The sequence below is a fragment of the Flammeovirgaceae bacterium genome, from assembly GCA_015180985.1.
GTDB lineage: Bacteria > Bacteroidota > Bacteroidia > Cytophagales > Cyclobacteriaceae > UBA2336.
In genome coordinates, this window is sequence record CP054185.1 from 576,716 (window position 1) to 634,386 (window position 57,671).

Annotated in this window: 55 protein-coding genes and 1 tRNA gene (2 of these 56 running past the window's edge); 26 read left to right on the plus strand and 30 right to left on the minus strand. The window is 41.9% G+C overall.

The window, feature by feature from the left end:
- The 3 genes in view from HRU69_02780 to recO are tightly spaced (at most 6 nt apart) and all read left to right on the plus strand, a layout consistent with a single transcriptional unit that may run on beyond the window.
- A protein-coding gene (locus tag HRU69_02780) for a thymidine kinase (GenBank protein ID QOI96473.1) crosses the window boundary here: on the plus strand, positions 1-521 show its 3' portion. Its footprint begins 97 nt before the window's first position; the window shows 521 of its 618 coding nt (coding positions 98-618); the start codon falls outside the window, past its left edge; it ends in the stop codon at positions 519-521.
- A complete protein-coding gene (locus HRU69_02785; protein ID QOI96474.1) occupies positions 496-2,706 on the plus strand; it encodes a T9SS type A sorting domain-containing protein in 2,211 nt (736 codons plus the stop codon). Before HRU69_02780 ends, HRU69_02785 begins: the two co-directional genes overlap by 26 nt.
- A 6-nt stretch (positions 2,707-2,712) precedes the next feature.
- On the plus strand, positions 2,713-3,381 hold the full coding sequence (recO, locus tag HRU69_02790) for a DNA repair protein RecO (GenBank protein QOI96475.1): 669 nt from the start codon (positions 2,713-2,715) through the stop codon (positions 3,379-3,381).
- Here the strand turns inward: recO and HRU69_02795 are convergent.
- The 4 genes from HRU69_02795 to HRU69_02810 form a co-directional block, all read right to left on the minus strand.
- Positions 3,378-3,791: a TerB family tellurite resistance protein gene (locus HRU69_02795; protein QOI96476.1), complete on the minus strand. Its 414-nt coding sequence runs from the start codon at positions 3,789-3,791 to the stop codon at positions 3,378-3,380. The genes recO and HRU69_02795 overlap by 4 nt on opposite strands.
- A gap of 60 nt (positions 3,792-3,851) precedes the next feature.
- Positions 3,852-5,048 carry a pyridoxal phosphate-dependent aminotransferase gene (locus HRU69_02800; protein ID QOI96477.1) on the minus strand — a complete coding sequence of 399 codons (1,197 nt, stop codon included), beginning with the start codon at positions 5,046-5,048 and terminating at the stop codon, positions 3,852-3,854.
- A gap of 68 nt (positions 5,049-5,116) precedes the next feature.
- Positions 5,117-5,725, minus strand: coding sequence for a recombination protein RecR (recR, locus tag HRU69_02805; protein QOI96478.1), 609 nt, complete (start codon positions 5,723-5,725; stop codon positions 5,117-5,119).
- A gap of 5 nt (positions 5,726-5,730) precedes the next feature.
- Entirely contained in the window at positions 5,731-6,021 is a 291-nt protein-coding gene (locus HRU69_02810; protein QOI96479.1) for an ATP-dependent Clp protease adaptor ClpS, read from the minus strand.
- 92 nt (positions 6,022-6,113) lie between these two features.
- On the opposite strand from HRU69_02810, the gene HRU69_02815 reads away from it, so the two are divergent.
- Positions 6,114-7,589 carry a sodium:solute symporter gene (locus tag HRU69_02815; GenBank protein ID QOI96480.1) on the plus strand — a complete coding sequence of 492 codons (1,476 nt, stop codon included), beginning with the start codon at positions 6,114-6,116 and terminating at the stop codon, positions 7,587-7,589.
- A 53-nt stretch (positions 7,590-7,642) separates the two neighbouring features.
- On the opposite strand, the gene HRU69_02820 is transcribed toward HRU69_02815, so the two are convergent.
- Together HRU69_02820 and HRU69_02825 are read right to left on the minus strand one after the other, a co-directional pair.
- A complete protein-coding gene (locus HRU69_02820; GenBank protein ID QOI96481.1) occupies positions 7,643-7,969 on the minus strand; it encodes a hypothetical protein in 327 nt (108 codons plus the stop codon).
- A gap of 138 nt (positions 7,970-8,107) precedes the next feature.
- Positions 8,108-8,452 carry an MGMT family protein gene (locus HRU69_02825; protein ID QOI96482.1) on the minus strand — a complete coding sequence of 115 codons (345 nt, stop codon included), beginning with the start codon at positions 8,450-8,452 and terminating at the stop codon, positions 8,108-8,110.
- 55 nt (positions 8,453-8,507) lie between these two features.
- On the opposite strand from HRU69_02825, the gene HRU69_02830 reads away from it, so the two are divergent.
- The 5 genes from HRU69_02830 (at position 8,508) to HRU69_02850 (ending at position 12,696) form a co-directional block, all read left to right on the plus strand.
- Positions 8,508-10,043: an Ig-like domain-containing protein gene (locus HRU69_02830; protein ID QOI96483.1), complete on the plus strand. Its 1,536-nt coding sequence runs from the start codon at positions 8,508-8,510 to the stop codon at positions 10,041-10,043.
- 215 nt (positions 10,044-10,258) lie between these two features.
- On the plus strand, positions 10,259-10,501 hold the full coding sequence (locus HRU69_02835) for a GIY-YIG nuclease family protein (protein QOI96484.1): 243 nt from the start codon (positions 10,259-10,261) through the stop codon (positions 10,499-10,501).
- Between the two features lie 3 nt (positions 10,502-10,504).
- Positions 10,505-10,591 (plus strand) — tRNA-Ser (locus HRU69_02840).
- A gap of 254 nt (positions 10,592-10,845) precedes the next feature.
- A complete protein-coding gene (locus tag HRU69_02845) occupies positions 10,846-12,108 on the plus strand; it encodes a site-specific integrase (protein QOI96485.1) in 1,263 nt (420 codons plus the stop codon).
- A gap of 12 nt (positions 12,109-12,120) precedes the next feature.
- Positions 12,121-12,696 (plus strand): hypothetical protein, encoded by a 576-nt coding sequence (locus HRU69_02850; GenBank protein ID QOI96486.1) that lies wholly within the window; start codon positions 12,121-12,123, stop codon positions 12,694-12,696.
- Between the two features lie 29 nt (positions 12,697-12,725).
- On the opposite strand, the gene HRU69_02855 is transcribed toward HRU69_02850, so the two are convergent.
- From HRU69_02855 to HRU69_02910, 12 genes are all read right to left on the minus strand, one after another.
- Positions 12,726-13,208, minus strand: coding sequence for a hypothetical protein (locus tag HRU69_02855; GenBank protein QOI96487.1), 483 nt, complete (start codon positions 13,206-13,208; stop codon positions 12,726-12,728).
- Between the two features lie 30 nt (positions 13,209-13,238).
- Positions 13,239-14,852: a hypothetical protein gene (locus HRU69_02860; protein ID QOI96488.1), complete on the minus strand. Its 1,614-nt coding sequence runs from the start codon at positions 14,850-14,852 to the stop codon at positions 13,239-13,241.
- Positions 14,852-16,384 (minus strand): hypothetical protein, encoded by a 1,533-nt coding sequence (locus HRU69_02865; protein QOI96489.1) that lies wholly within the window; start codon positions 16,382-16,384, stop codon positions 14,852-14,854. The genes HRU69_02860 and HRU69_02865 overlap by 1 nt, the downstream gene beginning before the upstream one ends.
- On the minus strand, positions 16,299-19,523 hold the full coding sequence (locus HRU69_02870) for a strawberry notch family protein (GenBank protein QOI96490.1): 3,225 nt from the start codon (positions 19,521-19,523) through the stop codon (positions 16,299-16,301). The genes HRU69_02865 and HRU69_02870 overlap by 86 nt, the downstream gene beginning before the upstream one ends.
- 309 nt (positions 19,524-19,832) lie before the next feature.
- Complete coding sequence (locus tag HRU69_02875) at positions 19,833-20,132, minus strand: hypothetical protein (GenBank protein QOI96491.1); 300 nt, start codon at positions 20,130-20,132, stop codon at positions 19,833-19,835.
- Between the two features lie 6 nt (positions 20,133-20,138).
- Complete coding sequence (locus tag HRU69_02880) at positions 20,139-20,534, minus strand: hypothetical protein (protein QOI96492.1); 396 nt, start codon at positions 20,532-20,534, stop codon at positions 20,139-20,141.
- 10 nt (positions 20,535-20,544) lie between these two features.
- On the minus strand, positions 20,545-20,982 hold the full coding sequence (locus HRU69_02885) for a DUF1801 domain-containing protein (protein ID QOI96493.1): 438 nt from the start codon (positions 20,980-20,982) through the stop codon (positions 20,545-20,547).
- Between the two features lie 95 nt (positions 20,983-21,077).
- The gene (locus HRU69_02890) at positions 21,078-22,718 is read right to left on the minus strand and encodes a serine hydrolase (GenBank protein ID QOI96494.1); all 1,641 of its coding nucleotides are present in this window, start codon (positions 22,716-22,718) and stop codon (positions 21,078-21,080) included.
- A gap of 187 nt (positions 22,719-22,905) precedes the next feature.
- Entirely contained in the window at positions 22,906-23,979 is a 1,074-nt protein-coding gene (locus HRU69_02895; GenBank protein ID QOI96495.1) for an esterase family protein, read from the minus strand.
- A 115-nt stretch (positions 23,980-24,094) separates the two neighbouring features.
- Positions 24,095-25,222 (minus strand): AraC family transcriptional regulator, encoded by a 1,128-nt coding sequence (locus HRU69_02900; protein ID QOI96496.1) that lies wholly within the window; start codon positions 25,220-25,222, stop codon positions 24,095-24,097.
- Between the two features lie 184 nt (positions 25,223-25,406).
- A complete protein-coding gene (locus tag HRU69_02905; protein ID QOI96497.1) occupies positions 25,407-26,594 on the minus strand; it encodes an AraC family transcriptional regulator in 1,188 nt (395 codons plus the stop codon).
- 209 nt (positions 26,595-26,803) lie between these two features.
- On the minus strand, positions 26,804-27,076 hold the full coding sequence (locus HRU69_02910; protein ID QOI96498.1) for a hypothetical protein: 273 nt from the start codon (positions 27,074-27,076) through the stop codon (positions 26,804-26,806).
- Between the two features lie 89 nt (positions 27,077-27,165).
- On the opposite strand from HRU69_02910, the gene HRU69_02915 reads away from it, so the two are divergent.
- Entirely contained in the window at positions 27,166-27,954 is a 789-nt protein-coding gene (locus HRU69_02915; protein ID QOI96499.1) for a LexA family transcriptional regulator, read from the plus strand.
- A gap of 5 nt (positions 27,955-27,959) precedes the next feature.
- Here the strand turns inward: HRU69_02915 and HRU69_02920 are convergent, their stop codons facing one another.
- Entirely contained in the window at positions 27,960-28,223 is a 264-nt protein-coding gene (locus tag HRU69_02920) for a helix-turn-helix domain-containing protein (GenBank protein QOI96500.1), read from the minus strand.
- Between the two features lie 328 nt (positions 28,224-28,551).
- On the opposite strand from HRU69_02920, the gene HRU69_02925 reads away from it, so the two are divergent.
- The 3 genes from HRU69_02925 to HRU69_02935 are packed head-to-tail and all read left to right on the plus strand — an operon-like array spanning position 28,552 to position 31,520.
- Complete coding sequence (locus tag HRU69_02925) at positions 28,552-29,301, plus strand: glycosyltransferase family 2 protein (protein ID QOI96501.1); 750 nt, start codon at positions 28,552-28,554, stop codon at positions 29,299-29,301.
- Positions 29,282-30,892, plus strand: a complete 1,611-nt coding sequence (locus HRU69_02930) for a glycosyltransferase family 39 protein (protein QOI96502.1) — start codon at positions 29,282-29,284, stop codon at positions 30,890-30,892. The genes HRU69_02925 and HRU69_02930 overlap by 20 nt, the downstream gene beginning before the upstream one ends.
- 1 nt (position 30,893) lies before the next feature.
- The gene (locus HRU69_02935) at positions 30,894-31,520 is read left to right on the plus strand and encodes a lipid-A-disaccharide synthase N-terminal domain-containing protein (protein QOI96503.1); all 627 of its coding nucleotides are present in this window, start codon (positions 30,894-30,896) and stop codon (positions 31,518-31,520) included.
- On the opposite strand, the gene HRU69_02940 is transcribed toward HRU69_02935, so the two are convergent.
- The 8 genes from HRU69_02940 to HRU69_02975 form a co-directional block, all read right to left on the minus strand.
- Positions 31,517-32,158 (minus strand): HD domain-containing protein, encoded by a 642-nt coding sequence (locus tag HRU69_02940; protein ID QOI96504.1) that lies wholly within the window; start codon positions 32,156-32,158, stop codon positions 31,517-31,519. The genes HRU69_02935 and HRU69_02940 overlap by 4 nt on opposite strands.
- A 2-nt stretch (positions 32,159-32,160) precedes the next feature.
- Complete coding sequence (locus HRU69_02945) at positions 32,161-32,934, minus strand: phosphatase PAP2 family protein (GenBank protein QOI96505.1); 774 nt, start codon at positions 32,932-32,934, stop codon at positions 32,161-32,163.
- Between the two features lie 139 nt (positions 32,935-33,073).
- Positions 33,074-33,526: a PepSY-like domain-containing protein gene (locus tag HRU69_02950; GenBank protein ID QOI96506.1), complete on the minus strand. Its 453-nt coding sequence runs from the start codon at positions 33,524-33,526 to the stop codon at positions 33,074-33,076.
- 77 nt (positions 33,527-33,603) lie between these two features.
- Positions 33,604-34,026 (minus strand): EamA family transporter, encoded by a 423-nt coding sequence (locus tag HRU69_02955; GenBank protein ID QOI96507.1) that lies wholly within the window; start codon positions 34,024-34,026, stop codon positions 33,604-33,606.
- A gap of 23 nt (positions 34,027-34,049) precedes the next feature.
- The gene (locus tag HRU69_02960) at positions 34,050-36,455 is read right to left on the minus strand and encodes a TonB-dependent receptor (GenBank protein QOI96508.1); all 2,406 of its coding nucleotides are present in this window, start codon (positions 36,453-36,455) and stop codon (positions 34,050-34,052) included.
- Positions 36,456-36,465: 10 nt separating this feature from the next.
- Positions 36,466-37,737: a HAMP domain-containing histidine kinase gene (locus HRU69_02965; protein ID QOI96509.1), complete on the minus strand. Its 1,272-nt coding sequence runs from the start codon at positions 37,735-37,737 to the stop codon at positions 36,466-36,468.
- Positions 37,734-38,408: a response regulator transcription factor gene (locus HRU69_02970; GenBank protein QOI96510.1), complete on the minus strand. Its 675-nt coding sequence runs from the start codon at positions 38,406-38,408 to the stop codon at positions 37,734-37,736. The genes HRU69_02965 and HRU69_02970 overlap by 4 nt, the downstream gene beginning before the upstream one ends.
- 109 nt (positions 38,409-38,517) lie before the next feature.
- Entirely contained in the window at positions 38,518-39,126 is a 609-nt protein-coding gene (locus tag HRU69_02975) for a master DNA invertase Mpi family serine-type recombinase (protein QOI96511.1), read from the minus strand.
- A gap of 103 nt (positions 39,127-39,229) precedes the next feature.
- Here HRU69_02975 and HRU69_02980 point away from each other — a divergent pair, with 103 nt between their 5' ends.
- Positions 39,230-40,222: a class I SAM-dependent DNA methyltransferase gene (locus tag HRU69_02980; GenBank protein QOI98805.1), complete on the plus strand. Its 993-nt coding sequence runs from the start codon at positions 39,230-39,232 to the stop codon at positions 40,220-40,222.
- On the opposite strand, the gene HRU69_02985 is transcribed toward HRU69_02980, so the two are convergent.
- Positions 40,175-41,605: a class I SAM-dependent DNA methyltransferase gene (locus HRU69_02985; protein ID QOI96512.1), complete on the minus strand. Its 1,431-nt coding sequence runs from the start codon at positions 41,603-41,605 to the stop codon at positions 40,175-40,177. The genes HRU69_02980 and HRU69_02985 overlap by 48 nt on opposite strands.
- A 34-nt stretch (positions 41,606-41,639) precedes the next feature.
- On the opposite strand from HRU69_02985, the gene HRU69_02990 reads away from it, so the two are divergent.
- The gene (locus tag HRU69_02990; protein ID QOI98806.1) at positions 41,640-42,827 is read left to right on the plus strand and encodes an IS256 family transposase; all 1,188 of its coding nucleotides are present in this window, start codon (positions 41,640-41,642) and stop codon (positions 42,825-42,827) included.
- Positions 42,828-42,870: 43 nt separating this feature from the next.
- On the opposite strand, the gene HRU69_02995 is transcribed toward HRU69_02990, so the two are convergent.
- On the minus strand, positions 42,871-44,970 hold the full coding sequence (locus HRU69_02995; GenBank protein ID QOI96513.1) for a hypothetical protein: 2,100 nt from the start codon (positions 44,968-44,970) through the stop codon (positions 42,871-42,873).
- 3 nt (positions 44,971-44,973) lie between these two features.
- On the minus strand, positions 44,974-48,330 hold the full coding sequence (locus tag HRU69_03000) for a restriction endonuclease subunit R (GenBank protein ID QOI96514.1): 3,357 nt from the start codon (positions 48,328-48,330) through the stop codon (positions 44,974-44,976).
- Between the two features lie 215 nt (positions 48,331-48,545).
- On the opposite strand from HRU69_03000, the gene HRU69_03005 reads away from it, so the two are divergent.
- From HRU69_03005 to HRU69_03055, 11 genes are all read left to right on the plus strand, one after another.
- Complete coding sequence (locus tag HRU69_03005) at positions 48,546-51,014, plus strand: DUF262 domain-containing protein (protein QOI96515.1); 2,469 nt, start codon at positions 48,546-48,548, stop codon at positions 51,012-51,014.
- Between the two features lie 179 nt (positions 51,015-51,193).
- On the plus strand, positions 51,194-51,478 hold the full coding sequence (locus HRU69_03010) for a hypothetical protein (protein QOI96516.1): 285 nt from the start codon (positions 51,194-51,196) through the stop codon (positions 51,476-51,478).
- Positions 51,465-51,950 carry a hypothetical protein gene (locus HRU69_03015; GenBank protein ID QOI96517.1) on the plus strand — a complete coding sequence of 162 codons (486 nt, stop codon included), beginning with the start codon at positions 51,465-51,467 and terminating at the stop codon, positions 51,948-51,950. Before HRU69_03010 ends, HRU69_03015 begins: the two co-directional genes overlap by 14 nt.
- A 499-nt stretch (positions 51,951-52,449) precedes the next feature.
- Positions 52,450-53,856, plus strand: coding sequence for a hypothetical protein (locus tag HRU69_03020; protein ID QOI96518.1), 1,407 nt, complete (start codon positions 52,450-52,452; stop codon positions 53,854-53,856).
- Position 53,857: 1 nt separating this feature from the next.
- On the plus strand, positions 53,858-54,439 hold the full coding sequence (locus HRU69_03025) for a hypothetical protein (GenBank protein QOI96519.1): 582 nt from the start codon (positions 53,858-53,860) through the stop codon (positions 54,437-54,439).
- 33 nt (positions 54,440-54,472) lie between these two features.
- Positions 54,473-55,201: a hypothetical protein gene (locus tag HRU69_03030; GenBank protein QOI96520.1), complete on the plus strand. Its 729-nt coding sequence runs from the start codon at positions 54,473-54,475 to the stop codon at positions 55,199-55,201.
- A gap of 6 nt (positions 55,202-55,207) precedes the next feature.
- Positions 55,208-55,588 (plus strand): hypothetical protein, encoded by a 381-nt coding sequence (locus HRU69_03035; GenBank protein QOI96521.1) that lies wholly within the window; start codon positions 55,208-55,210, stop codon positions 55,586-55,588.
- A gap of 136 nt (positions 55,589-55,724) precedes the next feature.
- Positions 55,725-56,093, plus strand: a complete 369-nt coding sequence (locus HRU69_03040; protein QOI96522.1) for a hypothetical protein — start codon at positions 55,725-55,727, stop codon at positions 56,091-56,093.
- A gap of 315 nt (positions 56,094-56,408) precedes the next feature.
- A complete protein-coding gene (locus HRU69_03045; GenBank protein ID QOI96523.1) occupies positions 56,409-57,224 on the plus strand; it encodes a hypothetical protein in 816 nt (271 codons plus the stop codon).
- A 2-nt stretch (positions 57,225-57,226) separates the two neighbouring features.
- Positions 57,227-57,409 carry a hypothetical protein gene (locus HRU69_03050; protein ID QOI96524.1) on the plus strand — a complete coding sequence of 61 codons (183 nt, stop codon included), beginning with the start codon at positions 57,227-57,229 and terminating at the stop codon, positions 57,407-57,409.
- Between the two features lie 16 nt (positions 57,410-57,425).
- Positions 57,426-57,671, plus strand: partial view of a hypothetical protein gene (locus HRU69_03055; protein QOI96525.1) — the 5' portion only. 153 nt of this gene lie beyond the right edge of the window; 246 of the gene's 399 nt are visible here — the first part of the coding sequence; the start codon lies at positions 57,426-57,428; its stop codon lies off the right edge, out of view.

Genomic DNA, 57,671 nt, shown 5'->3' on the forward strand with positions numbered 1-57,671 from the left:
AACTTATCCGAAGACTTAACCGTGCACTGATTGCCCGGCAACATGTGGAAATATTTAAACCGGTTACCGATAAGCGGTATCACGAGCAAAACATTGTATCGCATAACGAGCGGGCCATCCGTTCGACTCCCGTAAACTTTGCTTCCGACATTTTGCTGCTGGCCGGTGATTGCGATGTAGTGGGTATTGATGAAGCCCAGTTTTTTGATGAGGCCATCGTGGAGGTTTGTAACACACTGGCTAACAGCGGCAAACGGGTTATCGTAGCCGGGCTGGATATGGATTTTGAGGGCAAACCTTTCGGTCCCATGCCGAACCTGCTCGCGGTGGCCGAGTTTGTAACAAAAGTCCATGCCATCTGCGCACAAACCGGAGAGCTTGCTTCGTTTTCGTTCAGGCTTACCGAGCACAACCAGCAGGTTCTGCTCGGTGAAAAGGCACAATACGAAGCCCGCAGCCGCAGCAGTTTTAATGAGGGCATGAGGAAAAGAAAAAATGAGCCGCCAAAAATACAAGAATAACAAGAGTTGGTTTTTTACCGGCATCCTTCTGTTTACGGTAAAGGTTTTTGCCCAGGAAATACCCCTCGGTACCTGGCGTACACACATTTCTTATAATTCAATTCACTCCATCACACAAAGCTCATCAAAAATTTATGGGGCCACTTTCAACGGAATTAGTATTGTTGATCGGGCTGACGGATCGATCACTTCACTCAATAAACTTAATGGGCTTAGCGGAACCGGCATTACTGCGATGGCCTTTGATAACAACCGGAATCAAGTAGTGGTTGGCTATGCTGACGGCAACCTTGACATTGTAAAACAAAACGAGATTATCAATTTCAATGCACTGAAAAACTCACCAACTATTATCGGCTCCAAGCGAATAAATCAGGTGAGCATTCAACAACCCTATGCTTACCTGGCAACCGACTTTGGCGTGGTGGTATTTGATCTTATCCGTCTGGAAATCAAAGAAACCTGGCGCGACCTCGGGGTAAGTGGCTCGCAACTGAAAATTTTCGGCAGCACCTTTAAAACCGACAGCATTTTTCTGGCTACTGATAACGGAGTGATTGCCGGTGATCTGGATGACAACCTGATGGATTTTAACAACTGGAAACGTTTTAACCAGGGCAGTTTTAACAATGCAGTTCAATCAATCACTTATTTCAATACCAAAGTATATGCGGCAATTAATGGTGATGGGATTTACAACTATGTTAACGGAATCTGGACAAAAGAAATCTTTTTACAAAACGAAGACTTTACAAGCCTTTCTTCTTTCACTGATTTGTTGATCACAACTTCTTCACAGGTATGGAAAATCAGCAGTGCCGGTGTCCTGACGGAGGTAACCAATAGTCTTACTCAAAAACCACTATGCGCTGTGGAAGATAGTAGTGGAAAATTGTGGATTGGTGACGGCCGGAATGGGCTTGTATCGAACACCAGCGGAACCTTTCAGACGTCCAATCCCAATGGCCCTTCATTCTCAGGCAGCTTCAGGCTCAAGCACTTTTCCGGTACGGTGTACGCACTGGCCGGTGGCTTTAAGCCTGATTTTACACCAGCCGGAAAAACTGAATACGTAAACTACTTTAGTTTGGGCAACTGGAATACCCTGCCAGACTATTTTCAAGAGGATGTTACAGGCGTTGACTTTTCTGCTGACAAAACCTATGTATCATCCTTTACCCTGGGGCTTCAGGTACATACCAACACCGTTACCATTTTTAACAGCAGCAACAGTCCGTTAACCAACAGCCGGGTTTCGGCCATTGCGTCTTCAGCCGAAGGGGTGTGGGTTGCCAATTACAATGCCCCGCAGCCGCTGCACCTGCTTAAGCCGGATAACACGTGGCAGTCGTTCTCCTTTCCGGTAAGTGCAGCGCAGTACCCGGTTAACCTGCTGGTTGATAACCTGGGCCAGGTTTGGATGATGCTCAATCCATCAGCCGGAGGCATTCTTGTTTTCAACAAGTCAACCAATCAGCATGTTTATTTAACGGAAGCCCCGGGCGCAGGCGCTTTGCCCAGTCGCAAAGTGTATGCGTTGGCAAACGATCGCAACGGTGCAGTTTGGGTGGGCACGGATGCGGGTGTTGCTTATTTTCCTGATCCTTCGCGAATATTCAGCGGAAACATCAATTCGGTAAAACCGCTAGTGAATGGAAGGGTACTCCTTAACGATGAAAAAACGACCGCCATTGCTGTTGATGGTGGAAACCGGAAATGGATTGGTACCGAACGGGGTGTTTGGTTATTCGATCAGTTTGGCGAAACACAACTTCTGCACTTCAATGAATCAAACAGCCCGCTGCTGTCTGATAAAATCAATGCCATTGAAATACATCCGTCAACCGGTGAAGTGTTTTTTGCAACCGATGCAGGTATTGTTTCTTACCGGTCCGATGCCACTGCAGGTACACCTTCTTTTTCCAACATCAAAATATTTCCAAACCCGGTAACGGCCACATTTACAGGCACAGTTGGAATTACCGGCCTCGCCACCGATGCCACGGTAAAGATTACCGATGTATCCGGCCGGTTGGTATGGCAAACGCAGGCCAACGGAAGCACTGCTACCTGGAATGTGCGGGATGTCTCGGGCCGCAGGGCATCAACGGGTATTTACCTGGTTATTGCCATTTCGCAGGACGGGAGCGAAAGCATGATTGGAAAAATCGCTGTTATTAACTGAATTGCTGTGCTGCAGAAAACGCGAGGCATCGTATTTCGATTTACCCGGTTCAGGGAAACCTCCATCATCGTTACCATTTTTACTGAGCATTTTGGATTACAGTCGTATATCGTTAACGGAGTGCGCAGTGCTTCGGCTAAAGGAAAGATGGCCCTGTATCAGCCGTTAACACTTCTTGACCTGGTTGCGTATCATAAGGAACATGGCAACATCATGCGGCTTAAAGAAGTAAAATGTTTATACCATTATCAAACCATTTCAACTAACATTAAAAAATCAACCATCGTGTTGTTTTTAGCCGAGCTGGTAAGCAAAACAGTTAAGGATGAAAGCCACGCCCCTGAATTATTTGATTTTCTATCCGGCTCACTGATTACGCTCGATGAAATGAAATCCGGATTCGAAAATTTCCACCTGGTGTTCCTGGTACGGCTTAGTCGCCTGCTTGGGTTTGGGGCATATTCAACAACGGATATTACAGGCGGGAGGCATGCCGATGAAACCCTCCTCTCCTTAATCGGCAAGTTGGTAACCTGCGATTACCAGGACCACTTGGAATTGAGCCTTGTGCAACGCAGGGATATTTTAGACTGGCTTCTGCGGTTTTACAAAACCCACATGGATTCACTGGGTGAGTTTAAATCGGTGCAGGTGTTAAAGGAAGTACTGAGTTAAGCCACCCGTTTGTGCAATTGATTTACAGAACCTGCACCGGATAGCCTGGCGCTCAGCATCACATCTTCAAACTCAATCTTTGTCTGTTTCAGCGAGTACAGCAGAAACCTCACCTCTTTCATGTCCATCCGGTCGTCAGCCTGGGCAAGTCGGTACAGGTGTACAAAAGCACTCAGCTTTTCCTCCTCATCGCATTGATTAAGTCGCTCAACGCCTGTTCTGTAGCTTTGCTGCTCGGATAGCCGTGATGCTACATTCAAAAAGTAGGTGTATAGTGTGTGTGGAATTTCCTCTTCATTTCGGATACGTTCCAACATTGCTTTTTCCTGTTCATCAATCTTACCATCTGCACTCATCAGCAAATGGGCAAAATGAAGCAGACCTAACTGGAAATTAAGTGAGCGGCTCATGGAGTTTTTACCCCTTAGTGAAAAAAGTACAGGGAAGTAACCCGGTATCTGTTTAAAAAATTACCTGAGCTTTTGAAGAGCCTCCTTCATTCGTTTTAAAGCCTCCCGCAACTCCTTTTCTGAAGCTGCATACGACAGCCTGATGCAGCGGTCATCGCCAAACGCACCGCCTGGGACCAGCGAAACGTGCGCCTTGTCCAGCAAATACATGCACAGGTCAAAATCGTTCGTTACGGTAATGGTGCCATCCGACTTGCCAAAATAGGATGATACATCAGGGAAGAAGTAAAAAGCACCTTGAGGGAAATTAGACTTTACACCGGGTATTTCCTTCAACAGGTTGTACACGATCTCCCTGCGGTTTCGGTACTCCTCTACCATTTTGCGGGTTGGGCCTTGATCGCCTGTGATGGCCGCCAGTGCAGCACGCTGGGCAATGGAGCAATTGGCAGACGTAAGCTGGCCTTGAATTTTATTACACCCATCCGCAATCCATTTTGGCGCCCCGATATACCCCACACGCCAGCCCGTCATGGCATACCCTTTGGCAAACCCATTTACCGTAATGGTGCGCTCAAACATTCCCGGCAGGGAAGCAATGCTTACCGAATCACCGGTGAAATTGATGTGTTCATAAATTTCATCGGCAATTACCAACAGGTTTTCATGCCTCAATACTACCGAAGCAATGGCTTCAATTTCCTTGCGGGAAAAAACAGAGCCGGTCGGGTTGCACGGAGAAGAAAAAATAATCGCCTTTGTTCTTTTGGTTATCGCCTTTTCAACCTGACCGGCTGTTACTTTAAAATCATTTTCAATACTTCCCTTTACAATAACCGGAGTGGCTTCCGATAATCGGATAAGCGCATCGTAGCTTACCCAATACGGTGAAAACACAATCACCTCATCGCCCGGGTTGAGCAACGCCAGCATGGCATTCGCAATGGACTGCTTGGCGCCATTGGACACCACCATGTTCTCTGCTTTATACGGAACGTTGTTTTCTTTCCGGTACTTGGCCGCCAGCGCTTCGCGAAAATCCTGATAGCCCGCTACCGGGGGGTACGCGAAATACTTTCCTTCATCAATGGCTTTTTTGGCCGCTTCGCAAATGTGTTGCGGTGTTTTAAAATCGGGCTCGCCCAAACTCAGGTTGATTACATCCAGCCCGCGGTTTTTGTACTCGCGCGCTTTGGCCGCCATGGCCAGGGTGGCCGATTCTTCAATGGCATTGATACGATCGGAAAGGCTATTCATTGCTGGGTGAGTTGTAAAAACAAAGAAAGAGATTAATTCGGGAAGTTGAAACCCAAAAGATGCATGAGCTAGTTGAAAATTGTTCTTGCAGTTATGCTGCGGCCAAGTGTTATTTCATCGGCATATTCCAGCTCGCCACCGACCGGCACACCGCGCGCAATAACGCTTACCTTAACGGGAATATCTTTTACGCGTTTGTGAATGTAAAAAGCGGTTGTGTCGCCCTCAAGTGTAGGGCTTAATGCCAATATTATCTCCCTGATCTCCGATTGACCGTGATTGAGGCGATTAACAAGCGACTCAATTTTCAGTTCGCCAGGTCCGATGCCGTTAATGGGCGATATGACTCCGCCCAGCACATGGTAGAGCCCGTTAAACTGGGCTGTGTTTTCAATGGCCAGCACATCGTTGGCATTTTCAACAACGCACAGCACCGAGCGGTCGCGTTTTACGCCTGCACAGATGGAGCACACCTCCGCATCGGAAATGTTATGACAGTGAACACAAAACCGGATACCAGAACGAAGCTTATTCAATGCCTCGGTTAACGAGAAGGTGCACTCCTCCTTTTCCTTAACCAGGTGCAGCACCAGGCGCAGAGCCGTTTTTTTACCGATTCCCGGCAACCGGGAAATCTGGTTCACAGCTTCTTCAATAAGCTTTGAGGAGTATTCCACAGGTGTTAGATTATTCGGGCGTCAATTCCCGCTTCACAAATAGCATCACGCATCGGCTTGAGTTCAGCAAGCGTTCCGTGTTTTACCGTGCACTTTCCTTTATGATGGATAATCCAGGTGCACTGTTCGGCCTGCTCAACCGTATGGCGGCAAACCCGAATGAGGGTATCAATCACATGGTCAAACGTGTTGAAGTCATCGTTAAACACTACCAGGTCGAGCAAGTCGGTAGTTTCAACAACTTCAAGCACATCAACCAATTCCTGTTCCCGTGTTACAGTGCCTGCGCGTATCATGTCGCTGCAAAATTAAAATAGTTAAGGCAATTCCCCATATGGGTTTTTACGCCAAAATTTGAAATTCAACTGAATTACCCATTCTTTGCACCATGTCACCGGCCTTTATTATCTCCATCATCAGCGTTTATTTCCTGGTTCTTATTCTAATTTCGTATTTCACTTCCAAAGGCGCCACGACTGACACCTTTTTCACAGCCAACCGGCAATCGCCCTGGTACCTGGTGGCTTTTGGTATGATTGGCGCTTCGCTTTCGGGGGTAACGTTCATTTCCGTTCCGGGGAACGTAGGCAAAATCGGGTTCGGGTATTTCCAGGTGGTGCTGGGGTATGTGCTCGGCTATTGGGCAATCATTGGTGTGCTGATGCCGCTGTACTACAGGCTTAATGTCGTTTCAATCTATACCTACCTTGAGCAACGATTCAGTTTCTGGTCGTACAAAACAGGGGCTTTCTTCTTCCTGGTTTCACGTACCATCGGTTCATCCCTTCGCCTGTACCTGGCAGCAACCGTGCTTCAACTCTTTCTGTTCGATGCCTGGAACATTCCGTTTTTTGTTACCGTAGCCACTACCATTGTGCTGATCTGGATTTACACCTTTCGCGGAGGGATTAAAACCATTGTCTGGACGGATACGTTCCAAACATTCTTTCTTGTATCAGCTGTGGCTATCTCGGTTTGGCAGGTGGCCACGCGGCTTAATTTGTCGTTTGGCGAAATGGTGCAAACCATCCGTGAAAGCAAGTATGCCACCGTATTTTACTTTGATGATGTGAACTCACCCCTCTACTTCTGGAAGCAATTTCTTGGCGGAGCCTTCATTGCGCTGACGATGACGGGCATGGATCAGGAAATCATGCAAAAAAATTTAACCTGCCGAACCCTGAAAGATGCACAGAAAAATATGTTCTGGCTCAGCAACATTATTGTTGTTGTTAACCTGATGTTTCTCACGCTTGGCGCACTGCTGTACATCTACAGCACAAAAAATAACCTGCCTGTTCCGGTCGTATCCGATGAACTCTTTCCGCGACTGGCCCTGAATGAATTCGGATTGCTGGTTGGCATTTTTTTTATCCTCGGTATAACGGCTTCTTCGTATGCCAGTGCGGATTCGGCCCTGGCCGGATTAACCACTTCGTTTTGCATCGATTTCCTGAATTTTAAGGATAAGAATGAACAGGTTAAACAGCGTCAGAAGTTTTATGTACACATTGGGTTTTCACTGCTGTTCCTTCTTATCATTCTAATCTTTAAAGAAGTAAACAACCGGGCGGTAATTGATGCTGTACTCGGTGTTGCCGGCTATACCTATGGGCCGCTTTTAGGGCTCTTCACATTTGGATTATTTACCCGTTACCGGGTACGCGATAACCTGGTTCCGGTCGTCTGCGTATCATCCCCAATTCTATCGTATATACTCAGCCTTAACGCACCAACATGGTTCAATGGATATGTCATCAGCATTGAAATTCTTATCATTAATGGCCTCATTACGTTTGCCGGCCTTTGGCTGATAGCCTATAAAAAAGGAAAAGGCCATTCCGAAATTTCGGAACGACCTTAACCCGATTAAAACCAACCCCACGTTGGTGTTGCTGTTAATCCGCTCGGGCGGAATTATTTCTTTACATAATGAAACTCCTGTTTCTCATTTCCTTTCGTAATACGGATGGTGTATTCACCAAACTTCACATCACAGAAGTCGATAATCATTTTTCTCCGGTGCAGTCGCTGAGCCGTTACCAGGTCGCCATTCATCGAGTACACCTCAACCCTGGCACCGATTAATTTTCTTTCAGCTTTGAATACAAACAGGTTTTTGTATTTGGTGTTGACGATATCAACTACCTCTTCATGCTTGCTGGGTATTACTGCAGCCGCTGACAGGGACATGGCTGTGGCCAGAAGAAGGCTAAGGGCCAGCAGCAGAACTATCTTTTTCATAGGTATTACGTTTCAGTTTCGCGTACCTATGCCAATACTTGTGCCGTGTAAGAAACAGGGCTTTTTTGCAGAATTTCAGGGATCTGGCTTTGAGAAATTCCAGAATTGGGAGGGCTGATTCCTGATTTTGAACCGTTATCAGGGGAGTTCGCGGGCAGGATCCCAGAAAATGTCGCCAAACCCCACAATTTTATCGTTAAGCACCCGAATGCCTTCTCTTTCAAGTAAGCGCTGCATCGTGTAAGGTGTTTTAAAATGATGTTTACCAGTAAGCAGGCCATTGCGGTTTACCACCCGGTGGGCAGGAACACCCTTTGGTGCCCCGTGCATAGCCCAGCCCACCATACGCGAACTCATTTTTGTGCCCAGGTACCTGGCTATGGCCCCATAGCTTGTTACACGGCCTTTTGGAATAAGCCGGGTAACTGCATATACATCGTTGAAGAAATTCGATTTCCCGTAAGGCTTTTTCTTACCTGCCATACCGTTAGCGCGATTGTCTTGTTAAATTTGCGGCCACTTTTAAGGTAAACCAACTGTGTTCAGAATTTTTTCAATCGTATTTATTCTATCCGGGCACACGTTGCTTGCCCAGAACGGGCACGATTTGATATTTCCTGATTCCGCAGGCTGGAGTGTGCGTAGTGAGGGCGAAATAATCACATTCCGGATAAAAGCCATACCCCAGGAGGGCATACAAAGCATTTCTATTACCGGACTTGAGACATTCGGAATGCAGGTTGACTCTACCGGAAATTTTACCTGGACGCCTGCTTATAATCTGGTTGACCGTATTGAGCAAACCCGCGATTTTGCCTTACCGGTAATCGGGTTATGGAAAGATGGCACGCGCATCCGGAAAATGATAACATTTACCATCCGCCATGTTAACCGGCCTCCGGTAATTGAAGAGTTGCCCGTATTTTACGTAAAACAGGCAACCCGAAACAGCTACCAGGTACCCGCTGAATATGTTACTGACCCTGATGGAGATCCCATCGTCTTCAAACCGGTTTCATCCAGTTTGCCCGAAGGCGCCACGATGACTTCGCAAGGCCTCATTACCTGGACGCCCAGCCGAAAGCAGTTTACTACCCTTAAGGGAAACCCGTTAACGATCGAGTTTATTGTACAGGACCAACCCAGCAAGGCAGAAACACGCGGCAAACTTCGTATTGCACAGACACAACTGGATTTACCCCCGGAGATTCTTATCGTTCCCGGTGACTCTGCTTTTACAATAAAGGAAGACGCTACCATTAGCCTAAAACTATACGTATCCGATCCGAATGGCGATGATGATGTGTTAAGTGTGGGATTTATTCCATCGGACCAGCGAATTTCACAGAATGCTTTAAAAGAAAACACACAATTACAATACGAGTTCATCTGGACACCCGGTTACGATTTTGTAGATGATGCCCAGAAAAGCCTGAAGACTGACCTGGTCTTCTTTTGTGTGGATAAGGAAGGCAACCGGACCCAGAGAAAAGCAACCGTTGTGGTTATCGATACAGAAAACCTGTTGCTAAAGGATGGCCTCCAATATCAAAAATACCGTAACAGCCTGTTGAACGCCATGGAGCTGATAAATCTGCTTGATGAAAATCAGAAAAAACTAAATGTAGATTACAAGAAGGCCAAGAAGGGCAAGAAGAAGCGCTCCATGGTTAACGCATCACTGGGTGCCGTAACGGGGTTTTCGCCCGTGATGTTTGAGCCTGAACAGGCGAAGGTGGTCTCGGCTGTTGGCGGCACAACGGTGTTGACCATGAATACACTTGAGGTAACAGAAGTTATCGGTAAGTCGAAAGACGATATCATGGATAAGATCAAAATCAATGTGGATATCCGCAACCGGGCACAATCGGCCGGTGATGAGTTTGCCCGAAAGTATGCTCAAAAATCGGCACGGAGGACGATCGAGTTTGAGAGGGACATTGATAAACTCAGAACAATATTGAATGACCAGCGCATTGTGTTGTTGGAATTAGACGCATTTAAGAAAAAGCAGCCCGAATACACCAATAAAGATTTGAAGAAAACGTTTGCCGATTTTTCGGAGGAGAATTAGTGTGAGTTGGTAGTGCTGGTTAATTCTTATAGATTTGCAGTCCAAAATTTAAGCAACCGTTAATACAGAGGAGTGGCAGACCTGCCTGACGGCAGGCAGGGCGGTTGTGGCAAAGCCATCCCTTTGGGGATTGCACCGGTCTTGCCCCGAAGGGATGCCTACGGCAAAAACCGGCAGCCCTTCACCACTAATCGTTCTTTGACTAATTTTATAGTATGTTCTATACTTACATCCTGATAAGTGCAAAGGACGGAACTCATTATTACGGGCATTCCAACGACCCGAATAAAAGAATCCAGAGGCATAATCAGGGAAAAGTAAGATACACCAAAACAAAACGTCCATGGAAGTTGGTGTATCAGGAGCAGTTTGAAACTAAATCAGAAGCGTATAAAAGAGAATTGTTCTTTAAATCAATTGAAGGATACAACTACCTGAAGAAAAAAGGTATCATTTAATACAGAGGAGTGGCAGAGCGGTTGATTGCACCGGTCTTGAAAACCGGCAGCCCTTCACGGGGCTCGGGGGTTCGAATCCCTCCTCCTCTGCTGATAACATTATCAAAGACAGTAAAAAGCCTGCAAATCGAATGATTTCAGGCTTTTTTCGTTTTTGCGCATCTCAAATTATTCATCCAATCTCAAGAAAATGGTGAGTAATTCGGTGAGTCAAAAACTTCTCAAAAATCGACTCACCAGTTTCGTTGCAACTATCTGATAGTCAACAAGTCCAACTGCTGGACATCTTGATCTACCCCGACTGCACTTCCTATTTTAAATGTCAAACTAAAACAGGTGTAGTTATGAGTAGAAGATTCAGTTTGCTGTTCTATCTGAAGAAGCCAAGAAATTATTCAGGTGGCCCAGTTCCAATTTACATGCGCATAAGCATTGGCGGCAGAAGGACAGAGTTCGCGACCCAACGCGAAGCCGATCCCACAAAATGGAAAGCACAAGCCGGTCGTGTCAATGGCACGAAAGAAGAAGTCAGGGCACTCAATGCATTTCTTGACACACTGCAAGCGAAGGTTTATGAAGCGCAACGAAAGCTTGTAGAGGCGGATGAAAACGTCAACGTCAACACTATCCGCGAGATCATTGTCGGTAAGAAAGAAAAATCAAAAACGCTTCTCGAAGTTTTTGAGTACCACAACACTCAAATGAAAGCACTGGTGGATGTTGATTTCGCTCCAGGCACAATGGAGCGATATACAACCGCTTTATCCCATACCAAGGATTTCATTAAATGGAAATATAATCTTGACGACATTGAGATCGACAAGCTCAATTATGAGTTCGTGACCGAAATGGAGTTCTATTTCAAATCGGTTAGGAAGTGCTGCCATAACACTTCAGTGAAGTACATCAGCAACGTAAAAAAGATAGTGAACATCTGTATCAAGAATGGCTGGATACAAAAAGATCCCTTCTTCGGGTATAAGATGAACAAGAAGCAGGTTATCCGAGAATACCTTTCATCAGATGAAATCAATGCTGTCTATCAAAAAGAATTTCTTACAGATAGACTTACGCTGGTCAGAGACATTTTCATTTTCAGTTGCTTCACGGGTCTTTCATACGCAGATATTCAAAAGCTAAAACGATCCGAGGTTATCATAGGCATTGATGGTGACAAGTGGATTTCAACCACTAGACAAAAGACAGATACAGTTTCAAAGATTCCATTGCTTCCAATTGCATTGGAAATTCTCGAAAAATATAAGGAACATCCCAAGTGCGTCAATCAGGACGTACTACTTCCTATCCTTAGCAATCAGAACATGAATGCTTACCTGAAGGAAATAGCAGATTTAGTCGGCATTAAAAAGAACTTCACGTTCCATTGCGCTCGCCACACCTTCGCAACAACTGTGACTCTCACGAATGGAGTGCCTATTGAAAGTGTATCCAAAATGCTTGGTCATAGTAATCTTAAGACCACTCAACACTATGCTAAGATTCTTGACTTAAAAGTGAGCGAAGATATGAGCAAGCTTCGAAGTAAACTCAGCGTAAGTCGCGAGAGCACTGAACGTGCACAAATAAAAATCATTTCTAATTCTTAACCCGAACTCAAAATGAATAAACTAGTCACATACCTTGAAAGCAAAGAAGTCGTTTTTCACGGAGCGCTTATATTGATCCTGCTTTACGTTCCACATGCCGGTCATCTTTTCAAGCAACTGGAACATCTTGATATGACCTTCTTTGGTTTCTCCTTCCTTAATTGGATTTACGGCATAGCATTGGCAGGAGTCATCGAATTCATCATCCTGGTCTTCATTATCAACGGCTATCGAACAACAGGTAAGTTCTACGCGGTAGTGAGTTTCTTTATAAATGCTTTCTACTATGACCACTGGTTCCTTGCACTTCAGGAGCCGACTATGTTAAACATCAAATTGGCAACAATCAGCTTCCTGATATGCTTCTGCCATTCTCTGGCTGTTTGGCAATTGAGCGAACTGTTCTACAAGCGACTGAAAGCCGACAAAGAGAAGGTCGTTGAGTATTGGTGCCCGGAGTGCGAAGCTGGTCCGTTCCCAAACAAAAGGTCAATGGAAGGTCATATTTCCAAGGCTCACAAATACTACAAAAGGATTTTGGAAAACGACAAGAATTCCAAAACCCATTTGAATGGCATTAGTTTTTAACGACTGACTGAAACGCTGAGGCTTAAACCTCAGCGTTTTTGTTTCCGCACATTGTACAGAACAGGCCCAAGGTTTTCGGTGATCTTCTCCAGGGATCTTCCCGCCACATAGCCACCCACACCTAAGTCCATCAATGTCCAAATGTGATCATCGAGCGTTGTTACGGGAAGGTTGAAGTATGGCACCAGCACGTAGTTGTTGAATACGATAAACATGCAAATGCACATGAGTATCGGTCGCCAATTACGCTGGAGCCAGCTTTCACCTTTCGTCTCCGATTCAATGATTTTCGATTTGTTCTCGAGTAGCTTGCTTTCGTAGTCAATGCAAGCTCCCTCAATGTTCATGAGAAGCTCTTTGTATTTGAGCTGAAGCTCAAGCTTCTCATCCGACTTGTCGATCTTATCAATCGCGTTTCCGATTGAATCGACTGTTTCCTTTACACCGGCACCAAGAATTTTAGACAAAAATCCTCCGATGCCAGGTTTTTTTGCAACTTCACCTGCCTCCATTATAGTATAGTTAATTGTTAAGTAATTCTGTTAGTAGTGTTGGTTATCGCTGGTGATAAGGTCACCATTGATAGGAATTGACTTTAGTTTTTGCTTACTGACCGGCTCTTGCCATTGCAAACCAAACTGACTGAAGAAGTTCAACGTGTTTTTAGGTGCGTATCTGTTCTTGGTAATGTTGACAACACCTTTGTGAACCTCTCCGGCAATCTCGGCAATGTGCTCCCAATCCTTTCCTCCCTTAAAGTCACCCGCCTTCGTGTGCTGAAGGATGAAGATGAACGCCTTGTCGGGATGATCCTTCCGGAGTTCCTTATACTCGTTGATCTTCAATCCAAGGTCGTTCACAGAGTCAAGGATGATAAACTGATACTGCGAAAGGTCGGGGTCTTGAAGATTTTCCGCGAAATGCAACCTTGAAGGGAGCGGGCTGAGAAACTCACTGACCTTTTTCGTCATCGTGGGTGATGCAAATTCCTCCGATGACACATAAAGGACTTCTCCAAAGTTTTCGGCAAGGTATTGCGCAAGCTTTAGCAGGAAGATCGTCTTTCCATTGTGAGGCTCTCCATGAAACATCATTGTGAAATTCCTGGCAGGATTGCCAAACAAGGAATGCCAGAATGAAAAGAAATTCAAAAGGTCGAGCTTCCGGTTAGCCATTTCTTCGGCTGTTAGCACCCCATTCAAACCTTTATTGTGCGAACACGCGCCACGGCTTGCATCGGAGTACGTCTTACTTTTACAAGGTCTCAACCTTCGGCCACCAGTGTCATATATCTTACCGACCTCGTGTTTGCATCCACAAGCTTTTACGATTCCTTCCAGACCATTTAGTTCAGCTCTGGATATGGCAATCTTGGCACTGCTTCTCTGCTTAATGCTTTTGTAGATCGCATTTACCTTATCTGCATACGGATCATCTTTGGTGATCTTCTTTTTCTCGAGGAGGTTTTCGAGGTACTTCATGAAACTGTGAATTTTCTTCTCATCGGATTGTCCCTGTAAGCCAATGTATCGCTTAATGACAGCGATGGACGGATAGACAGCCTCTCCACCTGCAATCGCCACCAGGTGATTCAAGTCTTTCTCGTTGATGGCGAAAGACTCATCACCTTTCATCTTGTTGTACGCCTGAACAAGTTTATTTTGAATCATTTCAATCTCGCCTGACAAAGGCGATGTCTTACGGATCAACTTTTGAACGATTGACCGCTGCAATGCTTTGATGAAAGCCAAGATGGCGTTGGGTGTCTTCACCTTGTTGTGAAGACCGACATATCTTTTGATGAACTTCACTTCCTCGCGGATATGCTCAACATGCTTTACGTTCTTTGGTTCTTTTGATTGCCTTACCTTTTTCTCCTTGGGCGTTGATTCCTTTTTCTTGGCCACAGGACGAGTGGTTGGCTTTGCGGTATTGGTACTTGACTGCTTAGGATTTCTTGTGCTGGCATACTCATTCAGTTTCTGAAAATACAGGTCAACTACTTTCTTGATCCCTTCACTATTGCGATAGTTCCCCCAGTTTGTACCATTGGATGTACTTTTTACTACCAGGTCGTGCCCCTTCTTCAGCGTCTCCGGCAAAGTACTGACACCGATACGCTCCACTTCTTCAAAATAATTACTTGATGTTATCATTACGCTGCAAAGTTTAATAGTTCTAATTCCAGTTCGAGAGCAAGAGCCTCAAGCTCCAACTGCGCTACTTCTGACTGCGATTGTTTCGGAAAAACAACCATCGTAGGTTTAGCTTTAACTTCTTTCTTGGGTATCTCCCTTTTAATCAACTCATACTGTGATGGATTGAGTGAAATGGTGTCGTTGAATTTATCCTGTAAGATTTCCACTAAGAGATCAATGTTGTCTTCATGGACAGTAGCAGTCATTTTATCTGATACCTTTTCAAAATTCTTTCGATCCACTACTTCTAGGATGTCAGGATCGAGGTAAACATCCCCTCCACGTGATCTTGCCGATGAAACCAATATCTTGTACGTGACCCCTGATTGCTTAAAAATTGAAATCAGATTATTCGTAGTGATGCTTGACCCAGAGGTCATCGAACGAATCACCTTCATCGCTCTTGAGATTGGTACGACCGTTTTTTGCTGGACTGCATTCCCTGGCTCCCAATACTCTGGCATGAGAATGCCTTTCTTGATCCCTCCATCAATAGTCGTGTAGCTAACAAGTTTTCCCTTGTAGGCTCCGAAAGCTTGAAGAACGTTTCCGGTAATAATGTGACGCAACTTTCTGTCAACGATATTCTCCTTAATGGCAGATTCCCACTTAGCCAAGAGAGCTTCCTTATCCAGGTGAGGCAATCCAACGCTGGCACCGATAATGGCTCTGACGTCCTGTGAATAGCTGGCAGGAATAGCGATATACTTGTTGCCACTGGCCAGAGCAAATCTCAAACGCATTGCACTTGGCGCGTATGGGTTTTTCTTCTTCTTGTCGATGATGAATCCCAGGAAAACTGCCGGAGCAAGTTCCTGACCGCCATCGTAGCTATTCACCGGATAGCTAAGGTTCCTGCCAATGTAGAATGAGTTGAAGATCGATTCGAGATATAATTTCCGATTGTTATATCCCTTCTTAATCTTCTCTTCTGCATCGGCCATCGCCTTATGAAGTTCACTCGTTCTCGCTTTGATTGCCTCTTGCGATTCGACTGAGTTTCCCTTCTCAACCAGCTTCAAGATTTTCTTTTCCTGTGGAACATTCTGCATTAGCTCCTCATAGTGAGCTACGTTATCGGCAATCTCCTTTTTCAACTGTTCTTCAATGTATCCCTCGTACTCAAGTGTGACTTCCTTTTGTATTTCGCGACCATCGCGACCTTGAAGAGCTTCAGCCAGGAGATTGCCAAGTTCCTGCGTTGTGAAAGGTTTCTTCAGCACATTCGCCATAACTGTTTCAAGGATACTATCGTCACCAAACTCACTTGTTCCACCTTTACCAACAATCACCGGCCTCATCGACTTCGTTTCGGTTTGAAGATCCATTGCCTCCACTTCCAAATCATACTCACCAATCTGCTTAAGGTACTCGACATACTCATTATATCGGTTTGAGATTTCGTTATAAAAAGTCTTGCTGCATGGCTGTTGACAAAACTGCGACTCTACCGGAAACCCGATGAGCGGCATCTTCCAATTCCACCCCATCAACTTCGCGGGTTGCCAATCCCAATGGGTCATCCAGGAGCATATTTACCTCCATGTTCTCTTTCAGATATTCCGCAACGATCCGATCACCATACTTATTCAGGAAATCAGGGACGTCCAGGATTTTTGTGGACGACTTCTGATTGGATGTGGTATTCGCGTCAAGTGACTTTAGTTTCTTCTGAAGCATCATCATCAAACGCTTTTCTGCCGGAATAGCTGAGTTGACATAATCGTAGATCGGTTTGAAAATCTGACCTGTGCGGTTAATCCGGCCACGCTTTTGAACCTCTGTGTTAATGTCAAGTTCCGCTTGCAATACGATCATCACCCTCTGCTTCACCTGTTCCTTGGAAACTTTTGGAGTAACAATCGCATGTGCAGACGCTCCGGTACTTCCGGATTGGTTGATCAGAAGAACATCCACTTCGTTGTTGTTGAACTGCCGAAAAGCGTCATTGGTATTGACACGCTTTCTAGTCATCACCAGGGCTTTGTTTGTTTTCGGATTTATTTGAAGTTCGTACTTACGCCCGGTAACTTCGGCAACCTTGTATCCGGCTTCTGTGATCTTTCGGATAATCACGTCAATGGGAGAAATTGTGATCCCTGTTGTTGCTTCGCTAATCCGATCACCAATCCGATGATATTCCGCTTGCGCTTCAGGCGGAAATTCCGAGATGTCAAACGTCTTGAAAATCTTTTGACCATCGGCATCAGTTTCAGTATAGCGAAGAATTCCATCGAGTCCTTTTTGAAGCACGACCGAAAAATCTGCATTGATAGTATCACCATCTGTAACAGATAGCCCGGCATCACTTTCCATTTGTTCAATGAAACTTCCCATTGTGCTGGCAAAGGCAATGACCGGTTTCTTTCCCTCTTTCAATCTCGCAATTGCTCTTTCGGCAACAGCTTCCGCTTTGATGCTGAATAGCATTTGGTTGATCACATTGAACACCTTCGAGAAGTATGGAAGGTTATCAACTCCGGCTTGAGAAGTACCTTCCCGAATCTCCACTTGCTTACCTTCAGCCACTGCGATGTTGTCAAGTTCATCGACAATTTCATCTACATACTTTGTTTGAAATTTGATGATGTCTCGGATGATTGAGGTGATGTTATCAGCAATGGCTTTATGTTCCTGTTCTTTGTCCTCCAGCGTAACATAGTTTACCTCAACACCTTCAAAAGATCTTTCTCTCCGGATCATCTGACCTTCGGCCACGAGCTGACTCGCCAGAATCTCCTGCAACGCAACTCCACCTTTCGTAATTGCTTCAATGAGTGCATCGCGTGTCATGCTTGCATCGCGAATTGAAGTCTTCATCGCGTAGATGGGCATGTTATCCGGACGTTTGGCAAACGTGGCTGAGAGAAATACAACCCCTTTCGATTTCGACAAAGCGGACTGCATGAAGTTTCCCGTGTTGCCAGAACCGGATGAGTTGTGAGCCTCGTCCATGATGACAATGTTATCTTCAGCGATTGCATTCAGGAATGCTGGCTTTGTAGGTTTCTTGTCAGGAGAATTGAATTGCGAATAAGTTGCTACCGTGAAATGGAAATTCTTAGGGACTCGTTTACTCTCGAAAATCCTGCTCTGGTCCGCGACAGGCAAGGCCTGGTAAACAATCTCTCCATCTTCGTTCTTGATGTCAGTCTTACTCTCGCGAGAGTTTACGATAAATGGAACAAGATGAGCCGAACCAATGGCAACCAGGTCGCGATAAATGTCGGAGAACAAGTTCGCTTTCTCCGTAATAAAGACTGGCTGAACACCAGACTCAACTGCATAGCGAATTATAGATGCAGCAATTCGCCCTTTACCAATACCAGTCTGATCACCGATGATCATACCCACACCACGCTCCTCAATATTGTAAACAGACATAGCCACCGCATCAATCTGCTCGGCAGACAATGCCTTACACAATTCAACATGACTTCGGTAGTTGAGCTTGATCCTGACGTACTCATCAATATCACCACCAACTGCCTCTTTGATTCGTTGCAATGCCGCATGTGTTTCAAAACCCATTGAGTCGGGCACAACCGTATTCAAAACAATACAACTACTGGATGCTGGTGTGTATGGCATTCCGAGTTCATCAAAACTCATGAGTTCAAGCTCCAGGGCTAGTGCCTGAGCTTCCAGTTCAATCTTCGTAATAGAATTTTCCTTTCGCGGAGTCGTTACCCGCTTTACTCTTTCAAATAGTTCTTCAAATGAATCGACAACCTTATCTCGTTCATCATCCTTCAATGGCGCAGCTCCAAATGGTTTCGTCTTCCTTCCATCAATGAGAATCAGCCGGGTATCGAAAGAAGTCCCTTGACGCGAATAAAGCTTCTTGCCATCTATAGGAATAATGTCAGGCACATTGTATCGACTGAAGAGATAGTTAAAGAAGAAACGATTCTTTCCTTTTTGTATTCGTCCCTTCTTATCGTATCGGGTGTGACCACCAATGATAATAGCTGCCTTGCCATTGTCTTTCATGCAGTCCAATGCGCGTAAGGCCATTAAGTGATCGAGGACTTCGATACTGAACGTTTCGTATTTCACATCGCGTTCAAGCAATCCGAAAGGCGGATTCGTAAGCACCGCATCAAACTTCTTTTCAAATCCTTTGAATGGTTGAGTTGCATCTTGAGACAAGACTTGTTTGTATCCCTGGTCTTGGAGATTTGATCGTCTCAGATTATCAATCTCGTTCACTATCACGCGAGAAGGATTTGCGGTAATCGTGAGAAGGCCATTCCCTGCTGATGGCTCGAAAACAGAAACGTTATGCTCCGCATTGACAAAGATTCCGGCTAAGAAAGAGATGGGTGCTGGTGTACTGTATTGTTGAAGCAACATGCTTTGGCTTGTGCGGTGTGAAATATTCACCTGGCTTCTATACAGCTCAACAATACTTTGGTATTTGGCTTCGAGTGGAATGATCGAAAGCGAAATGCTTCTTGCTTTGAGAACAATAGCAAGCTCGGTGTATTCTTTTACTTCAGACTTGTCATTGATCCCATAAGACGCAGCGATACGCTCAATAGATTTTCTATTGTTCTTGCTCTTTGCATCTAGTCCGTTCCGAACGCTCTGAAGAAATTGTGCCTTTATAATCGTTTTAACCTTCATTCTGACAAATGTAAAATATGGCCAGAGTAGAGATTAAGGATTGTAATAGACTTTGAAGGATTTTGAACAATAATGAATGATTCTAAAACCTTTTAGTGAATTTTCCAGACACCATTTTAGAAATGGCTCTTACAACTGGGGAAGTCTTTCAACTTATACCCGAAACAACAAGCAAAATTAAGTTTGTAGTGAAATAGACTGCCAAGAGTACGATTGCCTAATGTCAATTATTACTGAGAGAAACGTTTTATTAAAGAAACATTAAAACTGAACCAAGTATTGCCGATCCGTTGTAATGTCGATATTGTTTTATCGACACTTTGTAAGTTTATATTTTTGTGGTAATGTCTTTGGAACTCTTGAAATAATTTGTCTTGCTTCAAGGTCAAGTTTAACCCATTCAAGGTACCAGTTTAACGAGCCGTTAAATATTATTTTTTTGTCCTTAAAACTTTGAGCAATTGACTTTTTCATTTCCAAAAATGACCCATCTTTCTTTTCAGCCAGGTATTGAATCGTTTCTGTTGACAATAAATCATACTTGTCCTTATTAATGCTGACCGCTTTTTTTCCTTGCGGATGTTTGAGTTGTATTTTTTCTTCCCCCATAATCTGTCATTTAGATAGTTTATACCCCAAGTAACTGCCAAGAAATTTTGCTGTATTTGCAATAGCAAAGATTAAAATAAAGTCAGACCATTTCACACCTGCTGCTGTTATTATGGCAATATCCAGTAGAACATAAATGAGGGGGAAAAGAATTGCTAATTTGAACACATTCGGGTATTCCTTTTTTTTCCAATGTCGTACAGTGAAAAAAAACAATATGAAACCGAAAATTCCTGAAATATACGGTGCAGATAAGTTAGCGTGTGCTTCATAGGTACTTTGGTCTTGTCCTGGATTTATGAGATAAGAATATGCTGCTACTTCAATGAATGAAATAAAAACCAAAGTCATCATTGTGAGTATTGCAAGTCCAACTAATTTTAAGATAATATATTTTTTCATAGTTAATGTTTTATTTTACTCTACAAGAACATTCGTGGCGCTCACTAATATATTTGATTGATTCAATGCAAAGTTCTTTCAATGCGGATATCTTGATATCTGAAAGTTTCTTTACATAGATACACCCTTTTGTTATTTTGAATTTACCAAGATCGGCTAATGCTAATTTGCTTTTTTCTGTGTCAGAATATACATAAAGTGTAAGTGCGGGTTTTCTTGGTGAAAAGCCTAGAACTGGTGCATCGCCTTCATGTCCGCTTGCGTATTTATATTGATAATTACCAAAACCGATTATGCTCGTTCCCCACATTTTAGGTTCAGAGTCAGACCACTCTTGCATTAGCTCAATAAGTTGAAAACTGTCGGTTCTTTTTTGGTAATTGTCAACGTAAGAGTTGATAAAGTCTGTAACGTTTTTTCCTGTGTAAGTTGTCTTGGTTTTTGCCATATTTAGTTTTAAACAAACAGTTGTCTGTCCTGATTGACTGGTTATCTTGAACTTCGAACTAAATCTAACCTGTTGTTATTTATTCTTTCTTCAAATTACTGTCCCAGAAGAGAAGGCAATAGATACTTATCCACTATTCTGTCTGCCTGCAAATGCATGTAAGGAGTATTAAAGGCTTCCGCTGCAATGACTATTACAACAGGAATTTCCCTAAATACATAAATCTTATTGCCACCATTGCCTGTACAAAAGTACGTTTCATATTTCTTTCCACTTACTTCATATATTTTCTGCCACCATAAGTAGCCGTATCCCGATGATGACCCCGTAGAATGATATGATTTTAGTGATTCTTCAACCCAATTTTTGGGAATGATTTGTCGCTGATTCCAAATCCCCTTATTCTGGTATACAAAACCAAACTTTGCCATGTCTAAAGACCTTAATCTTATACCTCCAGCGGTTGATGGTACATTTTGTGGTGTATACACCCATTTATAATTACTTATGCCTAAAGGCATAAAGAGTTTATTATCAGCATAGATTTTCATCCCTCCAGGAACACTTTTATTTATTATATCTCCAAGCAGCATAGAGCCTGCTGTAAAATAGGCCCATGTTCGATTCTTAATTCTGTTGCTATCAATAGGAAGATTAAGTGTCCACTCTACCCAGTTACTTTTATCATACATGTTACTCTCATTCCCAGGAGAATTTTCATCATCATCATTACCCTTGAAAGCAGAAGTCATTGTTATAAGTTGACGCAGGCTCACGGAATCCTTATAGGTACTGTAATTTGAAAATGTCTTTAAATTGTAAAACGATGAAAGAGTTTGGTCAATATTTTTTATATACCCATCTGATATTGCAATACCCATTAAAGCAGAACCAAATGTTTTACCTACTGAACGGGTATCATGAAGACTGTCTCGGCTGCTTCCATTGAAATACTCTTCAATAAGAAGTTGTCCGCTTTTTATCACCACAATGCTTTTTATTTTTTTAAACCTGTTTTGCAGTATTTTCCTGTTTAGCTCCTCAATTTTTTCTTTATCATATGTTTCAGAAGAAATTTTCCAGTCATTGTCTTGTTCTATTGTTTGAACTGCGGCCAGTTTATTGTTGATATGTGGCCTAACTATCTGCAAATTGATTTCACCTTTTGCGATCACACTGCCAGTTTTAGAGCGGCTATTTTTTAGCCAATAGGGGTGAATTTGTAATTTTAAAACATGTTTTCCATCGGTCAACACTTCTTCCCCTCCATTCAGCAAGAACCGCGTCCATAGAAACCCCGGTTCGGGCCTTTGTATAGACCATGTAAACATGGTTTCTTCATTTTTTTCAGTAGAGCTCAATAAGGAAGGGAACAGCAATTCTGTATAAATCTTTTTGTTATCCACGAAATAAGTAATTTGGAAGGAGCCCGACTCCTCAATGTCTTGACTATCTAAAGATGGTTCAAGCTTTCGAATACATTTAACTAAAGAGTTATTAATAAAGAACCTGAAGTAGAGTGTGCTACTGTCAGTTAAAGTATATGTATTCAAAAAGTCAGATTCACGGGTTCTACTCTGTTCAATATTATCTTGGATAAAGACAATCTTGCCAGTATTTCTTTTAAGCATTGTTGCGGTATTCTTGTCTATTTCTGAATCAGAAACCTGACCGACTGCATTGGCATTTAATACAAAAAAAAGAACACTTAATGTGAAATAGCACTTCGGTTGCATGGATATTTTCTTTGGCTTTTTTCAAAATGGATTAATATGTGATTTTTTGTATTGTATTACCGATACAAAATGGAGATTCGAGACACGTTTGTCGCCTCAACTTAGAAGTTGATACCTGCTCTTTGTAGATTTAAGTCCAAAATCAGGCATCAGGCTATTAATAAAGAGGCCGCAGTACATGATTACTCTAATGCACCGTGTTTTCAAAAACAAAAGGGATCATATCATTGTAAATCCTGCCTCTTAACCCCCAAAGTCGATTGCGGTGATCTCCATTATACTCTTCAAATTGGTGTGGAATTTTGAGGGTCGTTAGTTTCTTAGAAAACAACCTGTTGTTTTCTACAATAAAGAGAAATTCATCTTCGCTACCCGAATCAAATTTTATAGCTTTTAATTTTGCCAAATTGCTTTTGAACCTCTCAGCCATTTGCACCGGATTATTAGCAATCCATTTATTGTAGGTATTTGTATCGGGTATTAGTTTTGTTCCAACCATTTTATAAGGCTTATCTGCATAAAAAGGTGGATTGTTAGTGTTAGGGGAAAATGCCTGAGAAACTGTCAACATACCAATTGCTATTAGGCTTTTCGTTTCTAATAGATCTTCATAGCTGGTTGACTTTACAAATTTCACGATATCAGGGTTACTAGGTTTTATTTCTCCGCAAAAGCAAATAAAGGCTGAATTCATGCCATACGTAACACTAAACACCTCAGGGTACGTCATTGCCAATGTGATGGCGCCATAGCCGCCCATTGAATGCCCTGCCACCGCCCTGGAATTTTCGTTGGGAATAGTCCTGTATTTTGAATCAATATACCTGACTAATTCTATTGCTGTAAAATTGGCCCAATTACCTGTGGCTGTTGAATTACTATAGAAACTGCCAAACCAGTTGGTTTTTTCGTTGGGCATTACAATTATCATTTCACCAAATTTTTTGGCTGCAATGCCAGCATTCATCAAATCTTGTATGTTATTATATCTTGTTGTATCACCTGTAAAAGTTTCCTGGTCATCACCAATTCCGTGCAATAAGTACAAAACAGGAAACCGTTTGGTGGAAGTATTATATCCCGGAGGGAGGTATACAGCCACTTGCCTTACCGCATTTTCACCCGTAAGTGTATTGGCAAGAGATTTACTCACAATACTGTCGCGAATCAGTTGGCCTTTTTGGCAATAGCAGGTAGTACTTACCTGAAGCAAAAATGCCGCTAAGAGAATTTTTGAGAATGACCTGTCTAATGAGCTCATTGTTTCATTGTTTAGATGTAAACTTTTTTTGTCTGAGCCCAAAATTGTGGGTCCTCCTTCAGTTAAATGTCCTATCCGATCAGATTGAACATCCTGAAATACAAAGGCCGTCTATTTAAAGGAATTTTTTGGCCTTTTTAAAACCTGTGGGGGTAAATCCGGTAATTTCTTTGAAAGCCTGGTTAAATAGGCTTTTACTGTTAAACCCACAATCAAGAGCAATACCATAAATTGAAAGGTGTGCATACTTTTCATCCTGAAGACGCTTAACGGCTTCCTGAATGCGGAGTTCTTTTATTACCTGAGGGTATGTTTTGCCAAAACTCTCATTAAATGTTTGGGATAACTGATGCGTACTAATATTTAAAACCTGCGAGAGCTGGCTGAAGCTGAACTCAAAATCAAGATAAGGTTTCTCCTTTTCAAAATAAGCGTTTATTGTTGCTGCATATTCAGCTATCTGCTCTTTAGTTAGAGATGATTTGGAATATTTCTGTACAGATGCTCTTTTGTCTTTGCTTACTATTTCACCACTTTTAACAGGTGTCATTATTTCAAATTCATTAGCACTGTCTTTTGCTCTATTTTTGCTGGAAGAGAATATCCTGTCTGTAATAATAAAGGAGAGGTAGTAAATAATTATCAAAACGGTGCAATAAACTATGTAAAAAAGGTTTGCTGCCCAAATAACATCAAACGGCTTAATAATTTTGGAAATAAGTGCAACTAACCAGGCACATAAAAACATCCAAACCAACAACTGCAACCACTTCAACTCTTTATCGTGCTTTTTACTGTCGACTTTATACAACAGATACAGGCAATAGACTGTGTACGATAGACCATGAAGGCAAAGTAACAGTGAAAAAAAAAGACCTAACCATTCTGTTATAGAAGAAGCTACTGAAGGCTGTGAAACAATGGTTATTACCATTAGTTTCATCAGAATAAAAGCATAAAAATGGATTGCCCTATTTTTTACTGGTGTTGCTAACTGACAATTAATTGCCAGGAACATCAATGGACCAAATAGGAACTCGTTGCCATTCCATAAAATTTGGATAAGTCGGCTTTCTTCCTTTAAAATACCTGTATCCATTAATGCACCTAATGAAAGCAGTATGATGAGTAATGCGAGATGCCTGTTCTGACTGCTTTTAAATACAGATGCTGCGGTAATTAGCCCCTGAAAAAAAGCTAATAAAAATGGTATGTATATCCAATAGTTAACTGGGGTATTCATGATTTAACTTAGTTAGACAATGTATCCTGAACAAAAATTTGTTTAAGACAGAGATTCAAATTATTCGAATTAGAAAATAAATTTAAGATTCTTAATAAGGGCCTACTTGTCGTCTCAATTTAGAAGTTGATACGTTGATCCCTGATAATCTCAAGCTTTGAGACCTAAATCAGGCCTCAATTGATTACCCTGACACTTCACGACTTGACAATGGTAGTGAGAACTTCTCCTTAAATTGGGATGGAGTGAGGTCGGTAAATTTCTTAAAGACCCGATTAAAAGTAGCCTTGCTGTTGAACCCAACTTCATAGGCAATAGCTAGTATTTTATAATTACTGCCTTCCTGAAGTAGCAATTTTTTGGCATCTTCAATCCGGTATTTGTTAATGAAATCATAAAAATTGACGAGGAACTCATCATTAATAAGCTGCGAAAGCTGGTAGTAGGGTACGGAAAGGGAATCAGCCAATTCAGAAATTTTTAAATCGCTTTTGAGATAGGGTTTATCGGTTTCCATATACTGCAAAAGCTTTTCTTTTATCTCCTGTATTCTAATACTGCTTTTAAGTTCAGTATGCGGTGTTGAGATGCTTGGCGCTAAACGACTATATTCAAGGTCGGGAAATGATCTGAAAATTTCTGGACTTTGAAAAGCTGAATATCCAATCGCATAAAGTGAAAAAGATGTAATGAGAAGCATTATATAATCCATTTCAAACTGATATGAATTAAGAAATGTTAGGGCTAAGACGAGCAAAAAATAGAGCAGGAGGTAAATCCCGAAATACAAACTAAAATTATTAAGCCAGCTTATATTTTTTACTACCAATACATTCGATGAAAATTCCTTTAGTTCTTCTTCTTTTTTTGCAATGAATTTGTATGCCGTATAAACATAAATGACGGTTTGCAGAACGTGTATTGCCATAAAGGCAAGCTGTTCTGCCGGAATTGCCAAGTTGCCGTTTGTTTCAAGGTTCAATATGAAATTGATTTTTTGGTTTGCCGGCATTGTATAAAAGGGCATCATCATAAACAATACTAAAAGAGCCGGTACAAAATGCAGTAGGCTTTTAATCGTGACTTCATAATTCTTATCTAAGAGGTAATGACAGTATATGTAGTAGAATGGCCCTAAGCAAAAAAGCAATGGATATGTTGAAGCAAGCAAAAAAGGATACATCAGAGCTATGCCTGAAATATCTGCCCCGTATTCAAAAAGGTGGAGTGAAATTGCTACAAGAAGAAAAGCAAGCCACTTATTGGCGTCACGGTTTTCGGATTTTGTTAAGAGGTAAAAAGATATAAATAGGCCTTGTGCTCCTCCAAGAAGAATTATGACTGACCAGAAGTTAAAAGTAATTCCAGGCATTGCCTTTTCATATTCAATTGTCGGGAAAACAAAGATAGGAATTTAATATCGTTGGCTTTTAATTGACACTCGTGTCTCAATGCGAATCTTTGCCTTTGTAAAGCATCATCAAGGCTTACGGGCGATGAGACCTATTATTACTTATATCACTTTCAGGAAAATTCATCCTTTGCAAAGGGATGCGTTCAGTCCATTTAAGCGTTACTGATTTACGCAGCCTTAAACATCTCCTCTACTTCCGACAACGACACCTTGAACCGTTTAGGCATTCCGAATATCTTGAAGATAATAAGTACCTGCTTAATACTGTAGAAGTGGCCGTTCTTCTTTCCGATTTCTTCATCGTGCTTCTTTACCCAACGCTGAAACGTTAACCAGCACACACCGTAGAAGTCCGCCAGTTGCTTGTGATTGTAGGGTTTCAATACAAAGATTTCTGGTTTGTTTCCGGTTTCCTCGGTTTTTGTGATCTCGCGCTTCATATATGTTTGTCTTTATTATTTACGTGGTCAGTTTGCAATGTTAAGTAATACTGACTAATATTGTCAAGTTTTACTAAACAAATTAATTTATGCTGTCAAAAGATGTCGTAGGCAACCAAATTAAGGCATTAAGACTTGAAAAAGGCCTTTCTCAGGAGGAATTCGGGGCTTCTGTGGATTTGAGCAGGTCTGCTGTATCGCAAATAGAGAGCGGCCAAATATATCCCTCTTTAGAGACAATTGATAAGATTGTAAAGCATTACTCAACAACTTGGGATCATCTAACAGGCAATGCAAAGCCTGCCAAGACAGGTGGTTTGCGAGAGGTTCGGATTGTTTTGTCCACAGTGGACAATACCGGAAAAGACAACATTGTGTTAGTGCCAATAAAAGCCCAAGCTGGTTACTTGGTAGGAGCGCAACAACAGGAGTTTATAGAAAACCTTCCGGCTTTTTGGCTCCCTGGACTTGGTCACGGCTCCTTTCGTGCGTTTGAGGTGAGTGGGTACAGTATGCTCGCTGACAGGCAAGGTTTTTACCCAGGCGACATTGTTATCGCGGAATTTGTGGAACGGATCGAGGACATACGTGATGGCTTTGTCTATGTTCTTGTAAACAACGCGCAAGAAGTCGACAACATCGTTTTGAAGCGCTGCCTCAACTACCTGGACAAAGGTGGTGTCATTATTTGCAAGTCTGACAACAAAGACCCGCAATACCCAACGTTTCCTTTGCCAGTCGAAAACATCAAGGAGGTCTGGAAATTCAAAATGAAACTGACACGCCAGGCTCCTGAGCCTTCGGGATTATATGAGCGTATTAACGCTCTTGAAGGAGACTTGGTGCTGTTGAAGGAACAACTCAAAAAGGCTATTTAGAGGCTCTATTGTTTTTCAAGAGCGAATAGCTTTTCAAATTCGCTGAGCGTCATGTTTATCAGCTTTGGCATTCCAAAGAGCTGAAAGATTTTTCTTACCTGCGGGACGTGGTAGAAGTGGCCGGTCTTTTTACCCACTTCATTCTCCACACGCTTGATCCAATTCTGAAATGTCAACCAACTTACTCCATACATCTGCGCGAGTTGCTTATGCGTAAGCGGTCGCAAAACAAAAATTCTTTCCTTCGTCACATTGCCATCCTTCACCATATTTCTTTTTCGTTTCTGCAATTATGTACCCTATAAGAAGTGAAGTTCAATGGTTTTGAACGATTGTTAATTATTGTGAATGAATTTTCACGATTTCATTCGATTATGAATGAAATGAAATGACAAAGACAGATTCATGCAAGAGTTGGAAAAATGTTCAAATGGAGTCGAATTAAACTTAAAAAACGTTGAAGGGAGTTGGCTATACCATGCATTATGGTCAAAAACCCGCTTTTTTTACAGAATCTCTCCAGAATCTTGATTTACTATTGCTCAACAATCCACGTGGAAAAGCCGAAATGGTGGTGTCCGGGGTTTACAAAATGGTATGGAGGATTCGCTTACAATTATTATTCCTGTATATAACGAAGAGGCGTGTCTTGAACCTCTTTTTCTGGCGATAACAGAATTTCTTAACCGGATCAAATTTTCAATTCATGTCTTGTTCGTCAACGATGGATCTACTGATAGTAGTGCTGAAAGGATTGAAAAAATTTGCAGCATCGACAGCCGGTATTCTTTTATTTCTCTTGAGCGAAACAGTGGATTGAGTACCGCCTTGAAAGCCGGCATAGATCATTGTAATACCAAGTTTATTGGATACATGGATGCAGATCTGCAGACATCACCCTCCGATTTTGAAAAATTGCTTGAGTTCAAATATGAGTATGAACTGGTAATGGGTTATCGCGAAAATCGCAAAGATACCCTTGTAAAGAGGCTCTCATCGCTGATAGCCAACTCATTCAGGCAATGGCTCCTTGAAGATGAAATCATTGACACTGGATGTCCGCTAAAAATTATGCGCACGGACGTAGCCAAGCAAATGCCTTTTTTTAAAGGGATGCACCGGTTTATCCCCGATATGGTAATACTACTAGGCGGAAGAGTAAAGCAAGTTCCAATTAAGCATTTCCCCCGAGTTGCAGGAAAGGCTAAGTACAACCTCATGAATAGAATGCTTGGTCCACTCATAGATGCCTTTGTGTTCCGTTGGATGCAACGTAATTTCATTCACTATAACATAAAGAAATTGAGCCACGAAATGGCTCAGGAACATGACGAACTCGCCCGATAAGAAGATTCCTATTGCAGTTGCAATCCTTTGTATTTTCATGTTGTTGACTGGGAATTTATGGGGTGTGATCGAGACGAGCGAAGCGCGGTATGCTGAAATAAGCCGTGAGATGTATCGCTCGGGTGATTGGCTACATCCAAGTCTATTGAACATCCATCATTACCATAAACCCCCAGTTACTTATTGGGTTACAGCAACAGCTTTCTCAATATTCGGAGTCAATGCCTTCGCAGCCCGTTTCTTTTTAGTACTATCATTTGGTGTTCAGGTGCTCCTTCTATTCCGAATAGCCAGACTTTTATTTAAGAATAAGGAAATCGCTGGTTACTGTGCGCTTGTGTACGCCACTTTGCCGCTTACGTTAATTTCTGTGAGAGGATTAACTACCGATTCATACTTAACCACATTCGTCCTGCTCAGTCTCTTCTACGGGCTCAAGTTCATTGAAAGCAAGAAAGTTCTTTTCCTCTATGGAATGGCATTTGCTTTGGGCGTAGGATTTCTTGTCAAAGGGCCAGTTATTTTTATCGTTCCTGTCTTGGCAATTGCGAGCATGTGGAACCATGCCCGTATCAAAATAAATGAGGGAACCATCGCATTGCTGATATTCGTAACGGTGGGATTTTCCTGGTTTGCATTTCTTGTAGCCGAAGACTCACGCTTTGCCGACTACTTCTTCTTCCGTCATTTTGTTGACAGACTTGCAAATGCAGAAGTTTTTGCGAGGAAAGAACCTTGGTATTATTATTTACCTATCATTCCATTGGTCACACTTCCGTGGATCATTATTTTTATTGGAGGCATTCTAGCCAAGAAAGCAACAGGGGATGATCGAAGAATGATAAATCGTTTGCTCCTTTGGTGGATACTGCTTCCACTCATAGTCTTCTCTATTTCAAGTTCCAAACTGGTGCTCTATATCCTGCCTCTTTCCATTGGTTTTAGCTTGGCTGCTGGATATTTTCTTGCTGGCGGAATATCGAAAATCCTATTTAAGTTCTTTTTGGCTATACCTATAATTATCAATCTATGCCTAATCTCTATCCCAATTTTTTTCTCACGATTTAACTTCAATAACACTCTTTACATTTCCTCTAGTTTTACATTGGTTGCTTGTCTAGTAGTATGGTTTCTAATATTACAACGCGAACTTGCTGTCTTATTGGCGAGTACCCTTTTCACAATCAATCTGATCCTGTTTTCTTCTCAGTTCTTCAGCCTTAATGCTAATGAAGTCAATTCACTGGCAACCGTAACATCCTTCATTAAGCAGCAGGGGCTTCACGACAGAACAATTATCGCTTATGACGAGCTACTGCCCTCTGTTGCTTTTGAACTTGACAAGGAGATAATCTCCGTTTACGCGGGCGACCGTTCACTAAAACGCGAAACACAATTTGAACCTGACGACCAATGGAAAAATTATTTGATTGATGTAAATGATCGGACTAGCCTTCAACACTTTAAAACCATATTGTCAAAACAATCTGTGGTGATTGTCAAGAATGAATTGCCGGCAAAATTGGATTCACTATTAGTTGGAAGATGGATTCATAAAGATTTTGAGAAATGGAAAGTGTATTACAATTGAAATGGAGATAATTAGAACTTATTGGATTTTTGGAGTAGGATTCCTCGCACAATTGCTGTTCGGCATCCGCATCGTGATTCAATGGTGGATTGCAGAGAAAAGAAGGGAATCAGTTTCACCCAGTCTATTTTGGAAATTCAGTCTTGCAGGTTCAGCAATATTTCTTGTCTACGGTATTCTGCGAACTGACATCGTGATAATAGTCGGTCAAATTATTTCTTATGTTATCTACATAAGAAATCTCCAGCTAAAGGGAGATTGGCCTAAACTTTCTGGAGTATTGAGGTTTTTTCTTGCCTCCATCCCACCGATATGTATGTTATGGACGTTGGGAATGGCGCACGAAGTTAGTTTTACAACTGCACTATTTCAGGATATGAATGGTTTCCTACTTGTGGGCGCTGTTGGTCAGGTATTCCTTAACCTTAGGTTCCTTTACCAATGGTACTATTCAGAAAAACAAAAGCAGTCTATACTACCAACAGGCTTTTGGTGGCTGAGTATATCAGGCGGAGTTCTTGTGATTATCTACTCCATTTACAGACGTGATCCTGTTCTGCTACTCGCACAAGGTATGGCAATTGTCCCCTACACAAGAAATCTGATTCTAAGCACAAAAAGGAATTAGAGAAAAATTACCAACTGCTTATTGGCTTGAACATTTTTTTTCTTACTTTCATCCCAAAGCATTTTTGCAGAGTCTGTTTTGTAAGAGTGTGAAAGGAGGAAATCCAGATTCTGCTTAAACCACTCCTCGTCAGTGAAATCCTGGTCTTGAAGCACCTTCAACTCTTTGCGAAGGGCTGGGAGCAAACTGAAATAGTGCTCACTTGCCAGGTGAGCCATATCCGCATCTTGTATTATCATTTCCAATTTGGATTGAGCTTCTGCGCCACGCTTCGTTGACTGAATACATTTAACCACTTGTTCCATGTCCTCTTTAGGATAACCATACTTGGTCAAATAGGTAGAAGCGATGTGTATGCTTTCGTCTTCGTGAAAATTGTACACGCGTGTAAAGCCCGTGTCGTGAAACAAGGCTGCCAATCTTACTATCTCTTTCTCTTTATCACTAACCTTCTCCAACACACTGAGCTGCGATGCGGCATCCATCACATTCAATGTGTGTTGCAGATTGTGAAATGTAAATTCAGGTTTCAATCTTTCAGCAAGGAGTTTTTTAACAAACTTTTCCGCCTCTTCAAAAGTTGCACTTGAAACTCGTAACTCTAACTCAAAACCGAATATCTTTAAGCGGAAACTCATTATTAGTTTATAGTTATGATTAGGCATGCCCCCATGCTCCCGTAGTTGAAAGCGGGTGTCCACACTGCCGTGCTTTTGTTTCTTTTGGTTGGAATATTTCTGTGGAGCAGATAGGTTATGTTAGTAGACAATATTCCGATACCAGCGCCAGCAAGAACATCTGAAGCCCAGTGCCTGTTGTTCATTACCCGCATGACACCAACCCCCGTTGCAACGGTGTATGCCCCGATGCTATACCAGACACTTTTATATCCATACTCTTTTGCCATAAACGTTGCTGCTGCGAATGCCTGGGCTGTGTGTCCGGATGGAAATGAGCTTGGCTGGCCTGTATCTGGTCGGGGAACAGTCGTGATCTTCTTGAGTGAATAAACCATTGCTCCCATCAGCAATTCGGTTTTTATCAGCAACCATGTTCGGTTCTTCAAGTCATTTTTCCCCTTTATCCCCAAAATATTTAGGCCATAAACTGCCGCAATAGGCGCGTACTGAATGTAATCGTCCGCACCATGATGAAACGCTGGTGCCCACTCATTGCGCTCCTCCTGTACCTCCAGGTTGTTGATCACATCATTATCGGTACTGGCGTAGAGCCCACTCGCTATCAATATCGTAGGAACAATTACTGCCCTTTGAAAAGACTTCGATCTAAATAATCCCTGAGTATAGGTTAAATTGGTTGATACAAGAGTATCATTAGCGTGTTGGATCTGTGCAAATAAATAATTGATCTTAATAAATAGTAAGATGAGCAGGCAACTAAGAAAGTATTTCATGGGAAGACAGCACTTGAGAAAAGCTGATGCATTTTAAATGGTATCTATTTGACAAAATCAAAAGACAAGCTCCGGTCTTGTCAGTTTCATCACGCAAGAATACGGTGTGATTTTGTAGGGATTCTGTAGGGAAAAAAACTTAATCCTTATCCTCTTGTTGCTTCAATTCTTTTTTAAGCAATTTGCCTTCCACATCGAAAATAAGATCGAACGTTTGCTCTCCAATCTCTACTTCAACCTCATAAGTAATTGCGCCATTGGCATCAATCTTAGCAGCTTCTTCTATTTCATACTCTGAGTAGTCCTTCTTCAGTGTGGCTAGAATTGCAGAGGGGAGATCCTTTTTGTTAATTTCTGTTTCGGTTTCAAGAATATTGCCGGCTGCATCAAAAAGAACGGATACTTCTTCGCCTTTTTGTTTAAAGCTTGCCTCATATTTGTCATCCTCCTTTTCCCAGTTTGCATTTTTTCCAGAATATTTTTTGGCCAGGTTGTTTTTGGCACCAGCAGGCACATCTTTACTGTCAAGCTTTTGGGCATGAGCATGAACTGCCAGAAACACTAGTAGCGAAGCGATCATTGTTTTTTTCATGGTTGATTGATTTAGATATTGACTAAATCAACAAAGACATTTTGGAGCAATTCTGGATTTGAATAATTCCGCGAAAATTATTTCCAAACAAGTACAATCATGCCTATGAAAATAAGGAAGGCACCAATCAAAATTTTTGGTGTTACTGGCTCTTTTAACAGCAGGAAAGATAATAGCAGAGTAATGAGGATGCTGGCCTTGTCTATCGCAGCCACATACGAGACCAAGCCGTCTTTCATCGCTCTGTAGTAGAAAATCCAACTAAGGGTTGTAGTAATACCCGATGCAATCAGTAGCAGTATTTGTAATCCGGTGAGGTTGACAATTTCCTTGTACTTTTCCCCAAATAAATTGATGACTGCAATGATTACAAAAATCACGGTTGTCCTGATTCCGAGTCCAAAGTCGGCACTGATGTTTTGAAGACCATATTTTGCCAATACAGAAGTAAGTCCTGCAAAAATCATTGCCAGAATTGCATAGATGATCCAGGTCTGCATATCTCAAGTGTTTGGCTTAATCTCTAAAATTTAAACGTATATCCGATTCGAACGACTTGTGTTTCAAAGTAGTCCGTACTTACATACCTGAAGCCATCGCCATCAACTTCGCGTTTGATTCGAAGGGTGTTAGCAATGTCAGTTGCGTTCAGATATATTTCGCCCTTCCCTTGTTGAACAGCTTTTTTAATTCCAAAGTCAACATAGAAACGTGAGTAAGTTTTCCCTTGGGGCACAACATCCGGAGCCATATATACAGTGTTAAATTGAAGGTCGTAGTTTCCATTCAAATGAAAGAGACCATTTAATTTCAGGCTTCCTGAAAACGCCTTCTGCTTCTCAGCCGAGAAAGTGTTTTCCTCCGGATATTTGTTAACAACCGTGAATGCCTCAATAACATTTTGGTAGCCATTCACATTGAAATTGAAGGTTGCCCACTTCCCTATATTGTGAGATACAATTAGTTCCAACCCTGTTGAATAGCTGTCCCCTGCGTTTTGAAATATGTTATAAATCAGAGTACTGCCGGGCACAATGCTCCCAATACGCGTAATAGTTGATTCCATACGCTTATGGTAAAGTGCTGAATAAAGATAGCCATTGCTCCAACTTGATTTGTAGCCCAACTCGAACGAGTTCGTAAACTGAGGGCGAAGTCCAGGGTTACCAACTTTGATTATTTCAACATCATCGTATTTAGGAAATATGCGGATATCAACCTCGTTCGGTCTGTCTACTCTTCGGTTGTAGAATATTGAGAATGTATTATTACCATTCGCCTTGTAAGCTAGCCTCAGATTGGGAAATGGTTGCGTGTAGCTATACCCATCACTCTTATAGGTATTATGATCGGGATTTACGTCATAGTAGATGTTAACGTACTCTACCCGTAAGCCAGCTTCAATTTCAAAATTTTTATTTTCAACAAAATAGTTGCCGTAGATGGCTGGTATTTTTTCACTGTACGTTGCCCAACCGCCAGCACTCACATCCAAGGGAGAATTCAATCCTGGAATGAACTGCATGTTGGTAGGTATATATCTGTTTCTAAATTTAATACCTGTCTCAAATCGTCCGTATTTGAGTGGATGCGAGTAATCAATGTTGAAATCCCCAACATGCTCATCGGAGATCAATTTAAATGAGTCGAGACCCGTATAGTTGGGAGTGATGTTGGTGAAAAAATATTTCTCATCTTCCCTATGAAAAGTGTAGTTCACACCAACATTAAGTAACCTGCCAGGTTGCTTAAACTTATGCTGCCATGTGGCCATTTCAGTGCCCGTTGTTTTTACTTCATCTTCCAGAAATTGCCAGAGTCTCAATCGCTCAGAAAAATCCGCATTGAAAAAAGGCTCATCTCCTTCATCCAGAATCTTTTCCCTGCTAACAAGGCCTGATACGGTGATAGTGTTACGTTCATTTAAATACCAATCAAAGCCACCTTTAGCTGTTATGATATTGGTAGTCCGGTTTCGCATAGTCTGTTGCCGGATAGTATCTCCGTTTTCATAATATCTGTCAACAAACTCATTCTTGTTCAAAGTTTTCGTATAAAGGTCATCAGCCTGGAGAAAGAGATTTAGTTTTTTCTTTCTGTAGTTAATCGAAACAGAAGGGTTGATCTTGGGTGTTGCTTGATATTGTTCGCGGATTGTCGGATAATTCTTTTCCTTGATCCATAGAGCACCTAAGCCACCCGCTAAGCCGACCTGGCCGTTAAATCCCTCTCTTACGTCTTTCTTATAAATAATATTGATAATTCCAGCATTGCCATTGGCATCGTACTTAGAAGATGGATTGTTGATGACTTCTATCTTTTCAATTGCCGATGCTGGAATATTTTCAAGAGCGCGTTGATTGCCAAAACCTGTAAGCGCAGTTTGCTTTCCATCAATCAGTACAACCACCTTGTTACTTCCTCTCAATTGCACTGTTCCCTCCTGGCTTACAGTTACTCCGGGTAGTGTTTGCATAACCTGAAGCAGTGAACCTCCGCTCTGGCTGACATTGTCTGACACCGAGAAAATTTTTTTATCTAAAGTCTCAGAAACGGCATCCCTTGTACCGGACACAACAATTTCGTTAAGAGCTGTGACATTCTCCATTAGCTCAATTATTCCGAGGTCGATATATTCACTGAATTTGCCCACAACCATTGATGTACTTAATGTGTTATAGCCCACGAGTGATGTTTCCAGAATATAATTACCTGGTGATAGATTGGTTATCGAAAAACTACCATCATCTGTTGAGACCGCACCCGATACAAACGAGCTGTCCTTTTCATTCTTGATAATCACATTCACATAAGCCAGACCACTTTTCGATAAGTGGTCTTTCAACACGCCAGATACGGTGACACTTTTTACCTGAGAAAAGGTAACCGTTGAACATACCAATAGAAAAAATAGAACCGATTTTCGCATTTGTGTGATTTTAAAAAATAATTGTGAACGTGTGAATTCCGTCAAAAAAGGAGTAGCTCAGCTTGTAGGAGCAAGCATCGCATATGCGTTTAACTATTGCCAACCCGAGACCAGAACTATTCTCGTCCTTGCTTTCTTTGCTGAAACGATCAAACATTCTGGAGGCATCCATTTTCATTGGACTGCCGGTATTGGCTACGGTTAGAGTACCGTTTGAAATTTCAATACTTACTTTGCCATTACTGTTGCTGTGACGAATGGCATTGTGGAATAGGTTTGAGAGAAGCACCTCAATTAATGTACCATTGGCCTTAGTTGTCAGCGGGTCAATCTTCTTCTGAATTGATATGCTCCCCAAATCGGACATCGACTGAAGATTTGAGAGTAGCTTATTCGCCATCATCGCCACATCAACTTCCACTTGTTCGGTAAATTGATTGTTATCAATCTTGCTCAACAATAGAAGGTTCTTGTTGAGTTTTGACATCCTCATGGCAGTTTCTTCAAGCTCAAGAATGGTTGCGGCCCCCGCTTCATTGAGTCCGGGTATCTGCATCAAAGTATCAAGCTTCGACTGGAAAATAGACAGCGGGGTTTGAAGTTCATGAGATGCATTCTCAATAAACTCCTTTTGCTCCAGGTATACCTTCCTGTTTCTTTCAGTAAGATGACTGACCGTCTTATTCAGGTCATCAAATTCGATTATGTCAGTTTTTTCCGGAGTTATTAATTCGCTTTTATCAAGCTCATATGCTTTAAGTTGATTGAGGGTGCGATAAAATGGTCTCCATAGCTTTTTCGAGAGGGACCGATTTAGGAGCAATAATCCTGCGGCAAGGATCACGATAAGAGTAATCTGCACCGCGCCTAAGGTGATAAGCAATTCATTATTATCTACCAACGATAAGCGTATCGTCAAAAGGTATGGCTTGTCTTTTATAACGACAGACGAAGTTAGAGTCCGGAATGAATTTGATTCCTTAGCCGCGCTATCATACATGACCACGGTTTCGTAGCGCCTGGTTGGTAAAGATTCAGTTGTTGGCTCTAATATAACATCATACGATAGCTGATCCCAGATTTTTAAATCCAAATCCAGGTCTTCAAGGTATTCATAGTTCTTGATGTGCTTTACGAATTGGTCAGAATGCAATGCGAGGGACTCATCAACTTCCTCGCTGAGGATTTCCCGGATGGTAAAAATAGAAACCGGAATGCTTATCAGCACAATGATAAGCGAATATAAAAGCAATGCGCGTAGGCTAACTTGTAATAATCTCATGCTGTGAATTTGTATCCTAATCCGTACACTGTCTTAATATAGTCTTGACACCCAGCATCATTTAATTTCTTTTTCAGATTCTTAATGTGGGAATAAATGAAATCAAACTTATTCAATAGCTCAGCGTCATCCCCTGAAAGGTGTTCTGCGATGGCATTTTTCGATAACACCCTGTTTTTGTTAGAGAGCAAGAAAATTAAAAGGTCAAACTCCTTCCGCGTCAATTCAACTTCGTTATTATTAACACTGACACTTTTGGCAAGTAAGTCAACCGTTATTTCACTGAAGGTGATTTTATTGTTGCCGTCAAAACGTTTTCTTCGAATTATGGATGATACACGAGCACTAAGCTCCGGAAGGTAAAAAGGCTTGGTCAAATAGTCATCCGCACCTAAATTCAACCCTTTGATCCTGTCATCAAATGAGTCTTTGGCACTGACAATAATCACGCCATCGCTTTTATTATACTCTTTGAGTTTTTCAAGGATCTTTAAGCCGTTACCGTCCGGCAAGGTGATGTCAAGAAGCACGCAGTCGTAATCGAACATGATGACTCTCTCTAACGCATCACTAGCCGTACTGGCAACTTCGCAAACGTAGCCCTCCTGGCGAAGAAATTCCTTCACGCTCTTTGCTAATTGCTTTTCGTCCTCAATAATTAAAATCTTCATGCTTTGCTCTAATTAATTAGCTGCATTTTACACTTGTGCTCAAATCAAGCCAAAGATTTTGGAGGAATTCTGAAGTCCAAAGATTTAACGGGACGTTAATAACTCCGTACTAACAAAGCTCTCTTAATCCACACTTACTAACGAATCCGGACACGGTAAGTCTGTGTACACCTAAGATTCTTCCAATGGCACTGTAGGATACTTTCTTATCCAGCAATTCTTTGATCTTCCTTTCTTGCCCTGTCAATTTTGTCTTGGCTGACTTTCTTCCGACAGGTCGGCCTAAAATGACGCCTTCAGCTTTTTTTCTGGCTAATGCCTCTTTGGTTCGTTGAGAAATTAGGTTGCGCTCTATTTCAGCAGAAAGACCAAACGCAAAGGCAAGAACTTTAGAGTTGATGTCGCTTCCTAAACGATAATTGTCCTTAATAGTCCAAACTTGTATCTCTCGATTCATGCACTCGTTTAGAATAGCCATTATCATTAGCAAATTCCTTCCAAGTCTGGACAACTCAGAGCAAATTAGGACATCATCCTTTTTCATTCGTTTTAGGAGTTTGCCAATTTTTCGCTCGTTGATATTCTTTGCGCCAGAGATAGTTTCTTCAATCCATTTATCGACAACCAAGACATTTTTTTCACAGAATTGATTGACTTCGTAGCGTTGGTTTTCAACAGACTGTTTGTCGGTGCTTACACGAATGTAGCCGTAGATCATAGGGGTTCAAGGTTTAAATTAATTAATGAGAAGTGTATAATTTAAACCAAAACTGTCTATAGAAAATATAGCCATTTTTTTATGCACTTAAACTAGCGTTTTTATTAGACAACATGGCGGTTTTACCACCTTCTCTACCAGCCAAAGCTGGGCAATCTTATCAAGCATTGAGCAACGAATTAAGGACAAAATTGAGTTGGCAGGCGTGCCGCTAAGGGATTGGGATATTCAAATATTTCGAGGTGTATTAACTGGCTACAATGATGCATTTGTCATCAATCGGGAAAAAAAGGAAGAGCTAATCAAGGCAGATCCAAAATCAGCCGAAATTATACGACCGATTCTTAGAGGACGAGACATTGCTCGGTACAAATACGAGTTTGCAGAATGTTACCTGATCGCGTTGTTTCCAGCAAAAGAATATAAAATAGATGATTATCCTGCCGTCAAGGATCATCTCCTCTCATTTGGGAAGGATTTGCTAATTAAGAATGGATTTTCCTGGGTAGCAGATAATTATCTCGAAGAATGGTGCCTAAGGCGTTTAGAGCAAACTGGGAAAAATATAGTTATCAATGGTGAAAGAATTAGCTTCAAAAAAAATGAAAAGGCCAGAAAAGCAAGCACTAATAAGTGGTATGAGACGCAGGATAGCATAAGTTATTGGGACGATTTTTCTAAACAGAAAATCATTTGGATTGAGTTAACTGATCACGCAAATTTTTGTCTGGATACCGAAGGCTATTACTTAAACAACACGGTTTTCTTTCTGATTGGCGATAGACTTCCATACATTCTCTCTTTCCTTAATTCCAAACTGTGCGAATGGTACTTCGGAAAAATAGCAGCAACATCTGGAGTAGGGACAAGGAGATGGATCAAGCAGTACATAGAACAAATTTGTATCCCCCTTTCGCCTTCAAGCCACAATGAAATAGCATTAGGACAATTGGTAGTGGAGATCCAAAAACGTAAAAAGCAGAGATTGGATACCTCTGATCTTGAGAATCAGGTTGATGAGATAATCTTTTCGCTCTTTGAACTGTCATCAGACGAGATCAACTTCATTAGTCACTTCGATTTGGCGGAAGCCTGAAAGGAGATATTCAATTTCGTCATCTGACAATTTGTAGAGTTCAAAAATCATTTGATCGAGCCGGTTTTCAAGTTCGTCCGTTTGTAAATTAGACTTTTTAGCCTCAAGAATTTGAAGGGCTAAGTCCGCAAAAGGTTTCTGTTTCACTTGGTCAATAACTGGAACGGGCAATTTTTCTATGAACATCGGCTTGTATTCAAAGTAGCCTCCATTTCTAATAACTCCCAAATTTCTCACGTAATAATCACCTAGTGTTGAATTCAAGACGGCTAGTAGATATGGATTACCAGGCACTATCATAGGCGATGGAGCATTAACAAACATGCCTTCCTCTGCTAGGGTGTAAGACGCTCGAAGATTCAAATTCCCCCAAACAATTTTCTGTTTAGAAAAATCGTCCATATAAGCACAGTTCCTCAAATTGTACGGAGTGTCACCCTTGTCTGCACGTTTTTCAAGCTCGGTATAGTACTTATCCAGGTGCTTTTTAATGGCAGGATAATCCTCTATCTGAATGGGTTTTAAACCCTTTTCCTTGATACCATTGTGTGTGTTGATCAACCACAGATCCGCAAAGCTATTGGCGTATCTCTTTATGTCCCTGCCACGCAAAATCGGTCGTATAATTTCGGCTGATTTTGGATCAAGTTTTATCAATTCAGCTCGCTCTTTTCCAGTAATTATGAAGGCATCATTGAAACCTGTTTTGATCCCATAATTGATGGCTATTTCCCATTCTTTGAGTGGTGTTCCAGTCAATTCTATCTTCCGCTTGATTCGTTGCTCAATTGGAGACAATATGGCCCAAGTATCCTTCGTATGAAATTCACTGGCTACCCCATGTTGTCTAATAAAAACGCTCAAATTATTTAACACCTTCTCAGTGACCGTACACGCAAATGTTTTGCCCTTGTTGGCGCCCTTTGTAAAGAGTAAAATATTCGTTACGACCGTTGCAGATTCGAAGATTTTTTGTTCTGGAAAATCAATGAGCAAAGTCGGGTTTGCATTGTTTGCAAGAAATCTCCGCGTGCCCTCTCCATACCCGGCTCTCATCCACTTATTCGATGTGATGTAGCAGAGATTTCCGTTAGGTTTTAGAAGTTGCCATCCTCTTTCATAGAATAGTGAATAGATGTCACCCATTCTATCGAATGTCTGATAATTAGCATTCTCATATAGATCAGCTAAATCACCACCGTCTTTTTGCAATTGGATATATGGCGGATTACCGATGACAATATCGAATCCTCCGTTTTCAAAGGTAACGACTAAGCAACTGTGTAAAGGCCCGATTCGGCCTTGCTGAAAGGGGATGTGGAATGTACCACTTTCAGCCGAATCGGTTGCATTTAAAGACTTAACTTTAAACACAGTTACCATGGAAAATCAAGAACAACACCCACTACTCAAAGAGATGCTCACCCCTGAGTTTCTCAAGCAATTTAAGAATTCGAAAGACCTCAACAGCTTTATCGATGAACTTTTCAAAAAGGGCATGGAGCAAATGCTGGAAGGTGAACTCGATGGCCATTTGGGCTATGCCAAACATTCACCAGAAGGGATTAACTCCGGGAACTCACGGAACGGAAAAACCCGTAAGACCATCAAGACCACGCGAGGTGAACTACAGATAGAAGTACCTCGGGATCGGAACAGCACGTTTGAGCCCGTCCTGGTTCCCAAGCGCAGCCGGTTCGTAGAAGGCATCGAAGAAATTATCATCTCCTTATATGCCCGGGGTATGAGCGTACGCGACATTGAAATACAAATCCGGGAAATCTATGGTGTGAATGTTTCGGATGCCACTATTTCCAACGTTACCTCGCGGGTACATACGTTGGTAACGGAGTGGCAAAGCAGGCCTCTTTCATCGGTGTACTTTGTGGTGTGGATGGATGGGATCGTATTCAAAGTCCGGCAGAATGGGAAGGTGATCAACAAAACCATTTACCTGGCCGTAGGCCTTAATGCTCAGGGGTTTAAGGAAGTATTGGGCATGTGGCTGGGTGAAAGCGAAAGTGCTTCATTCTGGATAAGTGTACTTACTGATTTAAAAAGCCGTGGCGTGGAAGATATTCTCATCACCAGCACCGATAATCTGAAGGGCTTCACCGATGCAATCACCAGCGTGTTTACCCAATCGGTAACCCAGATTTGTGTAGTTCATCAGATCAGAAATGCGCTTCGCTACGTTGTCTGGAAAGACAAGAAACAATTTGTAGCCGATTTGAAGACTGTTTACGGAGCACCAAACAAAGAGCTGGCTGCTCAAGCCTTAGAGCAGCTTGAAGTAACATGGGGCAAAAAATATCCGCATGCTATCAAGTCGTGGAAAACGAATTGGGATAACCTCACGCACTTCTTCGATTATCCGATCGAAATCCGAACGCTGATCTATACCACGAACATTATCGAAAATCTCAACGGAAAAATCCGCAAGTATACCAACAACAAACTTTCGTTCCCTGACGACCAGGCGGTGGTGAAAGCGGTGTACCTGGCTTTACGGGAGATCACCAAAAAATGGACCTTGCCCGTGAGAAACTGGCCACTAATCGTAAATCAATTTTTAACTATCTTCGAAGGCAGATGCAAAATATAAAACCTTTACGCAGTTGCTTAGTCGTTACCCAGCACTTACACACTTAATTAGGCAGTGTCTTTTCAAAAATGTCAGAGAACCATAAGTGCCAAAGAAAGTACGGATATATTCTATTTTTCTGAATTTGCTTCAAGTCTTTCTCGATTCCTTTCAATCGCTCTTGTTCTTTAAGAATCCGATCCAAAATATTACGAAGTTTCTTCAGACTGTCTTCTTTCTTCTTCTTATCAGCATTCGTCTTTGGGGTTTGTCTATTTGCCGTGGCCAGCTTTAGCTCGATGTCATTGAGTGCATCATTATTCCGTCTGACTTTGTCTTGAATCTGCCCTTTGATGAACTTACTGACGATGTCATCTATGCTATGTTGTAATTCTTTCTTTACTTCGCTATTGTCGGCTGCGAAATACTTTTTTACCAACGACTTAAGATGATCAATGTCCTCCCTACTAAATTTATTTTCATCCCTGAAGAGCTTTGTCTCTTCTTCAACTCTAACGCACAAATCCAAGTCCTCATAAGATTCTAATAAGCTATCGCCTTGCATGATTTTATAATCGAGGTTCGGCAATGGTCTTGGCTTATCCTCATCGACAACAAGGCTCAACCAAAATCTTAATCGTGCAATATCCACCGCACCCTTTTCAACGTCCACTCCATAAATAGAACCTTGGATGATTTTCTCCTTTGCACTTGCTGGATTCCAGCTTGAATTACTTCCATAGGCTATTACCTCTTTGATAGAGAAAATTTCCAGAAGAAGTCCCATTGGAAATGCGCCTGAACCAATTGCCGGGTCGCAAATTTTGACTCTGTCCAGGATACTTGCAACTTGAATTAATACGGCTGCTTCGATTTTATCTACTTCCTTATATCGAACTAACCTTTCGACAGTGTCTCTTTTAAGTCCAGATTCTGTCACTATGTATTCCATCAAACTTTCTTGGCACATATAGTGAACGATCTCCTTTGGAGTGTAGAAAGTACCCCGATCTTTGTTGTCTTCAAGGAGGTTTTCAAAAATATGTCCTAACATCTCAGGGTCAACTGCAATGGTGTGATCGTCTGGACTATCTTCGTGAACTGTGAAATTAAATGCTTGTAAAAAGTCAAGAAATCCCCGTTGCTTTGGATCTTCATTGCTGTCCGGATTGTGAAAGAGTTTTGGATCAAAAGTGAGCACCTTTTGATCAATATCTTCCTTGTCAAAAAGGCCGCCATTCAGAAAAGGAATTTTCACCTTTTTCTTATCTGGCAATGCAAAGTCATCATTCGGTCTTCCCTTGTGATTATTTAATGTGTCGAAAAACAAAACTTTAAGCCATCTTTCGTAAAAGGTTTCATTTGCTCCGCTTGTTAAATATAGATTCATTAAGAATTCAGGGTCTCCATCCTTATAGTCGACTGTGCTGGCTCCCAACCAACCCTTCTTTTGAACGAAGGAGAGAAAAACTAATCGCCCAAGAAGTTTCTTAACGAAGTCTCGAATAAGCTTTTCATTTCCATTAAATGCCGACTTCTTACAGTTTGATTGGTCTAAATATTTGAGGAACTTCTCATAGTGTAACTTGTATTCATCAAAGAATGCTTTGCTAAGTCTCTCGACTGAAAAGGCCTTTGTAAGAGCTTTTAGATCAATTGTTTTTTCAATTGATAGAGATTCAAACCTCTCTGCTGCTGTCTTGCAACTTTCTCCAGGGCCCAATAAGAACGTATATCGTTTTGCGTTGGTCGATTTTTCTTTGATGCCGTCAGAGGTAAGCTCGCTATCTTTGGCTACCAATGTCAATCTCCAAATCTTCTTATTATCAGGCGAAACAAAACTGACCAAAGCAGCCTGTCCGGAAATTAGAAGTCTTCTTGCGTACTGTTGAATGGCTACCTTACTCTGTTCAATTCGGACTTTCGATTGAAGTGCAATTTCATAACAGGTTACTTCCGTTCCATCCTCCAGCGTTATTGCCCCATAGACTGAGATAGTATTTATTACCTTTTTCTCGGACGCAGTTGGCTGTATAGATGCTGGAGCTGGTGATTGCAGAAGTTTAAAATTGCTATTAAATATTTGGCTCAAAACATCCTTTGAAAACAACAACCTATCATAAGGTCTTTGCAGTGATTGCTGAAGTTGTATTCTACTTGCCATATCTTAAGAAAAGCTTTGGGTAAGGACAATTTTTGGATTTATTATACCTCTTGGCTTAGGTTCCTGTATTGGTTGCTCAGTAACTCTAGCTGACAAATCGTAGCGGTCAAGAACTTGCGTGAACAACAATTCAATAAAAGTTTCTGGAGTGCGCATTACTCTTTCATTATTTGTAAAAAAGTCGTTTATCTCCTTGGGAAATCCTTTCGAAGCAAATGTTCCTTGCTTGATCAGTTCCAATGTCCTTAGAAGTACTTTTCTCTTTTGTTCCGTTGGGGCAATCTTGACAATTGCATTTATATTGGTGATTGCCTTATTTTCAGCAGGACTCAAATTTTTTCTTGAAACAGCCTGTATATTTTCCTGATTCTTCTCTGTTTTGAAGAATTCCATTGCAGCAAGTGCTTGTTCATGGTGCCTATCGTGAAGCGGAAAGGATTGTTCGTTCTGACTTGCTTTAAAAATTTTTACAGCCTGTAAAAAGTTGAGTTCCTCATTTGTGTAATCTGGAGTTACCAAACAAAATACACCTGGGTGGTTTTCACTTTTAAGATAGGCCAAAGAAGTGTTGATTAGCGGGTAGTTGACCTCGCCATCATCCGTGTTCAGAATAGTTAATTGTCCGTCAGTAGCTTTCCGGCCACATCTGGCTTTATTGGGAATAGAGGCAATCTCAGCGAATCTTTTTGGTTCCTTTTTTCTGAAGTCCCTAAGCTCGTTCAGGTATTTCAAAATTTCGCTTTCTTCCTTTTGGATTTTATTCCCAAACAACGCCCCTTCGCCTTTTTCCTCCAACATTGAAAAAATCCGGTTGTCTTCTCCAAACGCTGTGTGAAAAGCTTGAAGTTTCCTTAAGGCTGTATTTACCAATTGAATCTGTGCATCACCGTGCGCTGAAGGATAAAAGTTATATACGAAAATCTGATTTGCTCTTGACCCTATTCGATTGACCCTTCCGATACGCTGCATCAGTCTTGTCGAATTCCAGGGCACATCATAATTGACAATGACGTTACTTCTATGAAGATTAATCCCTTCGGCTAAAACCTCGGTCGTAATAATTATATCATAATCGCTTTTCCATTTTTCCTCCTCCAAATTTGCGTCAAAGTTTTCGCGTAGCTTTTCCTCTACAGACTTACGATTATCCGCACTGACAGTGAGAATTTTATATTCACCCAATTTTTTAAATTGAGCTGAAAGCTCCTCAGCTGTTTCCTTTGATTCAGAGAATATCACAAGTTTGCCACTTTGATTCTTCTTAGAATCAAAGAAATTCTTGGCGACTTGATTTGCAAATTCTTCGAGTTTAGGGTCAACTGTGACCTTGCTCCATCGATCAATTAAATCATCAACTTTATCTTTATCCTTTAGTAACAGTATGTAAAATTTCTTATCAAAGTCTGTTGCCTTAAATTCCCTGTTATTCCCGCCAGCCTTGTTAATTCTACTTTCAATCTCCTCATAACTCAAACCTTCTTCCAGAAGCTTATTGATGTCAAGGTCGGGTGCGATAAAGACTCTGTCATCATCGAACATCGTTAGCATATTGTTAATTGCCTTTTGAAAGCGGCTGAGCGATTGTCGGAAGGCGAAGAAACTGCTTTCAAGACGTTTTACTAGCAATACTCTCATGATCGCTGCCAACCTAGTAGATATAGAGCTAACATCACCATAAATTTTTCTATCCTCATCCTTTGAAAGAAACTCTATAGCACGATATCTATAGTATCCCAAGCCTTCAATCTGCAATCCGTTTTCATCCATGCCCGTTATTAAGCTTACGGAGTCAAGAAACAGAGTTGTCAACTCATCGTCTAAATAGTAGTAAAGTGCAATAGGATCATCAACCCTCGGAAATACAATTCCCTGACTATCTAAATCCTCCAAATATGACGGATTCTTCTCTATGTCAGTTCGTGTTCGTCTTATTACCAGCGGTTCAATGACATCATCTCTCAATTTTTGGAATAGAGTCTTAAGTTTTTTAATATTTAAGTTTTGCTCTGAAGAAAGCTTCTTGTATTGCTCATTAATCGGCTTGAAATAATCTTGAAGATTCTTGATACTCTCAAGGGTGCTATTTCTTTTATCCTGAAATAAATAAAGCTGATTCTCAATATCCTGTGGCCTGTTATTGAGAGGTGTTGCTGAAATTAAAATCACTTTTTTGCGTGTGTCACCATCTTCAGCAGGGCGCGACCTAGGCATTTTACATATTTGCTGAAGTTCACGGTACATATCGGTATAGTCATTTCGGAACTTATGCGATTCATCTACAACGATCAGGTCAAATTTATCAGCCCTTGAATGAGTGTAGTTTGTTTCATCTAAAATTTGGTGAAGACTTCCGATGGTGATAAACTCAAAGTGATTCTTTATTTGGAATTCCTCTGTGGTTCTTCTCCAATTTGCTTCAAGGGCAGGCGGAACTACCACAAGCACTTTTGAATGGGTACCATTCTCATAGATAAATTTCTTAATCACCATACATGCTATAATAGTTTTACCAAGTCCAACTACATCGGCAAGTATGAAACCATTGTGCTTCATCATAATGGCGTAACCCTGATTCGCGGCATCCGATTGATACTTCAATCGCATAAATTTGTCTGGAAGGAGCAAGTCAATATTGTATGGGTCATACTCGACTCTCTTCCCAAAGTACTCAATCAGCATTTTTATGTACAGCTCAAAAGGAGTGAAGTCATCCTTCAAGTAAGTCTTCCTTCTGATCTCTTTGGCTTCCGCTTGAAGGATTGGCACAGATTCGTCCCACAGCTTGTTAAATTCTTCTGTCGCAAATTTGACATCCTGATGATCACGCAGGCTTACATTGAACTCGTAATTCGATTCAGGATTAGAACCAAGGCCCGAGTCCGTCAGGTTGGATGAACCTGTGATTACTTCGCACGGGGCATGCTCGTTAAAATTGAGAGGTCGGAAAATATAGACCTTCGCATGAATCTTTTGTTTTGGATGAGCACGCAGTTCAATTTTTTCATTGATGAGGTCATCAATAAATTGAATAATACCCTTCTCAGTCACTTCATTATAGTCCGCATCTTGAATATTCTGGATAACCTCTTTTAAAAACGTCTCCTTGGTTTCATGAGGATTATCAATAAAGTACTGACCCCGATCGTGGTATTTTTTTGTTAGAGCATCAACGTTTATTCCAACGAGGATTCTAATCTTTGGGATACGATCAAGAAAGGCCCTTACCTTGAAGTACCCGGATGCTCGAAAGTAGCCGACCAACGCGTCAAAGAATTGAATACTCTCAACGTGCGTAAAAACACCCTCAAATTTTTTTAGAAGGCTATTCCCATCCCTGTTGGTGAAAAACTTAGTAGACATTTAGCTGACAATGAGGGGTTTATAGTTTAAAAAATATGAATTCTCTAAAATAGCCCATTTTTGGCAGAATTTTAGGCTCTTTGAAAGTTTCTGGAAATCAAATGCTTAATTAGGGTTGCCTTTACCCAACGATAGATTAGCAACGAGGCGCTTAGGTGTTGTCGATGCTATTTCACGATAGGTCAAAATTTATTGAGTGAAGTAACTTTGTTAAAATGAAAGCAAATGAAGTAGCGCTTACAAGTTTTTTATCACAAAACGAAACGCAATTTATAATCCCCGTCTACCAGCGCAATTACGATTGGACTGAAGCCCAGTGTTCGCAACTATTACGTGATATCATAGACGTTGGAAGTAAGAAAGGAGACACACACTTCATTGGAAGCATTGTTTACATCCATGATGGGGTATACACTTCATCCGAAGTAAAGCAATTAGTAATTATTGACGGACAACAGCGATTAACAACCTTCAGTCTATTATACCTTGCCCTTTACAAATTTGCTCAATCCAAGGGCATGGAGGATTGGGTGAACAGAATAAACGACAATTACCTAGTTAACAAATATGCTAAAGACGATCTGAGCAAATTGAAACTCAAGCAGTCCGATGTTAACGCTCGTGCCTTTAAATTTCTTCTTAACAATAATGACCCTGGTCAATACGGGGAGTTTTCTCGTGTTATTGAAAATTTCATTTTTTTCAAAAACAGTGTTAATAGTGACAACTTTGACGTTGTTCTTCACGGATTAAAGTGCCTACTGTTTGTTGAGATTTCATTGGAACGAGGTAAAGATGACCCTCAAAGAATTTTCGAGAGTTTAAATTCCACAGGTCTTGAATTGTCGCAGGCTGACCTCATCCGAAACTATATACTAATGGGGCTTGAGCCAAATGAGCAAATAAGAGTGTTTAATGAATACTGGGACATTATAGAGCAGAATGCAAAGGATTTGGAAAAAGAAGAAAGTAAGGTATCCGATTTTATTCGAGACTACCTGACTTACAAAACCAAAAAGATTCCAAACAAAGCAAAAGTGTATGAGGAGTTCAAGGCACGCTATGCCACACGTAATTCGAAATTTTACCAGGACACTCTACAGGAGATCAAAGATTTTTCCTTTCACTACAATAAGCTTTTAAACCCTTCCAGGGAGAGCAAACCCCAACTACGGAAACAGCTTGACTATATTAAGAGACTGGAGTCAAACATCTCATTTCCCTTTTTGCTACCGGTCTATAGTGACTACGCTAATAACCAAATTTCTTCTGATCAAATTGAGGCCGTTCTAAAATTAGTCCAATCCTTTATTTGGCGAAGGTTTATCATTGGTTTGCCAACAAACGCTTTAAACAAAATTTTCATGACACTCTACAATGACGTTGATGATACTCGATATCTTCCGTCAATACAAAGGGCCCTTATGAAAAAGAAAGGGGTTCAAAAATTTCCCACCAATAGAGAAATTGAAGTGGCACTTGAAGAAAAGGATGTTTACAATATTCAATCCAAGAATAGAGTTTATTTTCTTGAACTTCTTGAGAATTATGAAAATCGCGAGTACGTTTCAATTGAGAACAATGAAATTACGATTGAACACATTTTTCCACAAACTCCTGATGAAGTTTGGTATAATAAGTTGGATGATAATTCAATATCCCTGTTTCGAGATAAGTTTTTGAATACTATTGCCAACCTTACTTTATCAGGAAATAATGGCAGCTTAAGTAATAAGTACTTTCTTGAAAAAAAGGCCATGAACAAGGATGGCAAGCAACAAGGTTATAACTTCAGCCGATTATGGCTAAATCAGTATTTGAGAGAAATAGATCATTGGAATTTGGATACTCTAAAATCAAGGTTTGGATTGCTGCTTGATCGGTTCTATAAAATTTGGGAGTATCCTGACATTGAAATTGAGGAAGAGGTTGACACAGATCAAGACTACACTATTTACAATAGTCCCGATCCTCGTTACAAAAAGCTTGACTATTTTATTTGGAAAGATGAAAAAATTGTAACCGATGAAATTAGCAAGATGTACTATCATGTTATTAAATCCTTATTTGAAGAGAATCCCTCCTCATTCTATCATCAAGAAATAAAGTCCATCCTTGCCGCAACAAGTAACCCTGACGAATTGCGAACTCCATATCAGGTTAGCCCTAATTATTTCATTGAATCGAACATCGACAACAACAGTAAGTTTAGGAAGTTGAGAGCACTCCTTACGCGAGTAGACTGCGAAGAAGAGTTGCTTATAAATTTTTCTGAATTGGAGCCTGAAGATCAGGAGTTGGAAACGAAGGACAGGACTTATTGGATTGAGAGAGCAGGATTGCTTAGTGTAGGAATAGTTGATGATTGTCTAAATATTATCCATGCCATTGATAAAGGGATAACGCTTAACTACAACCAATCCTATATTGGGTTAGCTCATCAAAATCGGTCTAAAAACTTTGCGCTCTTTGTACCCAAAGAGACGTTTACCAGAACATCCATTTCTTTGCCAGACTCTAATAAGTGGGTTGAACCATTGTCATCGCGTGGATTCAAATCCATCTCAATACATAAAAGAAATGGTCGTTTGAAGTTTAGAATAAGCAAAGAGAATCTGCAAAATGACTCTAATCTGCTGAGTGAGATATTCAGAGAGTCTTATGAGTTTCGATTCAACTCGTAGCCTTTAAAAAACACATTTTCCACTTCCATCAAAATACGCCTGAAGTTCCACACGGAACATTCATTCAAATTCGTTTACAATCCTTCACAAGCTTTTATAATCCTTCATAAAAGCACACAGTCGTTAATCTCCTTTTACAATCCTTAACCTTCACTTTCGGGTCTCTACATCTTTGACCCATGAACGGAGCAGAAATAAATCAAAATCATGGAGCGGGAGGCAATTGGATTGCTTTCGTGTTCGGGGCAGTGTTTAACCTTTTAGGAAATGTGAATCTCATCTTCCTTCTCGATTACGCACTCCAGGCTGTAGTGGGTGGTATTATCTGCCTCGCTTTCAAGGTTCTTGGTGATGTGTTGAGTCCTCTTTGGGAAAAGCACAAAGAGCGTGTGAAGGATTTCACCAAGATGAGAAAGATCAGGGGTTTCAAGATCAGAAAGAAGAAACGCCATGATCAAGAGTAGGCACGTATTGATCGGAGCCGGAACAGTAGCAGCCATCTATTTCGGTGGCAGCTACTTGCTCAGACTCAACAGGCTTTCAAACGAGCTGGAGTCAGAAACGAAAGTTTCAATCCACAACGTGAACCTGAGCGGCATCGAGCTTACGATCAATGTTAAACTCAAAAATCCAAGCGGTGGGAGTATCAAGGTGAAGCATCCATTTGTGAAGATGATCTACGCAGACAAGACCGTAGCATCCTCACAAGTAAAAGACGCGAACATCGAGATACCAAAGTTCAGTGAAGTGAACCTTGAACCAATCCGCATCAAGCTTGGATTTCTTAACCTGGCTACAACGGTTCCTGCTCTGATCAAAGAGTACAGAGAAACTGGCAAGCTGAACCTGGTGGTACACACAATCACGACCATCAACGACAGTCTGCCTTATACAAAAATTGACAACATCACTTTTGGTGGCGGCAAGCCCGCATAGGTAAAGGAAAGTAGATGACGAAAGGAGGAGGCGAATGGTAGCAGACAGAAAGAGGAGGTTGAAGGATGGAAGGGAGTTCGATCATCTCTTTCCTTCCCCAAGTGAAACAGACACTACTATAAAAAAAAGCGCGAATGTGGAAGACACAATGGAACTCATTCGCAAAGCATTGCCGCAAACGCAGTGGCAGACTGATAAGATAGCGAAGGTATTGAAGGGTCGAACATTGGAGGAAACATGCTCCAATATCTGGCACTTCGTGTACCAGCACATACAATATCGGAGAGACAAGGAAGGAGTAGAACAAGTGCGCAGTCCCAGACGGGCATGGTGGGACAGAAAGGACGGAGTCGATTGTGACTGCTACACGGTATTCATTCTCTCCATCCTTCGATCTCTGAAAATTGATTGTCTCGCGAGGATAACAAAGTATCCGAAGAAGTACCCGGAAGTACCTCGATGGCAACATGTATATCCTATCGTTCCGAAGCCAGGTCACTTGGAAGATTACATTGAAGAACGTGACTGGTACATAGTGATTGATTGTGTGAAGGATGCTTTTGATGATGAACAACCTTATAAAGAATGTAAAGACTACGATATGAGACTTGATTATTTGGATGGATTTGATGGGGAAGAAAGAGAGGATGAGACCATCGAGTTTGCAGATTATGACAACGTTGACCTCTCTGACCTCGCTTCGGTTTACGATGACGAGGAGATGGGAAACATTTTCAAAAAAGTTGGAAAGGGGATTAAAAAGGTAGCCAAAAAAGTGGGTGACAAAGTAGGCGATGGAATCAGGTTCCTCAACCGCTATGCAAACCCTGCAACGATCCTGCTGCGCAACGGCTTTTTGTTGGCGATGAAGATTAACCTGATGAATGTCGGTGGAAAGTTGCGCTATGCTTACCTCACCGATGCCCAGGCGCAAGCGAAAGGAATCAACTTGAGTGAGTTGAAAAAACTGCGCTCAGTGAAAGACAGAGCTGAAACAGTTTACTGGCAAGCTGGAGGTAAAAAGGCAAATCTCAAGAAGGCTATTCTTAGTGGCAAAGGTAACAAGGATAAAAAAGTACCACTGAGCGGTTTCGAAGGAGTGGACGGGTTGGACAATGTGTACGCGGATGAGGATGAGTATAACATCATTCACAGTGATGGATTTGAAGGGTTAGGAGAAATCGCAAGTGGCACTGCTATAGCCGCGGCGACCTCGGCAGTGGCTGCCATTGCAGGTGCGTTGAAACAAGTGAAAGGATTGTTTACGAAAGGTGGCAATGAGGAGAAGTCATTTCAGAGTGAGACAGACAATGCAGGCACTGCATCAGAACTCCCCGCTTCGATAGCTGAAGATGAAATGAGAGACGATTACTCTGAATCTGCGTCCGCACCAGCAGCGCAACCTGGTTCATCACTGATCTCAAAAGTTACGAGTGCTGTGTCCGCTGCCAAACCATTAGTGTCTACCGCAAGATCCCTTGTGCCGACACAAACGGCTCCGAAAGCCACGACCCCGAGTGCTCCAACAGTGAAAACAAATGAAACGACACAAGATACTTCCAATACTTCTACGGCTAGTCAGCCTGTACTATCAAATGAATCTGCCTCCAGTGGAGCTATGCTTGTACCAAGTGAAAGTTCATCAACAGGCAGTGAGGTACCGGCTCAGACTGGCTCAGAGAAAGTTGGCTTCCTACAAAAGACAACTACATGGGTAAAAGAAAATCCCGGCAAGTCGTTGCTCGTAGCCGGTGGAGTCATAACAGGAGGTTACTTACTCATGAAGGCCATGAGGAGCGGATCAGGAACTAATGGACTTGAAGGTGTTCCAGCGAAAAAGCGAAAGCGGAAACGCAAGAACAGCGCAAGCAAGAAGAACAAAGTCAAAGCACAAAATCTATTATAACATGGCAAAGGCAAAAAAGAATAAAAATAAAAAGGATAAGCAGGGACACGCACTCTTTGGGCCGGCACCGGTGATGGAACACCCCATAGCACAAACAGTAACGAAAGGTGGCCTCGTCCTATTGGCTGCGATTGCTGCCGGAGGTGCAGGAGCCGCACTTGGGAAGCACTCTTTGCTCGCGGGAATTCCAGTAACGCTCGTGGGCTTTCATAAAAAGAATCCATACATCATCGCAGCAGGACTTGGCCTCACGTTGAGCAACGGTTTTCAAAATCAGAATAAGACTACTGTACAGGGAGTTGATGGCTTTGATATCAAGCAGATCACTGAAGATGCAAAGGATCGTGTAGGTACATTCTTCAAGAACTTCTCTGAGAAGCTTTATCTCTCCAAACCAGCAGAGCCAAGTGCAACTGCGGGCCTCGCGGGAGATCAAAAAGACGAGCAGGTCACCTACTTCGTGAACCCTTACAACAATGAGACAAAGGAACTGGATATGTCGGCTATCGACCGACTCCAGGAACAGATAGCTTCTATGAACGGAGGAATGAACGCTGTGGAGGAAACCGAGAGAGAGTTTTAAATCAAAGTGACAATTAAACAAAAAAGTAAAATTATGCTGGGAGCATTAGGACAACTCATGGAGAGTGAGTACACGAACCCGACAGAGTTGTTGGGTTTGAACGGAGAGATGGATACCGAGTTGTTAGGGTATCTGAATGCGCTGAACCCCTTGCAACGGGCGAAGGCGATGAGCAAGATCGTGAAGCGACATATTCCTTCACAGGGTTCTCGCGCTGAGTTTGAGAAGTTCTTCGTAGAACTGCCCAAACACATTAAGGAGCAATTGCTCCAGGGCAAGTTGCGTCTAGCCGATCAATTGATCTATACTATCAAGCCGATCAAAGGCGCGAAGACGATCAAGATGTTTGAAAGCCAGGACGTGAAGGAGGTGAACCTGCGCAACATCAGTAATGCGAAGCTTCCTAAGAACATGGCTTTGCTCGTATCAGGAATTTATCTCTTGCATGGGGTTGCGGCATCGATGGATGTTGATGACATCAAAACAACCAAGTTTGATACCATCGAGAACGTGGGCGCATTGGCCAACGGGGAATTCAAACTGAAGGCCAACAAGAAGCAACTGGTAAGTGACACTTCCAACCGGAAGTTTGTGACCACACAGTTTGACATGGTGCCCAAGAGCTTTTACAAGCTCGCGAACCCTCGCCTGATCCATGACGATGTAGACATCGAATTTGAGATCGAGCTTGGAACCATCAAAGGGCTTGATGCAAACTCAGTCCTCTATGTGGGTCTTGAAGGAACGGCAACTATTCCTTAGTAGGTCATGGAGAAGCGTTGGGTGGATAAAATCTACACCTTCCTGGTAGACGCGGAAGGGCAACCGGTGAACAAGAAGTTTGACCTGGACAAGAACGTAAAAGTGGTGCATGGCATTATGATCAGTTCTGACAAACCGAACCTCTTGTTCTACCGGGGCTCTCAGCGCATCGAGCTTTCGGGAGAGGAACTTTTCCCTGAAGACTTTGAAAGCAAAATGTTTATGAGTGGAATGGCAGTCGCTCCGAATGACAAATACAAGTCGTTGGGTAATGGGGTCATAGCCGGAAACGGTGAACTGAAAATCCAATATAAGGACACTGCCAATCCCAACGCTCCTTTTGCGGCTTATAAAGTTATCGTCAGCCTCTTATGTGAGATGAAATGATAGTTACGAAGACCAAAAGGAGGATCATCATAGTCAAGCTAGAGATTGATAAGGATGAACGATTCAAGCCATTCGAAATCCGGCTTCCGGCCAATGTAAAAAAAGTAACAGGCATTGCTGTAACAACTTCTGCAAAATGGGAACCGGGACCGTAAGCTTTCAGGCTAATGATAAGATGGACGTCTTCTATGTAATAAACCTTCAGGAGGAAGGCATTGAGCCATCGGACGAAGCTTTGATCCAGGTTGAAGACTCACAGTTCGATAGCGACAAAGCGTGGGTCACCGGAAATGTGCCAATGATAAAGCCCGTGCATGTTGAAGGTGACACGGCTATCATCAATGCATGGTTCAAAGGAGAGACGTTTGATGATCCCTTTATAATCACAGTCTATGTAGAGTGTGAGACGGCTGAAGAACTTGATGAAGTTATAGCTGACGAAGCCATTGAACAGAACAAGAGTGAGAAGAAAGACTTTCTGGAACCGATGGAGATACACTTATGACCGAGCAATTCATTTTGGAGTTCGCACCGTTGCGACTGAAACAGCAGGGCTATTCAAAGTATCATTTCCGTCACAGGGATTTCATCATCGAAGCTGGGACTACGATAACAATTCCTGCTTACAACGAAATGTTCTTTATCATTGACGAACCACCTGGGCTGGTTGTTGACTCTGATTATGGAATGTATGACTCGACAGACGATCCAATACCGGAAAGCATACATATACACCGGGGGGAAATTAAGATCACAAACCCAGGCGTGGAAAAGCGAAGGATAAAATTTATACAAGCAATCATTGTGAACTGACAGAATTATGGCACTACCGAATAAAGAAAAATACGAACAGAAGAAGATTGACAACCTTTTACAATACCTGCGCCTTTACCATGATAAAGGTCAACCGATTGACTATGAAATTCTGGTAGACGGTTTCAAGGCAGTTCGCAGGACAAGTGACCCCGATATGTTCACCATGTTTGAAAACTTCGTCACTGCGGACACACGGTCCATTGAAGTACTTCTTTTCACAGGCAGTAGCAACAACAACGAGAAGCGGATCTTCTACTTCGGTGAAGCTCAAAAGGAAGGGTTATCCGGTGTAGACGTAAAGAACATCGTGGACGAAGAAGTGCAGCGCAAACTGCGTGAAAAGGAATACGAGGTACTGAAGGATGAGAATAAGAAACTTCAACAGCACATCACAGACCTGGAGAGTGAGGTAGATGAACTGGAAAAGCAAAACGCCAGATTAGAAATGAAACAGTCTCCCTTGAATAGTTTTCTGGGAGACGTAGGATCAAGTCTTGTGGAGAGCTTCGTCAAGCGCAATCCAAAACTCATGGCTGCATTCCCGGGTGGAGAAGCCCTTGCCGGTCTATTGCAATCCAGCAATGAAGAACCAGCGAGTGAACAAACACCCGAATCTGAGGTAAGCTTTAAGCCGAAGGCTTCCGCAACTCCTTCTTTGAACGAAGAAGAACAGGCAGCAATCCAGTTTGTCAACCAACTCAAGTCACAATTCAGCAAAGAAGAATTTGAGCAAGTGCTTCACATTCTTCAAACGTTGGCTGACGACAAGAGTAAGATCGACCTGATCCTGAATCATGTAAACATTAAACAACAAGTATAACTATGAACAAGTACAGTTTTGAAGTGAGCATTGAGGCGCAAACGCAAGGTGAGGCAGAAGTAAAACTGTCGGCAGCATCGACCTTGATGCAGAAGTTGAAGGCACGCGAGATTGCCAAGCTTGCCGATGTCGTGAAGAATGATCCGTTGAAGACTTCCCTCGCGAAGAAGGCATTGGGTCTCTAACAGTGGAAAAATTAAAATGAACGCAGACGCACAGAAGCTCCAAAATCTCAAGACCGTAGTGATCTATTCAACACTAGGTCTTGGCACTGCAACCGGATTATTCTTTCTGGGGCGTCACCTCTATAAGAAGACCAGGGCGAACATTTCACAAAAACATAGTCTTGAAGTTGGTGATCCGGCAACCTTCGCGAAGCAGTTGAAGATGGCCTTTGATAACGACAACTACATGGGATGGGGCACTAATGAGCCAATGGTAATTCAG

What these genes read in the sequence shown, in the direction of transcription:
- HRU69_02785 (QOI96474.1), top strand. Translation starts at nt 496, where the DNA reads ATGAGCCGCCAAAAATACAAGAATAACAAGAGTTGGTTTTTTACCGGC.
- HRU69_02795 (QOI96476.1), bottom strand. Translation starts at nt 3,791, where the DNA reads ATGAGCCGCTCACTTAATTTCCAGTTAGGTCTGCTTCATTTTGCCCAT.
- HRU69_02800 (QOI96477.1), bottom strand. Translation starts at nt 5,048, where the DNA reads ATGAATAGCCTTTCCGATCGTATCAATGCCATTGAAGAATCGGCCACC.
- HRU69_02810 (QOI96479.1), bottom strand. Translation starts at nt 6,021, where the DNA reads ATGATACGCGCAGGCACTGTAACACGGGAACAGGAATTGGTTGATGTG.
- HRU69_02815 (QOI96480.1), top strand. Translation starts at nt 6,114, where the DNA reads ATGTCACCGGCCTTTATTATCTCCATCATCAGCGTTTATTTCCTGGTT.
- HRU69_02820 (QOI96481.1), bottom strand. Translation starts at nt 7,969, where the DNA reads ATGAAAAAGATAGTTCTGCTGCTGGCCCTTAGCCTTCTTCTGGCCACA.
- HRU69_02825 (QOI96482.1), bottom strand. Translation starts at nt 8,452, where the DNA reads ATGGCAGGTAAGAAAAAGCCTTACGGGAAATCGAATTTCTTCAACGAT.
- HRU69_02835 (QOI96484.1), top strand. Translation starts at nt 10,259, where the DNA reads ATGTTCTATACTTACATCCTGATAAGTGCAAAGGACGGAACTCATTAT.
- HRU69_02845 (QOI96485.1), top strand. Translation starts at nt 10,846, where the DNA reads ATGAGTAGAAGATTCAGTTTGCTGTTCTATCTGAAGAAGCCAAGAAAT.
- HRU69_02850 (QOI96486.1), top strand. Translation starts at nt 12,121, where the DNA reads ATGAATAAACTAGTCACATACCTTGAAAGCAAAGAAGTCGTTTTTCAC.
- HRU69_02855 (QOI96487.1), bottom strand. Translation starts at nt 13,208, where the DNA reads ATGGAGGCAGGTGAAGTTGCAAAAAAACCTGGCATCGGAGGATTTTTG.
- HRU69_02860 (QOI96488.1), bottom strand. Translation starts at nt 14,852, where the DNA reads ATGATAACATCAAGTAATTATTTTGAAGAAGTGGAGCGTATCGGTGTC.
- HRU69_02865 (QOI96489.1), bottom strand. Translation starts at nt 16,384, where the DNA reads ATGGGGTGGAATTGGAAGATGCCGCTCATCGGGTTTCCGGTAGAGTCG.
- HRU69_02870 (QOI96490.1), bottom strand. Translation starts at nt 19,523, where the DNA reads ATGAAGGTTAAAACGATTATAAAGGCACAATTTCTTCAGAGCGTTCGG.
- HRU69_02875 (QOI96491.1), bottom strand. Translation starts at nt 20,132, where the DNA reads ATGGGGGAAGAAAAAATACAACTCAAACATCCGCAAGGAAAAAAAGCG.
- HRU69_02880 (QOI96492.1), bottom strand. Translation starts at nt 20,534, where the DNA reads ATGAAAAAATATATTATCTTAAAATTAGTTGGACTTGCAATACTCACA.
- HRU69_02885 (QOI96493.1), bottom strand. Translation starts at nt 20,982, where the DNA reads ATGGCAAAAACCAAGACAACTTACACAGGAAAAAACGTTACAGACTTT.
- HRU69_02890 (QOI96494.1), bottom strand. Translation starts at nt 22,718, where the DNA reads ATGCAACCGAAGTGCTATTTCACATTAAGTGTTCTTTTTTTTGTATTA.
- HRU69_02895 (QOI96495.1), bottom strand. Translation starts at nt 23,979, where the DNA reads ATGAGCTCATTAGACAGGTCATTCTCAAAAATTCTCTTAGCGGCATTT.
- HRU69_02900 (QOI96496.1), bottom strand. Translation starts at nt 25,222, where the DNA reads ATGAATACCCCAGTTAACTATTGGATATACATACCATTTTTATTAGCT.
- HRU69_02905 (QOI96497.1), bottom strand. Translation starts at nt 26,594, where the DNA reads ATGCCTGGAATTACTTTTAACTTCTGGTCAGTCATAATTCTTCTTGGA.
- HRU69_02910 (QOI96498.1), bottom strand. Translation starts at nt 27,076, where the DNA reads ATGAAGCGCGAGATCACAAAAACCGAGGAAACCGGAAACAAACCAGAA.
- HRU69_02915 (QOI96499.1), top strand. Translation starts at nt 27,166, where the DNA reads ATGCTGTCAAAAGATGTCGTAGGCAACCAAATTAAGGCATTAAGACTT.
- HRU69_02920 (QOI96500.1), bottom strand. Translation starts at nt 28,223, where the DNA reads ATGGTGAAGGATGGCAATGTGACGAAGGAAAGAATTTTTGTTTTGCGA.
- HRU69_02925 (QOI96501.1), top strand. Translation starts at nt 28,552, where the DNA reads ATGGAGGATTCGCTTACAATTATTATTCCTGTATATAACGAAGAGGCG.
- HRU69_02930 (QOI96502.1), top strand. Translation starts at nt 29,282, where the DNA reads ATGACGAACTCGCCCGATAAGAAGATTCCTATTGCAGTTGCAATCCTT.
- HRU69_02935 (QOI96503.1), top strand. Translation starts at nt 30,894, where the DNA reads ATGGAGATAATTAGAACTTATTGGATTTTTGGAGTAGGATTCCTCGCA.
- HRU69_02940 (QOI96504.1), bottom strand. Translation starts at nt 32,158, where the DNA reads ATGAGTTTCCGCTTAAAGATATTCGGTTTTGAGTTAGAGTTACGAGTT.
- HRU69_02945 (QOI96505.1), bottom strand. Translation starts at nt 32,934, where the DNA reads ATGAAATACTTTCTTAGTTGCCTGCTCATCTTACTATTTATTAAGATC.
- HRU69_02950 (QOI96506.1), bottom strand. Translation starts at nt 33,526, where the DNA reads ATGAAAAAAACAATGATCGCTTCGCTACTAGTGTTTCTGGCAGTTCAT.
- HRU69_02955 (QOI96507.1), bottom strand. Translation starts at nt 34,026, where the DNA reads ATGCAGACCTGGATCATCTATGCAATTCTGGCAATGATTTTTGCAGGA.
- HRU69_02960 (QOI96508.1), bottom strand. Translation starts at nt 36,455, where the DNA reads ATGCGAAAATCGGTTCTATTTTTTCTATTGGTATGTTCAACGGTTACC.
- HRU69_02965 (QOI96509.1), bottom strand. Translation starts at nt 37,737, where the DNA reads ATGAGATTATTACAAGTTAGCCTACGCGCATTGCTTTTATATTCGCTT.
- HRU69_02970 (QOI96510.1), bottom strand. Translation starts at nt 38,408, where the DNA reads ATGAAGATTTTAATTATTGAGGACGAAAAGCAATTAGCAAAGAGCGTG.
- HRU69_02975 (QOI96511.1), bottom strand. Translation starts at nt 39,126, where the DNA reads ATGATCTACGGCTACATTCGTGTAAGCACCGACAAACAGTCTGTTGAA.
- HRU69_02985 (QOI96512.1), bottom strand. Translation starts at nt 41,605, where the DNA reads ATGGTAACTGTGTTTAAAGTTAAGTCTTTAAATGCAACCGATTCGGCT.
- HRU69_02990 (QOI98806.1), top strand. Translation starts at nt 41,640, where the DNA reads ATGCTCACCCCTGAGTTTCTCAAGCAATTTAAGAATTCGAAAGACCTC.
- HRU69_02995 (QOI96513.1), bottom strand. Translation starts at nt 44,970, where the DNA reads ATGGCAAGTAGAATACAACTTCAGCAATCACTGCAAAGACCTTATGAT.
- HRU69_03000 (QOI96514.1), bottom strand. Translation starts at nt 48,330, where the DNA reads ATGTCTACTAAGTTTTTCACCAACAGGGATGGGAATAGCCTTCTAAAA.
- HRU69_03005 (QOI96515.1), top strand. Translation starts at nt 48,546, where the DNA reads ATGAAAGCAAATGAAGTAGCGCTTACAAGTTTTTTATCACAAAACGAA.
- HRU69_03010 (QOI96516.1), top strand. Translation starts at nt 51,194, where the DNA reads ATGAACGGAGCAGAAATAAATCAAAATCATGGAGCGGGAGGCAATTGG.
- HRU69_03015 (QOI96517.1), top strand. Translation starts at nt 51,465, where the DNA reads ATGATCAAGAGTAGGCACGTATTGATCGGAGCCGGAACAGTAGCAGCC.
- HRU69_03025 (QOI96519.1), top strand. Translation starts at nt 53,858, where the DNA reads ATGGCAAAGGCAAAAAAGAATAAAAATAAAAAGGATAAGCAGGGACAC.
- HRU69_03030 (QOI96520.1), top strand. Translation starts at nt 54,473, where the DNA reads ATGCTGGGAGCATTAGGACAACTCATGGAGAGTGAGTACACGAACCCG.
- HRU69_03035 (QOI96521.1), top strand. Translation starts at nt 55,208, where the DNA reads ATGGAGAAGCGTTGGGTGGATAAAATCTACACCTTCCTGGTAGACGCG.
- HRU69_03040 (QOI96522.1), top strand. Translation starts at nt 55,725, where the DNA reads ATGGGAACCGGGACCGTAAGCTTTCAGGCTAATGATAAGATGGACGTC.
- HRU69_03045 (QOI96523.1), top strand. Translation starts at nt 56,409, where the DNA reads ATGGCACTACCGAATAAAGAAAAATACGAACAGAAGAAGATTGACAAC.
- HRU69_03050 (QOI96524.1), top strand. Translation starts at nt 57,227, where the DNA reads ATGAACAAGTACAGTTTTGAAGTGAGCATTGAGGCGCAAACGCAAGGT.